The 57,671-nt window shown below is 66.3% G+C and carries 44 protein-coding genes and 1 pseudogene (2 of these 45 cut by a window edge); 19 read left to right on the forward strand and 26 right to left on the reverse strand.

Annotated elements, in window-relative coordinates:
- The 6 genes from LGN17_RS10010 to LGN17_RS10035 all read left to right on the forward strand — a co-directional run.
- A protein-coding gene (locus LGN17_RS10010; protein ID WP_226196337.1) for an OmpA family protein crosses the window boundary here: on the forward strand, positions 1–460 show its 3' portion. Its footprint begins 203 nt before the window's first position; the window shows 460 of its 663 coding nt (coding positions 204–663); its start codon lies beyond the left edge, outside the window; the stop codon is at positions 458–460.
- Between the two features lie 402 nt (positions 461–862).
- A complete protein-coding gene (locus tag LGN17_RS10015; protein ID WP_226196338.1) occupies positions 863–2,008 on the forward strand; it encodes a DUF2827 domain-containing protein in 1,146 nt (381 codons plus the stop codon).
- Positions 2,009–2,022: 14 nt separating this feature from the next.
- Positions 2,023–3,177 carry a DUF2827 domain-containing protein gene (locus tag LGN17_RS10020; RefSeq protein ID WP_226196339.1) on the forward strand — a complete coding sequence of 385 codons (1,155 nt, stop codon included), beginning with the start codon at positions 2,023–2,025 and terminating at the stop codon, positions 3,175–3,177.
- A 25-nt stretch (positions 3,178–3,202) separates the two neighbouring features.
- Entirely contained in the window at positions 3,203–3,670 is a 468-nt protein-coding gene (locus tag LGN17_RS10025; protein ID WP_226196343.1) for a DUF4019 domain-containing protein, read from the forward strand.
- A 28-nt stretch (positions 3,671–3,698) separates the two neighbouring features.
- Positions 3,699–4,835 (forward strand): DUF2827 family protein, encoded by a 1,137-nt coding sequence (locus tag LGN17_RS10030; RefSeq protein ID WP_226196345.1) that lies wholly within the window; start codon positions 3,699–3,701, stop codon positions 4,833–4,835.
- Between the two features lie 26 nt (positions 4,836–4,861).
- The gene (locus tag LGN17_RS10035) at positions 4,862–6,841 is read left to right on the forward strand and encodes an FkbM family methyltransferase (protein WP_226196347.1); all 1,980 of its coding nucleotides are present in this window, start codon (positions 4,862–4,864) and stop codon (positions 6,839–6,841) included.
- 98 nt (positions 6,842–6,939) lie between these two features.
- Here LGN17_RS10035 and LGN17_RS10040 read toward each other — a convergent pair whose 3' ends face one another.
- The 6 genes from LGN17_RS10040 to LGN17_RS10065 form a co-directional block, all read right to left on the reverse strand.
- Positions 6,940–7,356 (reverse strand): hypothetical protein, encoded by a 417-nt coding sequence (locus tag LGN17_RS10040; protein WP_226196350.1) that lies wholly within the window; start codon positions 7,354–7,356, stop codon positions 6,940–6,942.
- Positions 7,357–7,449: 93 nt separating this feature from the next.
- Positions 7,450–8,253: an EAL domain-containing protein gene (locus LGN17_RS10045; RefSeq protein ID WP_226196352.1), complete on the reverse strand. Its 804-nt coding sequence runs from the start codon at positions 8,251–8,253 to the stop codon at positions 7,450–7,452.
- A 788-nt stretch (positions 8,254–9,041) separates the two neighbouring features.
- Positions 9,042–10,184, reverse strand: a complete 1,143-nt coding sequence (locus LGN17_RS10050; protein ID WP_226196353.1) for a DUF2827 domain-containing protein — start codon at positions 10,182–10,184, stop codon at positions 9,042–9,044.
- Positions 10,185–10,395: 211 nt separating this feature from the next.
- On the reverse strand, positions 10,396–10,593 hold the full coding sequence (locus LGN17_RS10055; RefSeq protein ID WP_226196356.1) for a hypothetical protein: 198 nt from the start codon (positions 10,591–10,593) through the stop codon (positions 10,396–10,398).
- Positions 10,594–10,617: 24 nt separating this feature from the next.
- Entirely contained in the window at positions 10,618–12,732 is a 2,115-nt protein-coding gene (locus LGN17_RS10060) for a phosphocholine-specific phospholipase C (protein ID WP_226196369.1), read from the reverse strand.
- A 42-nt stretch (positions 12,733–12,774) separates the two neighbouring features.
- Positions 12,775–12,978, reverse strand: a complete 204-nt coding sequence (locus LGN17_RS10065; RefSeq protein WP_226196371.1) for a hypothetical protein — start codon at positions 12,976–12,978, stop codon at positions 12,775–12,777.
- Positions 12,979–13,170: 192 nt separating this feature from the next.
- Between LGN17_RS10065 and LGN17_RS10070 the strand changes: the two genes are divergently transcribed.
- Entirely contained in the window at positions 13,171–13,497 is a 327-nt protein-coding gene (locus tag LGN17_RS10070) for a hypothetical protein (RefSeq protein WP_226196374.1), read from the forward strand.
- 503 nt (positions 13,498–14,000) lie between these two features.
- Here the strand turns inward: LGN17_RS10070 and LGN17_RS10075 are convergent.
- The 4 genes from LGN17_RS10075 to LGN17_RS10090 are packed head-to-tail and all read right to left on the reverse strand — an operon-like array spanning position 14,001 to position 19,669.
- Positions 14,001–15,998, reverse strand: a complete 1,998-nt coding sequence (locus LGN17_RS10075) for an acetyl/propionyl/methylcrotonyl-CoA carboxylase subunit alpha (protein ID WP_226196376.1) — start codon at positions 15,996–15,998, stop codon at positions 14,001–14,003.
- Between the two features lie 45 nt (positions 15,999–16,043).
- A complete protein-coding gene (locus tag LGN17_RS10080) occupies positions 16,044–16,829 on the reverse strand; it encodes an enoyl-CoA hydratase/isomerase family protein (RefSeq protein ID WP_226196378.1) in 786 nt (261 codons plus the stop codon).
- 19 nt (positions 16,830–16,848) lie between these two features.
- A complete protein-coding gene (locus LGN17_RS10085) occupies positions 16,849–18,456 on the reverse strand; it encodes a carboxyl transferase domain-containing protein (protein ID WP_226196380.1) in 1,608 nt (535 codons plus the stop codon).
- 31 nt (positions 18,457–18,487) lie between these two features.
- A complete protein-coding gene (locus tag LGN17_RS10090) occupies positions 18,488–19,669 on the reverse strand; it encodes an isovaleryl-CoA dehydrogenase (protein ID WP_021163017.1) in 1,182 nt (393 codons plus the stop codon).
- A 170-nt stretch (positions 19,670–19,839) separates the two neighbouring features.
- Here LGN17_RS10090 and LGN17_RS10095 point away from each other — a divergent pair, with 170 nt between their 5' ends.
- Positions 19,840–20,586, forward strand: coding sequence for a TetR/AcrR family transcriptional regulator (locus LGN17_RS10095; protein WP_226196382.1), 747 nt, complete (start codon positions 19,840–19,842; stop codon positions 20,584–20,586).
- A 60-nt stretch (positions 20,587–20,646) separates the two neighbouring features.
- On the opposite strand, the gene LGN17_RS10100 is transcribed toward LGN17_RS10095, so the two are convergent.
- Positions 20,647–21,093: a hypothetical protein gene (locus LGN17_RS10100; RefSeq protein ID WP_226196384.1), complete on the reverse strand. Its 447-nt coding sequence runs from the start codon at positions 21,091–21,093 to the stop codon at positions 20,647–20,649.
- Positions 21,094–21,494: 401 nt separating this feature from the next.
- Here LGN17_RS10100 and LGN17_RS10105 point away from each other — a divergent pair, with 401 nt between their 5' ends.
- Positions 21,495–23,669: a TonB-dependent siderophore receptor gene (locus tag LGN17_RS10105; RefSeq protein ID WP_226196386.1), complete on the forward strand. Its 2,175-nt coding sequence runs from the start codon at positions 21,495–21,497 to the stop codon at positions 23,667–23,669.
- A 488-nt stretch (positions 23,670–24,157) separates the two neighbouring features.
- Positions 24,158–25,360, forward strand: coding sequence for a multidrug effflux MFS transporter (locus tag LGN17_RS10110; RefSeq protein WP_226196388.1), 1,203 nt, complete (start codon positions 24,158–24,160; stop codon positions 25,358–25,360).
- Positions 25,361–25,393: 33 nt separating this feature from the next.
- Here LGN17_RS10110 and LGN17_RS10115 read toward each other — a convergent pair whose 3' ends face one another.
- From LGN17_RS10115 to LGN17_RS10125, 3 genes are all read right to left on the reverse strand, one after another.
- Complete coding sequence (locus tag LGN17_RS10115) at positions 25,394–26,269, reverse strand: LysR family transcriptional regulator (protein WP_226196469.1); 876 nt, start codon at positions 26,267–26,269, stop codon at positions 25,394–25,396.
- 466 nt (positions 26,270–26,735) lie between these two features.
- A complete protein-coding gene (locus LGN17_RS10120) occupies positions 26,736–28,658 on the reverse strand; it encodes an SMP-30/gluconolactonase/LRE family protein (protein ID WP_226196390.1) in 1,923 nt (640 codons plus the stop codon).
- Between the two features lie 611 nt (positions 28,659–29,269).
- Entirely contained in the window at positions 29,270–30,463 is a 1,194-nt protein-coding gene (locus LGN17_RS10125; protein WP_226196392.1) for a porin, read from the reverse strand.
- A 305-nt stretch (positions 30,464–30,768) separates the two neighbouring features.
- On the opposite strand from LGN17_RS10125, the gene LGN17_RS10130 reads away from it, so the two are divergent.
- The 4 genes from LGN17_RS10130 (at position 30,769) to LGN17_RS10145 (ending at position 33,460) form a co-directional block, all read left to right on the forward strand.
- Entirely contained in the window at positions 30,769–31,401 is a 633-nt protein-coding gene (locus tag LGN17_RS10130; protein WP_226196394.1) for a LysE family translocator, read from the forward strand.
- 12 nt (positions 31,402–31,413) lie between these two features.
- Complete coding sequence (locus LGN17_RS10135; RefSeq protein WP_226196397.1) at positions 31,414–31,950, forward strand: GNAT family N-acetyltransferase; 537 nt, start codon at positions 31,414–31,416, stop codon at positions 31,948–31,950.
- Positions 31,951–32,060: 110 nt separating this feature from the next.
- Positions 32,061–32,795, forward strand: a complete 735-nt coding sequence (locus tag LGN17_RS10140; RefSeq protein ID WP_226196400.1) for a metallophosphoesterase family protein — start codon at positions 32,061–32,063, stop codon at positions 32,793–32,795.
- A 53-nt stretch (positions 32,796–32,848) separates the two neighbouring features.
- Positions 32,849–33,460, forward strand: coding sequence for an alpha/beta fold hydrolase (locus LGN17_RS10145; protein ID WP_226196402.1), 612 nt, complete (start codon positions 32,849–32,851; stop codon positions 33,458–33,460).
- 96 nt (positions 33,461–33,556) lie between these two features.
- Here the strand turns inward: LGN17_RS10145 and LGN17_RS10150 are convergent, their stop codons facing one another.
- Positions 33,557–34,879 (reverse strand): ATP-binding protein, encoded by a 1,323-nt coding sequence (locus LGN17_RS10150; RefSeq protein ID WP_175971568.1) that lies wholly within the window; start codon positions 34,877–34,879, stop codon positions 33,557–33,559.
- The gene (locus LGN17_RS10155; protein WP_226196405.1) at positions 34,876–35,616 is read right to left on the reverse strand and encodes a response regulator; all 741 of its coding nucleotides are present in this window, start codon (positions 35,614–35,616) and stop codon (positions 34,876–34,878) included. The genes LGN17_RS10150 and LGN17_RS10155 overlap by 4 nt, the downstream gene beginning before the upstream one ends.
- Before the next feature lie 234 nt (positions 35,617–35,850).
- On the opposite strand from LGN17_RS10155, the gene LGN17_RS10160 reads away from it, so the two are divergent.
- The gene (locus LGN17_RS10160) at positions 35,851–36,432 is read left to right on the forward strand and encodes a thioredoxin family protein (RefSeq protein WP_226196408.1); all 582 of its coding nucleotides are present in this window, start codon (positions 35,851–35,853) and stop codon (positions 36,430–36,432) included.
- A gap of 55 nt (positions 36,433–36,487) precedes the next feature.
- Here LGN17_RS10160 and LGN17_RS10165 read toward each other — a convergent pair whose 3' ends face one another.
- Positions 36,488–37,126: an FMN-binding negative transcriptional regulator gene (locus tag LGN17_RS10165; protein WP_226196410.1), complete on the reverse strand. Its 639-nt coding sequence runs from the start codon at positions 37,124–37,126 to the stop codon at positions 36,488–36,490.
- Positions 37,127–37,249: 123 nt separating this feature from the next.
- On the opposite strand from LGN17_RS10165, the gene LGN17_RS10170 reads away from it, so the two are divergent.
- A complete protein-coding gene (locus tag LGN17_RS10170) occupies positions 37,250–38,782 on the forward strand; it encodes a PLP-dependent aminotransferase family protein (protein WP_226196411.1) in 1,533 nt (510 codons plus the stop codon).
- Between the two features lie 97 nt (positions 38,783–38,879).
- Entirely contained in the window at positions 38,880–41,108 is a 2,229-nt protein-coding gene (locus LGN17_RS10175) for a penicillin-binding protein 1A (protein ID WP_226196412.1), read from the forward strand.
- A gap of 46 nt (positions 41,109–41,154) precedes the next feature.
- Here the strand turns inward: LGN17_RS10175 and LGN17_RS10180 are convergent, their stop codons facing one another.
- Positions 41,155–43,065, reverse strand: coding sequence for a WG repeat-containing protein (locus LGN17_RS10180; RefSeq protein ID WP_226196413.1), 1,911 nt, complete (start codon positions 43,063–43,065; stop codon positions 41,155–41,157).
- Between the two features lie 181 nt (positions 43,066–43,246).
- On the opposite strand from LGN17_RS10180, the gene LGN17_RS10185 reads away from it, so the two are divergent.
- Complete coding sequence (locus tag LGN17_RS10185; RefSeq protein ID WP_226196415.1) at positions 43,247–43,555, forward strand: nuclear transport factor 2 family protein; 309 nt, start codon at positions 43,247–43,249, stop codon at positions 43,553–43,555.
- Here LGN17_RS10185 and LGN17_RS10190 read toward each other — a convergent pair.
- From LGN17_RS10190 to LGN17_RS10205, 4 genes and pseudogenes are all read right to left on the reverse strand, one after another.
- A pseudogene (locus tag LGN17_RS10190) lies at positions 43,516–43,863 on the reverse strand (nucleoside hydrolase); the annotation flags it as partial. The gene LGN17_RS10185 and the pseudogene LGN17_RS10190 sit on opposite strands and share 40 nt — an antisense overlap.
- A gap of 3 nt (positions 43,864–43,866) precedes the next feature.
- Positions 43,867–45,186 (reverse strand): hypothetical protein, encoded by a 1,320-nt coding sequence (locus LGN17_RS10195; protein ID WP_226196416.1) that lies wholly within the window; start codon positions 45,184–45,186, stop codon positions 43,867–43,869.
- A gap of 370 nt (positions 45,187–45,556) precedes the next feature.
- On the reverse strand, positions 45,557–46,984 hold the full coding sequence (locus LGN17_RS10200) for an MFS transporter (protein ID WP_226196417.1): 1,428 nt from the start codon (positions 46,982–46,984) through the stop codon (positions 45,557–45,559).
- Positions 46,985–47,314: 330 nt separating this feature from the next.
- Complete coding sequence (locus tag LGN17_RS10205) at positions 47,315–48,463, reverse strand: RHS repeat-associated core domain-containing protein (RefSeq protein WP_226196419.1); 1,149 nt, start codon at positions 48,461–48,463, stop codon at positions 47,315–47,317.
- A 548-nt stretch (positions 48,464–49,011) separates the two neighbouring features.
- Between LGN17_RS10205 and LGN17_RS10210 the strand changes: the two genes are divergently transcribed.
- Entirely contained in the window at positions 49,012–51,456 is a 2,445-nt protein-coding gene (locus tag LGN17_RS10210; RefSeq protein ID WP_226196421.1) for a DUF3772 domain-containing protein, read from the forward strand.
- A gap of 51 nt (positions 51,457–51,507) precedes the next feature.
- Here LGN17_RS10210 and LGN17_RS10215 read toward each other — a convergent pair whose 3' ends face one another.
- The 4 genes from LGN17_RS10215 to LGN17_RS10230 form a co-directional block, all read right to left on the reverse strand.
- Positions 51,508–52,965 (reverse strand): TolC family protein, encoded by a 1,458-nt coding sequence (locus LGN17_RS10215; protein ID WP_226196423.1) that lies wholly within the window; start codon positions 52,963–52,965, stop codon positions 51,508–51,510.
- On the reverse strand, positions 52,937–54,280 hold the full coding sequence (locus tag LGN17_RS10220) for an HlyD family type I secretion periplasmic adaptor subunit (protein ID WP_226196425.1): 1,344 nt from the start codon (positions 54,278–54,280) through the stop codon (positions 52,937–52,939). The genes LGN17_RS10215 and LGN17_RS10220 overlap by 29 nt, the downstream gene beginning before the upstream one ends.
- The gene (locus tag LGN17_RS10225) at positions 54,277–56,463 is read right to left on the reverse strand and encodes a type I secretion system permease/ATPase (RefSeq protein ID WP_226196427.1); all 2,187 of its coding nucleotides are present in this window, start codon (positions 56,461–56,463) and stop codon (positions 54,277–54,279) included. The genes LGN17_RS10220 and LGN17_RS10225 overlap by 4 nt, the downstream gene beginning before the upstream one ends.
- Before the next feature lie 102 nt (positions 56,464–56,565).
- Positions 56,566–57,671 carry the 3' portion of a calcium-binding protein gene (locus tag LGN17_RS10230; protein ID WP_226196430.1) on the reverse strand. It continues 2,665 nt past the right edge of the window, so the window shows 1,106 of its 3,771 coding nt (coding positions 2,666–3,771); its start codon lies off the right edge, out of view — the gene reads right to left on this strand; it ends in the stop codon at positions 56,566–56,568.

The raw sequence follows: 57,671 nt of genomic DNA on the forward strand, positions 1-57,671 counted from the left end.
CGCCGTCGACTCGGCCCGTGCGCTGCGCGACAAATCCGATCCCGCGACGCTCGTGTTCCAGTGCGGCGCCGCGCCGGCCGAAGCGGCGTCGGCCGCCGCGCCGGCGGCTGCCGTCGTCGAACAGGTGAACCTGTCGGGCGACGCGCTGTTCGCGACCGACCAAGCGACGCTCGCCCCGACCGCGCGCGAATCGCTCGACCGGTTGCTGAGCGAGCGTGCAGACCGCACGTACTCGCAGGTGAGCGTCACCGGCTTTACGGATTCGGTGGGCAGCGACGACTACAACCTCGCGCTGTCGAAGCGCCGTGCCGAAGCCGTCGCGGCGTACCTGAAGGCGCACGGCCTGAAGACCGACTCGCTGACGGTCACGGGTCGCGGCAAGGCCGATCCGGTCGCGTCCAACGCGACGCCGGAAGGCCGCGCCAGCAACCGCCGCGTCGAAATCCGCCTGCAGCACTGAGCGGGCCGCCGACGCGCGCGGCGGCCCGCTCCGGCCGGCCGCCAGCGCCGCGCCGGGCTCGCACCCGACCTGCGCCGGACCGACCGGGCGCCGCTTCGCCGGCGCCCGTTTCCGTTGGCCGGCGGCTATGTCAAAGTTCGTCACGTCCTGCCAAAACCGGTGGTTTCCGTGCCACAATCGCCGCAGACAGTCGCCGGGGCAGCCTGCCCGAATCGCACGCCGTGCCAGGCGTGCCCGACGACACGCCGGAAACCGGCTGCCGCCCTCGCGAACCAGGTCGCCCGATTCGCCCGCCGCGGCGTACCGGCGCACATGCAACCATGACAATCCACGGCGCGCCGCTGCCAGGCCAGACGCTCGACGCGATGCCCGGACGCACGACGCCGCAGAGGAAACCAACCGGTGACGGACATCAATGAAGCCGCCTCGGGCGGCACCCGCAGGCAACGGCCGGCGGTCGGCATCTCGCTGTTTGCGCGCGACGGCCAGGCGATCTGGGAAAACGGCATCCACCAGAACATCGCGTTCCTCGCGATGATGCTCAAGCGCTCGGATCGTGTCGGCCCCGTCTACTTCCTGAACGGCGGCGACGCCAGCGCACTGCCGGCCGGCCTCGAACTCGACGGCCTCGACATCCCGCTCGTGAAGCCCTCCGACGTCACGCACGAACTCGACGTCGTGATCGAAATGGGCGCACAGCTGCCGGTCGAATGGCTCCGGCACATGAAGGCGCTCGGCAAGAAAATCGCCGCATTCTTCTGCGGGCACGTGTACGCCGGCCTGTGCGAAACCCCGATCTTCGGCAAACCGTCGGGGCACATCTTCAACGGCGCGCCGTTCGACGAAGTGTGGCTGCTGCCGCAATACGACAAGACCGCGGCGCCGATGCTGCAGACCATCCTGCGCGCGCCGGTCCACCTGATGCCGCACATCTGGTCGCCCTACTTCCTCGAGCGCCGGATCGCCGCGCTCGCCGCGGAAGGCGCGACGTTCGGCTATCGGCCGGGCCGCCGCCCGTGGCACCTGGCGACGCTCGAACCGAACATCTCGGTCGCCAAGTCGTGCCATTACCCGATGCTCGCGTGCGACGAGCTCTACCGTGCGCGCCCGGACGCGGTTCAGCACATGTTCGTCGTGAACTCGCTGCACATGAAGGAGCATCCGACCTTCGTGCACTTCGCGAACAGCCTCGATCTCGTGCGCCAGCACAAGGCGACCTTCGAGCCGCGCCTCGACCTGCCGGGCTTCATGGCGCGCCATGCGGACGCAGTCGTGTCGCACCACTGGGAAAACGGGCAGAACTACCTGTATTACGACGTGCTGTACGGTGGCTACCCGCTGATCCACAACTCGACGCTGATTGGCGACGCCGGCTACTACTACCCGGACTTCGATTCCGCCGCGGGCGGCCGGGCGCTGCTCGATGCGTGGCTGCACCACGACGAACGGCTCGACGACTACCGCGCGAAAGCCGGCCGGCTGCTGCAGTCGGTCTCGATCGACAACCCCGCGAACCTCGACGCGTTCGTCTCGCGTCTGGTCGCCTGAACCGGAGCATACGCATGTCGGACTCCAATGCCCGTCAAGCGCCCGGCGAGGGCAAGCGTCTCGTCGTCGGCGTGTCGCTGTTCGTGCGCGGCGCCGGCCAGTCGCTGTGGGAAAACGGCATCTTCCAGAACTGCCTGCTGCTGATCCTGCTGCTGCGCCAGTCGCCGCTCGTCGCGGAAGCCGTGATGGTGAACGGCGGCGAACAGGTCGCCGATCCGCAGATGATGCTCGGCGAATGGGACGTGCCGCTGCTGTCGATGGACGAAGCGCTGCAGCGCTGCGACGTGCTGATCGAAATGAGCGCGCAGTTCGGCGCCGACTACCTGCGCGCGTTCCGCGAGCGCGGCGGCAAGGTCGTCACGATGCGGGTCGGCAACGACTACGTGATCGACATCGAACGCGCGATGTTCGACAAGCCGTCGGGTTTCCTGTTCTCGGGCGCGCCGTACGACGCCGTGTGGACGATTCCCGAATTCGAGCGCTCGTGCCTGCACTATTACCAGACGGGCCTGCGCGCGCCCGTCACGATCGTCCCGCACATCTGGCACCCGATGCTGTTCGACAAGGCGCGCGCGACGCTCGGCGCGGGGCTGTCGTACGGCTATCAGCCCGGCAAGCCGCGCTGGCGCGTGACGATGTTCGAGCCGAACATCTGCATGGTGAAGACGAGCGTCATCCCGATGCTGGTGGCCGAGGAAGCGTATCGGGCCAAGCCTGATTTCCTCGAGTTCGTGCGCGTGTGCAACACGCTGCACCTGAAGGAACATGCGACGTTCGTCCATTTCGCGAAGAGCCTCGACATCGTGAACCACGGGATCACGACGTTCGAAAGCCGCTATGCGGTGTACGAGTTCATGGCCGCGTATGGCGACGCGGTGGTGTCGCACACGTGGGAAAACGCGCAGAACTACCTGTACTACGAGCTGCTGTACGGCGACTATCCGCTGATCCACAACTCGCCGTTCCTCGGCAAGGCCGGGTATTTCTATCCGGACTTCGACTGCCAGGCCGGCGGCCGCGCGCTGCTGAAGGCATTCGCCGAGCACGACGCAAACCTGGAAGCGTACCGCGAGCAGTCGAGGCACGTGCTCAGCTCCGTCAGCATTTACAACCCCGAGAACGTCACTGCGTACTCCGACGCGATCGCGGCCCTCTATCGCGACGCATGACGCGCCGCCCATTCCGGACTCCGACATGAACGCACGCCCGACCCTCACCCGCGCAAAATGGCTGATCGGCTGCGCCGTCGCTTCGATCGCGATCGGCGCGCACGCGCAATCGTCAGGCGAATCGGCCGACGCGCTGCTCAGCGACTCGGATGCGGTGTTCAAGCAGCTCGACGCCGGCCAGTACGCCGCGGTTTGGACCGACGCGGCCCCGTTCGTGAAGTCGCGCATCAAGCAGGATCAGTTCGCGGCCGACATGCAGCGCGCCCGCCAGTCGGTCGGCACGGTGCGCCATCGCGGCTGGGCGCAGATCACGCGCATCCGCTACACGAACGCGGGCACGACGCCCGACGGGCTGTATGCGAACGTCGACTATACGACCACGCTGACGAGCGGCGCGACCGTGTTCGAGAAGCTGAGCTTTCGCCTCGAGGACGACGGCCAGTGGCACCTGACCGGCTACGTGCCGCGCCAGTCTCAGAACTACGCGCCGTAAGTCGCGCCCCCTGCACCCCGGAGCCGCCATGAAACTCAATGTCGCGATAACGATGAACGTACAGCGCGACGCGACCCAGTCGATCTGGTACAACGGCGCGAACCAGCATTGCGTGTACCTGTACATGCTGCTGAAGCAGTCGCCGCTGATCGGCGAGGTCTGGCTCGCGCACGACGACGGCATCACCGACTATCCGCAAGCGCTGATGATGGACGCGTTCGGCGACGCGCTGCGGCCGCTGTCGGCCGTCGTTCACCAGACCGACCTGCTGATCGAGATGAACGCGTTCATCGATTCGACCCACACGGACGCCGTGCGCCGGCGCGGCGGCAAGTGCGTGTCGTACCGCTTCGGCAACGACTACGTGATCGCCGTCGAGACGATCAACTTCGAGAAGAACCCGTGGCGGCCGAACCCGAACCGCGTGCAGTTCGACGAGATCTGGACCAACCCGCAGCACATGCATACGTGCGCGGCGTATTTCCAGGCCGTCTATCGCGCGCCGGTGATCGAGCTGCCACACATCTGGTCGCCGTATTTCATCGAACGCAGCCTCGACGCCGATCCTGACCTGAAGGCACGCTTCGGCTATCGCAACCACGGCACCGCGAAGCGCATCGCGTTCTTCGAACCGAACCTGAATGTCGTGAAGAGTTCGATCGTGCCGATGCTCGCCGCGAATGCGTGCTACGTCGAGCATCCGGAGCTCGTCGAGCACGTGTACATGACCAACACGTTCGACAAGAAGGAAAACGTCGCCTTCAAGCATATCGCGCTCGGGCTCGAGATGGTGCGCGACGGCAAGGCCACCGCCGACGTGCGCGCGCCGTTCGTCGCATGGGCCGCGCATCACACCGACATCGTCGTGTCCCATCACTGGGAAAACGGCCTGAACTACCTGCTGTACGACGCGCTTTACGGCAACTACCCGCTCGTGCACAACTCGCCGTTCCTGCGCGACGTCGGCTACTACTACCCGGACTTCGAGATCTTCGATGCGGCGCGCGCGATCGCGACCGCCGCGCAGACGCACGACGGGCGGCTCGACGACTATGCGGCCGCGGCCCGCCGCTGCCTGCACCAGGTCGACGCGCTCGCCGAGCACAACGTCCACGCGTATTCCGCGCAGATCCGGCAGCTGTTCGCCGGCCGCGCGCTCGGCTGATCCCCTCCTTCGCTCGCACCCCGCCCATGAATCAGACCGTCCGCAATTTTGTCGTGATCGATTCGATCCACGGCCCGTTCGTCATCAACCGGCACTGCGCGCTTCAGGCCGAAGCGCTGATCAAGACCGGCCGGCCGCATATCCAGGGCGAGCTCGACATGATCCTGCACGTGATCGACCAGTTGCCGGACGATGCGATCGCGGTGGACGGCGGTGCGAATGCGGGGCTCGTGTGCGTGCCGATCGCGCACCGACTGCATGCGCGCGGCGGCCGCGTGTATGCGTTCGAGCCGCAGCGCACGCTGTTCCATGCGCTCGGCGGCACCGTCGCGCTCAACCAGCTCGACAACCTCCATCTGCTGAACATGGGGCTCGCCAGCGCCAACGGAACGATGAAAGTGCCCGACGTCGACTACGGACAGGACGCCGACTTCGGCACGGTCTCGCTCGTCGACGGGCAGGCCGAGGGCGGCACGCCGACACCCGTCGTGCGGCTCGACTCGCTTGGCCTGCCTCGGCTGGATTTCCTGAAGCTCGACATCGAAGGGATGGAGATCGACGCGCTGCGCGGCGCGCGCCGGCTGATCGAGACGCATTTGCCGTGGTGCTGGATCGAATACTGGAAAGTCGGCGAGGCGCCGATCATCGCCACGTTCGCCGGCCTCGACTACACGTTCTACCGCATCGACGGCCTGAACATGCTGTGTGTGCCGAACCCGCGCTGGGACCGGCAGAAGCTGATCATCTCGGGCGAACCGCTCGCCGTCGCGGCGCAGGCGGAACACGATACGGCGCCCTCGGCCACGGCAGCCGCAGCCGCCGATGCCGATGCGCCCGAAACGAGCTGGAATCTCGCACTCGACCACGAGTCGCGCTGCGAATGGGGCCATGCAATCGAACGCTGGCAGCGTGCGCGCGGCCGCGGGCTCGACGACGATGCGATCGCGCTGCAACTCGCGTCGTGCTACGGCTTCGCCGGCGCACCCGAAGCCGGGCTCGCGGCGCTCGAACGCTTCGGCGATCCTGCCGCACTGCCCGACGCGACGCGCGGGCGCATCGAACTCGCGCGCGCGGCGCTGCTGCTGCGCGCCGGCCGGCGCGACGAGGCCGCCCGTGCCACCATCGCCAGCGAAAACGTGCTGACGGCCGCGCAGTTCGGGCTGCCGACGGACCGGCTCTACCAGGGCCAGCCGCTGCAGGGCAAGCGGCTGCTGGTGCTCAGCTACGGCGGCGTCGGCGACCAGCTCCAGTACGCGCGCTACCTGCATGCGCTCGACACGCTCGGCTGCACGAGCGTGACCGTCGTCGTGCCTGACGCGCTGACGGGCCTGCTGCGTCACACGTTCCCGCACATCGAATTCATCGGCGCACACGGCGCCTGGGTCGACACGTCGCAACTCGCGCACGACTACTGGTGTTCGTTCCTGATGCTCGCCGCGCAGTTCGGCTACGCGCCGGCGCCCGCAGGCGCGGCGGCCGCGTACCTGTCTTGCCCGCCCGAGCACGCGGCCGCGTGGCGCGAGCGCGTGCAGCGCGACGGCCACGCCGCCGGCACGCGCCGCATCGGGCTCAACTGGCGCGGACGCGAAGAAAGCGACACGCGCTTCCATCGCGCGGCCAGCCTGCTCGATCTCGCGCCGCTCACGCGGATGCATGGCCACGCCGCGTACTGCATCAATCGCGACCTGTCCGCGCAGTCCGAGCAATCGGCGCTGCCGGTGACGTTCCCACATCACGCGATCGGCGATTTCAGCGACCTGGCGGCACTGATGCTCACGCTGGATGCCGTGGTGACCACCTGCACCGCACACATCCACCTCGCCGGCGCGCTCGGCGTGCCGGCCGTGCTGCTGCTCAGCCCGAAAGCCGATGCGCGCTGGGAAACGGGCTCGCGCACCGCGCTCTATCCGGGCATCCGGATCGTGCGCGCCGCGCACGTCGGGCAATGGGACGACGCGGTCGATCGCGCGATGGCGTTCGTGCTCGGCGGATTCGGCAAGGATTGATCGATGGGATGCGGATCGGGGCCGCTGCATGCGGATGATGTCGGCGCGGGCCGCGCATCTCGCGCTGCACCATGGCCCGTGACTGGCGCGAACGGGCGCTAGACCAGCACCCGATCGCCGCTCTGCGCGGCGAACCTACGGCCATGCCGCCGCCCTATCCGCGCGAGCACCGCGAAGCAACGCGCCATCGGCCGGCTGGCGCCGCCGGATTGCTTGACGAGGCTGTCGGATACGCCACGCGCGATTGCCGAATCGTCGCCGCACGCGCCCGCGATGACGCCCGCGTAATAGTGGCGCGCCGCCAGTTCGCGGCCGCCGGCGTCGAGCGGCCTCATTCGCTGAATGCGACGCGCAACGGCTTTGAGGCCGTCGAGATACGGCGCGACGTCGATCGGCACATCGGTCGATTCGGCGCCCAGTTGCCACAGCATGTCGGCCAGCTCGCCGATCGCGACGAGGTCGCGCGCACCGTTCGCCTGCGTGCCCGTTCCGGCTCCGGCCTTCGTCCCTGCCATGCTCGCGCCCCTTTGCGATTCGTCCCGGCCACGCGCCGGTCTCGCCCGACATCGGCGTGCATCATGCACGCCACCTCGCCTGTTCCCGCACCGTCACGCGGCGGCCGGCGACCGCCATGAAAACCGAATGCCCTGCGCCCAGGCGACGCCGGCATCCACGATGATCTGCCGGTCGACCTCGCTCTCCACGCCTTCGACGACGACGTGTCGCGCGCCTTCATGCGCGAACGCGATGAGCCGGCGGAACTGGTAGCGCCCGATCGCGTTGCGCTTGATCATCGACAGGATCGACCGGTCGAGCTTCACGATGTCGGGATTGCCGACCACCAGGTTGTTCAATGCGCTGAAGCCGACACCGAAATCGTCGATCGCGATGCGGCACCCGGCTTGCCGGAAGCGGTTCACGAACGATCGCCCCGCGACGGGATTCAGCGGCCCCGTCTCCGTGATCTCGATCACCAGCCGCGCGGCGACCGACGGCTCGCGCTCGAGCCGCCTGAAGATGGCCAGCCACGCGTCGTCGACCACCGCGCTCGCCGCCGCCACATTGCAGCCGTAGACGGCAGCCGGATCCGCGCGCAGCGCGTCGATCGTCCGGCCGACCACGAGCCGGTCGAACCACCGCATCAGCCCGAGCGCCTCGAGGCGTGGCAGGAACGCGAGCGGCGGCAGCGCATCGCGCTCACCCCATCGCAATCGCGCCAGGCATTCCTGGTACAGCACCCCGCCCGACAGATCGGCCCGGCACACGGGCTCTTGCGCGAACCCGAGCCGGCTTTCCACGAAACTGCGTACCGACGCGAGGTCGGGATGATCGTCGGGGGCGCCGAACACGAGATCGATTTCGTCACGATTCGCTTCCCGATTCGCCTCCAGGCGAGCTTCGACCGCATTCATCCGGCGCTCCGGCAAATGGCGAGCCGCGTGTCGCGGCTCGACCTCAAGAAACATGCGGAGCAAGCCGACCATGACGCACTCCGCTGCCTACCCGGCCCATCCTGTTATGTCGATCTTTTCCGGGAGCGTACTTTTCGCTTCGGCGCGCCGTCAAATTCGATATTTTTCAACGATATTCGGTTACTGGGAATACACCATGCATGCACGACACCGACTGTGCGACAGGCCACACTAACGCAAATTTCGGAACCCCGATTCAGATATCGTTTATTCTTTTTCGTCTAAACAACCGCACTCAACTCAATTCTTCCGAAAATTGCAGGCCTCGAATTCGGAAAAATCTCAATTGATCAGATAAATACCGGCCCGATAAGCATTGTCCGCGCCCACTGCCAGGCCCACCGCGGAGGCCTGTCACCCGGTTTGCTTTTCACCGGAAAACGGCCGCCGCGCGTCATTCGATCACCACAGCATTTAATTTTATCGTTTCAAACGAATTACTGGATTTCCAAATGGGAATCAAGCCACCTTGAATCAATAATATCAAGTTAATTCATATGATGATTATCAATTGAAACATGTTTAACAATCTTAAAGACTTGTTAACCTATAAAATAATTTCTGACGGACTTCCCTCGGAGCCGTCAGATTCGTGCCTTCAAAAACCGTCGAACCGATCGGGTTCGGCGGTTTCTTTTTTAACGGCATTATTTCGTCAGACATTAGGGCGGGACAATCCCGATAGCGGGATTCGGCGCGACGGTGTGCGCCGCGCGAAAAATCGGGCCTTATGCGGCCGATGCGCCGATCAGATTCGCGAGCAGTGCGTCGTATTCGGAAACGAGCGCCGGATTCGCCGACGTATAGCGGCCGAGGATCTCGCGCTGGCGCCGCGTGTACGCTTCCCAGTCGTCATCGTGCGTATGCAGCGCGCGCAGCAGCGCATCGGCGCCCTGCTGCACGTCGTTGTCCGGATAGTAGTAGCCGAGATCGGGCGCGAGGCTCGCGTTGTGCACGAGCGGATAGCCCTGCCAGCACACGTCGAAATAGAAATAGTTGAGCGGGTTCGACCATTGGTGCGACACGACGATATCGGTCAGGTCGGCCAGGAACAGCGGCGTATCGAAGCGTCCGACGAAGCTCGCCTTGCCTGCGCGCACAATGTCGAGGTAGTTCATCAGCATCACGAACTCGGGGCTGTCGTGCGCGAGACGGTCGGCGTTCGTCACGTGCGTGAAGCAGATCGCGTCGGGATCGCGGCGATACGCTTCGTCGATGATCAGCATCGGATACACGCAGAACTTCACCACGTCGTGGTTCGGCTCCATCACCGTCAGACGCTTGCCGGGCTCGCTGCGCGGCCGGTACTCGCCGCGCTCGGGCAGCGGCTGCGCGCGCGCACTCAGGAACATCGGATCCCACACGAACGGCACGACGCGCCCCGGGCAGCGGCGCAGCGACTGCAGGAACGGCAGCGACGAGGGCGCGATCTGCGGAATCGCCCACACCTCGTCGTAGCCGCGGTTGATGAACAGCGAATCCCATAGCCGGCGGCCGAACAGCATCGACTCCATCACGTTGATGTACTCGACGCCGCAGCAGTAGCTGACGAGCTTCGCGCCGCGCGCCTTCAGGTAGGCCGTTTGCTCCGCGTTGACCTGGCCGCCGAGCTCGATCAGCACGTCGAGGGAATCCTTCATGTCGTCGAACGTGCGCGTGTCGAATACGCTGCGATCCCACGGCAACGCATCGGTGAGCGGCACATCGGTGGTGTTGACCAGCGTCACGCGGTAGCCGTGCGGCGACGCCATCAGCAGCTTCGCGAGAAACAGCGCGTTCTGCTTGATGCCGTTGATCCACAGGCTTTCGTCGGGCGCACGCAGTCCGATCGTGATACCGATGCGCAGGCCGTTCAGGACAGGAGACGTCATCGTCGGCGGGATGGGAGGTTGGATGGAAGTGGAATGAAGCAGTGTAGCGCGCGAAGCGCCGCCCGCGTCAAGCGGCGGCGCACGTCGGCGGCAATCGGGCATTCTAGCGGACCGCCGGCCCGGACACTGTCATGGATTGTTCGCCCGCACCGGCTGCATCGAAGTGAGAGATCACCTGCCACCCATAGTCGCCACCGCGCGAGAGATACCGCTACATCACGCCGGCCGGTTGCGTGGTGACGAGACGCGAAATCAATCCGGTATCGGGGCGCACAGAGCGGCCAAGCTCGGCGAACGACACATCGGCCTGCGTATCGAAGAACGGATAGCGGCCGCTCGTCGCCGCGTTGAAGGGCGCGGCAACGCTGGCCCGCCATGCGTCGTTCAGGCGCGCCGCGGCCGGATCCAACCAGCCGGCGCGGCGCGCTTGCCGTCAGATCGCCGTCATCGTCGGCGCCACGGCGGCCGGATCGGTGATGCTGGCCTTGCCGGTTTCGACATGCCCCGCGATGCGGCGCATCCAGCCCGCGTTCCCCGCGACCGTGAACTGCAGGTCGTACCAGTGGCTGCTGCACGACAAATCCCAGTGCGCTTCGATACGCTGCCCCGGCGGAATCGTCAGCGTGCGCGCGGCCCCGCCGTACGCGACATCGATCGCCGTGACCGTGAGCGCGCTGGTGCCGGCATTGGCGAGCGTCACGTAGATGTCGCCGTTGGCGACGTCATAGCACGGCGTGATTTCCGGCTTCGCAGCCGCATCCGCGGCGGCGGCCCCCGCGAAGCGCCGGAAATAGCCGTTCGGGCCCCAGACGCTCACCAGGTAGTTGCCGTTCGCGTCGAGCGTCCACGTATCGGTCAGTTGCTTGCCCGCTTCGACCGTGTAGCGGCGCGGCATCGCGGTGGCGTCGCCCGTATAAACCCAGAAGTGCGCGCCTTGCGTGCCGGTATTCGCGAACGTCAGTGCGTAGCCTTGCGCCCCGAGCTGGCCGGTGACGTGCAATTCGTACGGCAGTGCACGAGCCGGCCGCGTGCCGGGTTCCTGCGCCGTCACGACCTGCTGCGCGGTGCTGGCCGGCGCGGTCTGCGACGACGCCCGCGAGCATTGCAGGTCCGCTTGCGCGACATACGCCTGCGTGCTCGGCAAGGTCGGCACCGTGGCATCCGATTTCGAGAAGTCGAGCGCCGACGTCAGGTCGCCGCAGATCGCGCGGCGCCACGGCGAGATGTTCGTTTCCATCACGCCGAAACGCTTCTCGATGAATTGCAGCACCGACGTGTGATCGAAGACCTGCGAGCAGACGAAGCCACCCTTCGACCACGGCGAGACGACGAACATCGGCACGCGCGGGCCGAGACCGTACGGCAGGTTGTCGGCGGTATACGTGCCGGTCTGCGTCTTGGTCACGACGTTGTGCCGCTCGAGCGACACGTCGACGGTGCTCAGGCCGGAGCCCGGCAGCGTCGGCGCCTGCGGCGGCACGACATGGTCGAAGAAGCCGTCGTTCTCGTCGTACATGACGAGCAGGACGGTCTTGCTCCACACGTCCGGATTGGACGTCAGTGCATCGAGGATGTTCGACAGGTAATAAGCGCCGTACAGCGGCGTGAACTTCGGATGTTCCGAATACGCGGCGGGCGGCAGCAGCCACGATACCTGCGGCAGCGCGTTCGCCTGCACGTCGGCTTTCAATTGCGTGATCGAGCGCGTGCTCATCCCGCGTGTCTGCAGCGACGAACCGGCCGGCGCATTCACGAAGTTCTCGAAGCACGCCAGCATGTTCGTGCCGTAGTTGCCGGTGAAGTTGTCGAACCCGGTACCCTGCTGGTAGATCTGCCACGAGATGCCGGCCTGTTCGAGCCGCTCCGGGTAGGTCTTCCAGCTGAAGGGCGGCAACTGGATCTTGTCGAACTGGTTGTCAATGTAGTCGGTGTTGTCGAGCAGCGGGCCGCCGCCCGTGCCGAGCGGATCGACCATGCCCGTCATCAGGTACATGCGGTTCGGATGCGTGTTGCCCGGAATCGAGCAGAAGTAGTTGTCGCACACCGTGAACGCATCCGCGAGCGCGTAATGGAACGGGATGTCGTCGCGGACGTGATAGCCCATCGTCATGTTGGACTTCTGCACCGCCCATTGATCCGCGCGGCCGTTGTCGATCGCGCCGTGCGTCGTCGCCCACGTATGCGGCAGGCCGCCGATGCACTGCGCGTTGACGCCCGGGTTGGTCGTGTCGTAGCGGAACGGCGCGATCACGCTCGTCTTGTCCTCCTGCCGCGGCTGGAACCACACCGGCTTGCCGTTCGGCAGCGTGACAGGGAAGCGGTCGTTATAGCCGCGCACGCCGCTCAGGTGACCGAGGTAGTGGTCGAACGAGCGGTTTTCCTGCATGAACACGACGATGTGCTGAACATCCTGGATCGTGCCCGTCACGGTATTCGGCTCGATCGCCAGCGCCTTGCGGATCGATTCGGGAAGCAGTGCGGTGGCGGCGGTCGCGCCGGCGAGGCCGGCCGAGAACTTCAGAAAATCGCGTCGCGAATGGGTGGCCATGCTGGTTGCTCTTGATTGGATTTCTGGTGGGAACGACCGGAATCAGGAAGCGGGCGAGGAGGCAGGTGCGGTGAAACCGGGCGGGCAGTGCATCTGCGCGGTGGCGACCAGGCCGCCGCCGCATGCGGCCTTCTGCTGCGCGACGGGTGCGGCGGGTGCGGTCAGGTCGTCGTTGCAGGCGCCGAGGAGTGCTGTCAGCGCGATCAGGCCAGCGACCGCGACGGGCCGTAGGGCCGAGTTTCGCATAACGTCTCTCCGTGGATGTGAGGACGCGACACGGCCGTGCAGCCGCGCCGGTCATATCGACGCCGGGATACTAATTATGGTTTGTTACACGACAGTGTCGTGCGTAGGCGGAGCAGAGAGAGGGTGCCGGCGAGGCCAGAGCCGGGTCACGTCGAAACATCCGGACCGTTCCGCCGGGCGGATGGCTTTATCGTGCGCGGCAACAAGGTAACGTCCCCATCTGTGTGGGTACCGCCGCACGACGGAAACGACAAAAAACAAAAGGCGCCAAGCGGCGCCTTTTCAATCAAACATCACGACGGACCAGACGAAGAAGGTACACTGCAATCGATCGTGACCGTTGCCGACGCTTCAGCCGCCGGCATGGAACCGATAGATGAAGTCAAAGAGCTAATCGCCGTCAATCTGCCGATCTGCCCCGTCAGACACTGGACGCTCACGGTTTTGGCATCGATTGGCGTCATGGTGATATTTTCGCCTCGCCAGATAAAGTTATACGTTCTTACCGAATTATTCTGAGGCACTGCATTCCCGGTAGCCGTACACGTTCCACCTGACGGAGACGTACACTGAAGCACGATCGTCGACCCAGTAGATTGGGCATTGACACTGACACTGGCACCGACCAAAGAAAATCCGGCAAGCGCAAAAGCGAGGAATTTCATATCATCCCTTTCTAAAGAGTCAATCGAGAGAAAAGTGTCCCGATACCCCTCCGGGAAAATAAAGCATACTTCAGGCACCCATCACCATCAACGTCTGCTCCGACGCAATATTATCAACGCCTGCTTTTCAATCCCCGAAACGGTTTTCCCATGCACTCCCGGAATACCACCGCACAATGCCGGTGAGCCGCCGCCGCTTTCATTCAGTCATGTTGGTTAGTCAAGGGGCTAGATAATTTCGCACCTTGCCCAAAAACTGCGCACACCGAATGAAATATCGACGCCGAACAGCGCAGTACCATACCGTCGCGCGCCGGCGCCGCCGGTTCGACAGATCGGAGGCAACTGGTGCGACCTTCAGCCTTCAGCCATCCTCAGCAACTGCGCACCGTCCGTAACCTGATCGCCGACGCCGTACAGCACTTCCGCGACGACGCCCGCGCCCGGCGCGCCGATCGTGTGCTCCATCTTCATTGCTTCCATCACGATCAGCGGCGTGCCGGCTTCGACCTTCTGGCCGGGCTCGACCAGCACCGCGATCACCTTGCCGGGCATCGGCGCGGTGAGGCGGCCACCGCCCTGCTCCGCGTCGCCCGCGTGCGCGAGCAGGTTGCGCCATTCGAACGTCTCCGCCGTGCCCTGCGTGAACACGTGGAAGGTGTCACCGTCCGCATACACGCGGCCGCTGCTGCGCACGCCGCCGAGCGTCACGTCGAAATCGAGCGGCGTGACGCCACGCGTCCACGCGAACGGTTGCGCGGCTGCGCCGCCGGTCGCGAGGCGCGCAACCGCACCGTCGTCCTCGTAGGTGACCGTCACGTCCGCTTCGCGCTCGGCCGCATGCCATTCGAGCGTGCGGCGATAGCCGCCATTCAGTCGCCAGTTGGGCAGCGCGTCCCACGGCGACGAACCCTGCGCGGCCGCGCCGCGCTCGCGTGCGAGCAGCGCCGCGCAGGCGAGCGCGAGCGTCGCGCGCGGCGGCTCTTGCGGCGCGAACAGCGCGTCGTGGTTGCGCTCGATCAGGCCCGTATCGAGATCGGCCGCCGCGAACGGTTCGCACGCAACGATCCGCTGCAGGAACGCGGCGTTCGTGTGCAGGCCGACCACTTCACATGCGCGCAGCGCGCGCAGCATCAGGCTCAGCGCTTCCGCACGGTCCGCGCCATGGACGATCAGCTTCGCGATCATCGGATCGTAGAACGGCGTGATCGCATCGCCTTCGCGCACGCCGCTGTCGACGCGCACCGATGCACCGATTGCGAACTCGACGCCTGCCGGCAACCGCAGGTGCTTCAGCGTGCCCGTCGACGGCAGGAAGCCGCGCGCCGGGTTCTCCGCATAGAGACGCGCCTCGAGCGCGTGGCCCTGCACGTGTAGTTCGTCCTGCTTCAGCGGCAGCGGCTCGCCGGATGCGACGCGCAGTTGCCATTCGACGAGATCGAGCCCCGTGACCATCTCGGTGACCGGATGCTCGACCTGCAGCCGCGTGTTCATTTCCATGAAGTAGAACGCGTCGCCCGTCATGATGAATTCGACGGTGCCCGCGCCGACATAGCCGACCGCACGCGCGGCCGCGACGGCCGCTTCGCCCATCGCGCGGCGCACGTCGTCGTGCAGGCCCGGCGCCGGCGCTTCCTCGAGCACCTTCTGGTGACGGCGCTGCACCGAGCAGTCGCGGTCGAACAGGTACACCGTATTGCCGTGCGTGTCGCCGAACACCTGCACCTCGACGTGGCGCGGACGTGTCAGGTATTTCTCGATCAGCACGCGATCGTTGCCGAAACTGCTCGCGGCTTCGCGCTGGCACGACGCGAGCGCCGCCGGGAAATCGTCGGAGCGCTCGACCACGCGCATGCCCTTGCCGCCGCCACCCGCGCTGGCCTTCAGCAGCACCGGGTAGCCGATCGCGTCGGCTTCGCGATGCAGGTTGGCGGCGTCTTGGTCGTCGCCGTGATAGCCGGGCACGAGCGGCACGGCGGCCGCGTGCATCAGCGCCTTCGCGGCGGCCTTCGAACCCATCGCCGCGATCGCGTCGACCGGCGGCCCGATGAAGACGATGCCGGCCGCTTCGCACGCATGCGCGAAATCTTCGTTCTCCGACAGGAAGCCGTAGCCGGGATGGATCGCCTGCGCGCCGGTGGCGCGCGCCGCTTCGATGATGCGCTCGATGCGCAGGTAGCTGTCGGCCGCGGCCGAGCCGCCGATGTGCACGGCTTCGTCGCACGCGGCCACGTGTTTCGCGTTCGCGTCCGCGTCGGAATAGACGGCGACGCTCGCAATCCCGAGACGTTTGCACGTCGCGGCGACGCGGCACGCGATTTCGCCTCGGTTGGCGATCAGAATCTTGTCGAACATGGCTTCGGTGTCGTCCGGATAGAGTGGGTCACGCGCGCTACGCAATCATTCACGCCACGACGGCGTGCGCTTTTCGAGGAAGGACGCAATCCCTTCGCGCGCTTCCGCGCCGGCGCGGGTGCGCGCGATCCAGTCGGCGGTCTGCTCGATCAGCGTCGCGTCGAGCGGGCGGCCCGCCACGTCGGCGACGAGCCGCTTGCACGCCTTCACCGCGTCGGGGCCGTTCGCGACGAGCGTCGCGGCCAGCTTCGCGACCGTCTCGTCGAGCGCATCGGCCGGCACCGCGTCGTGAATGAAACCGAGCGACGCCGCACGCGCGCTGTCGAACACCTCGGCCGTCGTGAAGTAGCGGCGCGCCGCGCGCTCGCCCATCGCACGCATGACGTACGGCGCGATCGTCGCGGGAATCAGCCCGAGTCGCGCTTCCGACAGGCAGAACTTCACGCCGTCGGCGGCAATCGCGATGTCGGCCGCCGCCACCAGGCCCACGCCGCCCGCGTATGCATCGCCATGCACGCGTGCGATCACCGGCTTGCCGCAGCGATGGATCGCCTCGAGCATCCGCGCGAGCTTGCGCGCATCGGCACGGTTCTCGTCGTCCGAGTAACCGGCCATCTTCTTCATCCAGTTCAGGTCCGCACCCGCGCAGAACGCCGCCCCTTCCGCGGCGAGCACGATCGCGCGCACGCCTTCGTGCGCGTCGAGCCATTCGAACGCGGTGGTGAGCTCGGCGATCGTCGTCTCGTTGAACGCGTTGCGCACGTCGGGACGCGCGAGCGTGACGGTCGCCACGCGACCGGCTTCACTGACCTTGATCGTTTCGTATCGCATCGTTCAGCCCTCCCGGCCGTTACATGCGGAACACGCCGAAGCGCGTCTCGTCGATCGGCGCGTTCATCGACGCGGCGAGGCCGAGCCCGAGCACGTCACGCGTCTGCGCGGGGTCGATCACGCCGTCGTCCCACAGCCGCGCGCTCGCGTAATACGGATGGCCCTGGCGCTCGTACTGGTCGCGGATCGGCTGCTTGAACGCATCCTCTTCCTCGGCGGACCACGAACCGCCCTTCGCCTCGATGCCGTCGCGGCGCACCGTCGCGAGCACCGAAGCGGCCTGCTCGCCGCCCATTACCGAGATCCGCGCGTTCGGCCACATCCACAGGAAGCGCGGGCCGAATGCGCGGCCGCACATCCCGTAGTTGCCGGCGCCGAACGAGCCGCCGATGATCACCGTGAACTTCGGCACCTTCGCATTCGACACGGCCGTCACCATCTTCGCGCCGTGCCGCGCGATGCCTTCGTTCTCGTACTTGCGCCCGACCATGAAGCCCGTGATGTTCTGCAGGAACACGAGCGGAATCTTGCGCTGGCAGCACAGCTCGATGAAATGCGCGCCCTTCACGGCCGACTCGGAGAACAGGATGCCGTTGTTCGCGACGATCCCGACCGGGTGGCCCCAGATGTGCGCGAAGCCCGTGACGAGCGTCGTGCCGAAGCGCGCCTTGAATTCGTCGAACTCGGAATCGTCGACGATGCGTGCGATCACCTCGCGCACGTCGAACGGCTTGCGCGTATCGACCGGGATCACGCCGTACAGGCTCTTTGCGTCGTAGCGCGGCGGCTTCGGCTCGCGCAGCGCCACCGGCGGCGCGATCTTCGGTGCGAGGTGATCGACGATGGTGCGTGCGATCGACAGCGCATGCGCGTCGTTCTGCGCGAGATGGTCGGCCACGCCCGACAGCCGCGTATGCACGTCGCCGCCGCCGAGATCCTCGGCGCTCACTTCCTCGCCGGTCGCGGCCTTCACGAGCGGCGGGCCGCCGAGGAAAATCGTGCCCTGCTCCTTCACGATGATCGACTCGTCGCTCATCGCCGGCACGTACGCGCCGCCCGCCGTGCACGAACCCATCACGACGGCGATCTGCGCGATTCCCGCGGCGGACATCGTCGCCTGGTTGAAGAAGATGCGACCGAAGTGGTCGCGATCGGGAAACACGTCGTCCTGGTTCGGCAGGTTCGCGCCGCCCGAATCGACGAGGTACACGCACGGCAGCCGGTTCTCCGCGGCGATCTCCTGCGCGCGCACGTGCTTCTTCACGGTAACCGGATAGTAGGTGCCGCCCTTGACCGTCGCGTCGTTGCACACGATCACGCATTCGCGGCCGGCGATCCGGCCGATCCCGGTGATGATGCCCGCGCCCGGTGCGTCGTCGTTGTACATGCCGTTCGCCGCGAGCTGCGAGAACTCGAGGAACGGCGCGCCCGGATCGAGCAGTTGGGCGATGCGCTCGCGCGGCAGCAGCTTGCCGCGCGACAGGTGCTTGTCGCGCGCGGCTTGCCCGCCGCCCTGCGCGAGCTGTTCGATCTTCGCGCGCAGGTCGGCGACGACCGCCTCGAGCGCGGCGGTATTCGCGCGGAAGTCTTCCGAGCGCGGGTTCAGTTTCGATTCGATGATCGGCATCGACGGGGCTCCGTTCGCGTGACGTGGGGCATTACATCGTTTCCGCGAACAGCTCGCGGCCGATCAGCATCCGGCGGATCTCGCTCGTGCCGGCGCCGATCTCGTACAGCTTTGCATCGCGCCACAGGCGCCCGACCGGGTATTCGTTGATGTAGCCGTTGCCGCCGAGGATCTGGATCGCCTCGCCGGCCATCCAGGTCGCCTTCTCGGCCGTGTAGAGAATCACGCCCGCGCAGTCCTTGCGCACCTGGCGGATGTGGTCGCTGCCCGCCGAATCGAGGTGGCGGCCGACCGCATACAGGTACGCGCGGCACGCCTGGAACGTGGTGTACATGTCGGCGACCTTGCCCTGGATCAGCTGGAATTCGCCGATCGCCTGGCCGAACTGCTTGCGGTCGTGGATATACGGCACCACCGCGTCGAGGCACGCGGCCATGATGCCCGTCGGGCCGCCCGACAGCACGGCGCGCTCGTAGTCGAGGCCGCTCATCAGCACCTTCACGCCGCCGTTGAGCTGGCCGAGGATGTTCTCCTCCGGCACCTCGACGTCCTGGAACACCAGCTCGCCCGTGTGCGAGCCGCGCATGCCGAGCTTGTCGAGCTTCTGCGCGACCGAGAAGCCCTTCATCCCCTTCTCGACGATGAACGCGGTGATGCCGCGCGGGCCGGCTTCGAGGTCGGTCTTCGCGTAGACCACCAGCGTGTCGCAATCGGGGCCGTTGGTGATCCACATCTTCGTGCCGTTCAGCACGTAGCGATCGCCGCGCTTGTCGGCGCGCAGCTTCATGCTGACGACGTCGGAGCCGGCGTTCGGCTCGCTCATCGCGAGCGCGCCGATGTGTTCGCCCGACACGAGCTTCGGCAGGTATTTCTGTTTCTGCGCCTCGGTGCCGTTGCGGTGGATCTGGTTCACGCACAGGTTCGAGTGCGCGCCGTACGACAGGCCGATCGACGCCGATGCGCGCGAGATCTCTTCCATCGCGACCATATGCGCGGTGTAGCCCATGTTCGCGCCGCCGTATTCCTCGGCCACCGTCATGCCGAGCACGCCGAGATCGCCGAACTTCTTCCACAGATCCATCGGAAACTGGTCGGTGCGGTCGACCTCCGCCGCGCGCGGCGTGATTTCCTTCGCCGCGAACGTCGCGACGGCGTCGCGCAGCATCTCGATGTCTTCACCGAGCATGAATTGCACACCGGGCAGGTTGATCATGTCTCCTCCGTCTCCAGAAAGTGTGTGGCACCCACCGATTTCTGAGTTTCGCTCAAATCGAATGAATGCTCAGATTCATTGACCAATACAGCGTAAATTTTGCACAGTTTCGCGCCTCGCCGGGTTGGGCGTCAATAGTTTTTTGAGTGACACTCAGATATCATGCCGAGATGACAGCCGCTACCGCCGACACCATGACCGCCACCGTCAAAGCCGACCGCGCCGACACGTCGCGCGCGCCCGCCGGGCGCAAATCCCAGCAACGCGTGCAGGACATTCTGCGCGCCGGCCGGGAAGTGTTCGCCGAAAAAGGTTACGAGCATGCGACGGCCGCCGAGATCGCGCAGCGCGTGGGCGTCTCGGAGGCGACGGTGTTCAGCTATTTCCGCGGCAAGCGCGAGCTGTGCGCGCGCGTCATCGCGGATTGGTACGACGAAAACATTGCCGCGTTCGAGCACGGGATGCCGCAGGACGCGTCGGTGCAGCAGCAGTTCGCGTTCATCGTGCGCACCCACCTGCGGCTGATGCTGGTGAACGGCACGGGCCTGTGCGCGCTGGTGCTGTCGGAAGGCCGCGCGAAGCAGCATGCGCTGAGCGACGAGCTCACCGCGCTGCAGCGCCGCTACACCGCGCCGCTGATGGACGTGCTCGCGCGCGGCCAGGCAGCCGGGCAGGTGCGCACCGACCTGCCGCTGAGCCTGCTGCGTTCGATGGTGTTCGGGCCGATCGAGCACGTGCTGTGGGATGCGATCCTCGGGCACCGCAAGCTCGATACGGAAACGACGGCCACGCAGCTCGTCGACATGCTGTGGGCCGCCGTGCAGCCGCCGGCGCCGGAACAGGCGGCGCTGGTGCGCTTCAGGAACGACGTGGCGGAAGCCGTGCGGCGGCTGGAAGGCGACAGCACGCGCGGGTGACGCGCGGCGGCCGGATGGCGGCACCGCGGCACGATGGCCGCGGCGCGCCGGTCAGTTCGATCAGTTGGCGAGGCGGCAGTGCGCCAGCTTCAGTCCCGGCAGGACGGGCGCGTCGATATAGCCTTCGTTCACGCAGCTGAAGCGGAACGCGGCCGACGTGACGAACGGCTTGATCTCGCCGCCGGGGAATTTCGGCTTCAGCGCATCCTGGTCGGCCACGTCGAAATGCGTGTCGAACTGCTCGCCGTCGGCCGTCAGCGCGCCGAAATAGGTGCCGCCCGGGTCGCTGCCCATCCGGATCACGGCGCCGACGAACACCAGGCGCTTGCCGTCGTACTTCGTCTTCGCGGCGGCCATGTCCTGCGTATAGGCCTCGATGACGGCGCCGTAACGCGCGTCGATCGCGGGGTCGGTGTCCGACGCGGCGCTGGCGGTCTGGTGAACGCCCGCCAGCAGCGTGCACGCCGCCAGCGCAGCCGCCGCGAACGGCGCGGAAATCTTCTTCATGGGTGGTCTCTCCCGTCTAGCGTGGTGGTTGAATGGATTGAAGCCCGGCGCTTGCGCCGGACGAATGCGCTTCCGTTGCTTTAGTCGTTCGAATGGCGGAACACGGCTGCGATCACTTCACCACCCGCATGGTCATGTGCGGTGCGCAGCGTCGCGCTGAACGCGACGTGACTGGAAGATGACATGGTGCGGCCCCCGGCTCTCTCATTGAATTTCACTGCGTCTGATTTTGGTCGCTACGGTAGCAGACGGCCAACGGCCCGGCAACCAGGGCCCGCGTGCCGCCGATCATTTCATTACAATTGCAAATGATTCTCATTACATATACTATTCACCCCCTGGTCGCGGTGGAACGCCGCGGCCCGCGCCACGATCCTTAGCACTCCATCCTGCATCGATTCATGCCACCCCGACGAACGCCCCACCGCGCCCGGACCCTGCGTCCGTGGCGCACGAGCCTGCCTGCCCTGATCACCCTGTGCGTCGCGAGCGGCACGCATGCGTCCGCCGCCGAACCCGCCGCCTCGGCCTCCGCTTCCACGCCCTCGACGCCGGCCGCGCGCGCACTCCCGGCCATCAGCGTCAGCGCATCGGCAACCGCCGATCCAACGGTCGGCTATCAGCCGCGCACCACGAGCATCGCGGGCGGCGACAACCGTTCGATCAAGGAGATTCCGCAATCGGTCGCGGTGGTCAGCAGCAGCGTGATGCAGGACCAGCAGGCGCGCTCGCTCGACGACGTGCTCGGCAACATCAGCGGCATCACCCAGACCAACACGCTCGGCGGCACGCGCGACGCGTTCATCAAGCGCGGCTTCGGGTCGAACAACGACGGCTCCGTGCTCGTCGACGGCGTGCGCACGCCGGTGCTGCACAGCTATCTTGCGACGATCGACCGCGTCGAAGTGCTGAAGGGCCCGGCATCGCTGCTCTACGGGATGCAGGATCCGGGCGGCGTGATCAACCTCGTCACGCGCAAGCCGGAAGACACGTTCGGCGGCTCGGTCTCGGCCTCGCGCACGAGCCATGGCGGCAGCAGCGCGACGTTCGACCTCACGGGCCCGCTCGGCAAGCCGGGGCAGGTCGCGGGCGGCACGCTCGCGTTCCGGCTGACCGGCCAATACGACACGAGCCGCTACTGGCGCAGCTTCGGCCGCCAGCGCGATGCACTGATCGCGCCCGCGCTGTCGTGGCACGACGCGAACACGTCGGTCGACGTCAGCTACCAGTATGTCGACTACACGACGCCGTTCGATCGCGGCACCGTGCTCGTGAACGGCCAGCTCGACGACGCGCTGCGCTATCGCCGCTACGAGGAAGCGTGGTCGCAAAGCACCGGCATCCAGGAAACGCTGCGCGCGCGCATCGAGCACCGCTTCTCCGACGCGTGGCGCGTGCGCGCGACCTACGGCTGGGGCCGCGACCGCTACGCTCAATACATTACCCGCGCCACCGCGTTCAACGGCACGACCGGCGCACTTGCGCGCTCGTCCGATGCGAATCTCGGGCGCAACGATTCCGACCAGATCGCGACGCTCGGCCTGCTCGGCAACGTGACGCTCGCCGGGATGAACCACGCGATCTACTTCGGCGGCGAATACGAGCGCCAGCGCAGCTTCCGCGGCGACACGATCCGCGGCAAGGCGACCAAGGGCTTCAACCTTTACGATCCCGTGTACGACCTGCTCACGCCGGGCGGCACGCCCAACCCGAAGCAAAGCGATTCGCGCTCGGTGGTGCACGCGTATTCGCTGGTCGTGCAGGACTCGGTGAAGCTCACCGACCGGCTCACCGCGGTGGGCGGACTACGCTGGGAAAACTGGCAGCAGGAATCGGGGATGGGCCGACCGTTCGTGTTCGCCGACCGCTCGCGCGGCAACGTATGGCTCCCGCAGTTCGGGCTCGCGTATGCGCTCACGCCGGCGCTGACCGCCTACGCGAACGTGAGCCGCTCGTTCAAGCCGAACGTCGCCACGAACGTCGCGGCACCGCTCGCGCCGGAATACGGCCGCGTGCTCGAGGCCGGGCTGAAGTTCAGCCTGAAGCCGGCGATCACCGGCACGCTCGCGGTCTACCAGATCGACAAGCGCAACGTCGCGGTCACGGTCAACGATCTGACGTCGACGATCGGCACCGCGCGCTCGCGCGGGATCGAGCTCGACGTCGCGGGGCAGATCACGCGCCATCTGAGCGTGATCGGCAGCTACGCTTATACGAATGCGAACGATCGCGACAGCAACACACCGCTCGTCAACGTCGCGCGCCACACGGGCAGCCTCTTCGCGGTGTACGACACGGCGATCGCGAACCTGCCCGGCCGCTGGCGCTTCGGCGGCGGCGCACGTCTCGTCGGTGCACGCCCGGGCGACACCGCGAACAGCTTCACGCTGCCCGGCTACGTGACCGTCGACGCATTCGCCGCCTACGAAACGACGATCGGCAAGTTCCCGACGCGCTTCCAGCTCAACGTGAAGAACCTGCTCGACAAGACCTACTACCCGTCGAGCAACAACAACCTGATCGTCGCGGTCGGCGAGCCACGGCTCGTCACGCTGACGACGACGGTGTCGTTCTGACGCCCTGATGTTCTGATGCGCTGATGCGTGCGTGGGCTTGCCGGCAAGCGGCAGCCCATGCGCAAACCCGCATCAGTGGCCGCGCTCCACGCTCCACCGCTCCCCTCTCCTAAGCGCAGCGTCCCGGCCACTTCACGATCGCTCGATCGCGGCAAACGCACACGCGTTGCGTCGAACAACAACGCGACGACGAAACACCGCCCGACCATCCGGCGAACCCGGCGCCGCAGCGAAACGCGTCGTTGCTCGCCGCCAACACCCGCGCCGGAATCTGCTTGACCGGCGTCCTGCACGGCACCCGACGCCGTCCTCCACACCTCCCCGGCACCCGCTTCGGCGCCCGCAAAAATGCATCCGAGCGATGCAATTCCGCCCGCACCCGAACCGCATCGCACGCCGTATGATCGGCCCGGCCTTTTCCCAAGGCTGTCCAAAGCGCGTCGCCCTCTCCATCCGTTCACGCGCTCCGCCACAATCACCCAGCGAACATGTCCAACTTCTCACTCATCCTCGTCGTCTCCATGTTGAGCGCCTTTGGCCTGATCGCGTCCGACGTCTACCTGCCCGCGATGCCGTCGATGGCCCATGCGTTTTCGATCGCTGCATGGCAGATGCCGCAGACGGTATCGGCCTACCTGATCGCGCTCGCCTGTGCGCAACTGTGCTACGGCCCCCTCTCCGATCGATGGGGACGCAAGCCGGTGCTGACGGTCGGCATCCTCGTGTACATCCTGGGCTCGCTCGGCTGCGCAAGCGCAGGCGACTTCGCGAGCTTTCTCGGATGGCGCGTCGTCGAAGCGCTCGGCGCGGCGTCCGGCCTCGTCATCGGTCGCGCGATCATCGCCGACACGTGCGACAAGCACGCATCCGCGAAGGTCTACAGCATCGTGTATCCGCTCGTGTCGCTGTCTCCGGCGATCGCCCCCGCGATCGGCGGATATCTGGCCGCGTGGTTCGGGTGGCGCAGCAATTTCATTTTCGTCGCCGCGTTTGGCGGGGTCGCGCTCGTGCTCGTCCGGCGTCTTCTGAAGGAAACGCGGCCGGCCGTCACGCCGGGGCAACATCGCGCCGCGCCGCTGGCCGGCTTCGCCGACGTGCTCGGGGACCGCGCATTCATCCGTTACACGCTCGTCGTCTGCGCGATCTATTGCGCGTGGTTCGTCTACCTGACGCAGTCGCCGTTCATCTTCGCCGGCCTCGGCCTGTCGGAACAGCAAAGCGGCTGGCTCTATCTACCGCTGACCGCCGGCATCGTTTCCGCCAACCTGCTCTCGCGCCGCATGCTCGACCGGATGTCTTACGACGCGATCGTCGCGGCCGGCATCGGCTGCTTCGTGGCCGGCGGCCTCGCGTTCGCCCTGTGCGAGTCGTCGCACGTCAAGAGCCTCATCGCAGTCGTCTTGCCGATGTTCCTCGTCAGTCTGTCGAACGGATCGTCGCTGTCGCTCGCCGTGTCGCGCGCCATCGCGAGCGAGCACGGGCGCGCGGCCACCGCGTCCGGGCTCGTCGGCTTCTTCCAGATCGGCAGCGCGTCGCTCGCGGCCACCGTGTCCAGCAGCCTGCTCGGTACCGGCAGCCACGTGCTGGCGACGGCCATCCCGTTCTTCGCGATCGTCGCGGCGGTTGCGATCGCGCCTCGCTGGTATGCCGCGCGACGCCCGCGCTCGATGCGCGAGACCCAGCCCCGTTGAGTACCCGGCCCCGCACCGGCAGGATCCCGGCCGCTATCGATAACGGTCGAACGCAGCAGCGATCTCGGCGGTGACGGCCCGAACGCGCGCCGTCCGGTTCAGGTCCGTATGCGACACGAGCCAGACCTGATACGGCACGGCTCGCGACCTGTCGGGCCAGATTCGCACGAGCGAATCATCCTCTTGCGCCATATACACCGGCAGTTCGCCGATGCCGATGCCCGACCGGATCGCCGTCGCCAGCATCAGGCTCGAACTCACTTGCGCAACGATGCGCCCGCGTTCCATCGATTCGCCGCAGAGCGTGTCGCCCTGGTTCGACGTGATGGCGGGTTGGTAGACGACCAGGTCGTACCCTTCGAAAGCGGACCCGATCGCGGGCGCGCCATGTGCATCCAGATACTCGCGGCTCGCGAACAGCCCGACCTCCCACTCGGCCAGTTTCCGGCGGACGAGATCGGGGTTTTCCGGCATCACGGTTCGAATTGCGAGGTCCGCATCGCGCCGGGTCAGGTTGAGCACCTGCACCGACGTCGTCAGGACCACGTGTATCGCGGGGCATTTCCGTCGCAACGACCGTATCGCGGGCACGACGAAATCCATCGCAAGGGAATCGGTCGTCGTCACCCGGACCTCGCCTTCGAGCCGGTCGTCCGAGCCGTGGACACGGCGCTCGAAGTCACTCGCCGCTTGCTCCATCGCTTCCGCGGCCTGCAGCGAATGCTCGCCCGCCTGCGTCACGACATAGCCGGACGACGTCTTGAGGAACAGCTTCGCGCCCAGCGCCTTCTCGAGGGCCGTCAGGCGTCGCCCCACGGTGGCCTGATCGACATCGAGCACGGCCGCGGCTTCGCGCAGCGTCCCGGTGCGATGAACTGCCAGAAAAACGCGGGCATCGTCCCAGTTCATGGATAACGTTCTCTCTCGGTAAAGCATGTGTGCATTCGTCGAGGGCAATTATACAAGCCGCCCCTCGACGCCCTGCGCCACATGATCAGTTATCCATATCAATACCCTGGTCAATTCGCCCGCCGAAACCGGAGCTGCCCGCTGGATGCCCCGACGACCCGGCGCTCCGAAGAAGGTCGGATGCAACATTCGCCCCGATGATCGTTGCATCGATCGCGCCGCCCGCACCCTGCCGTCCAGTCAACAGCGCCTCGAATACCTCCCCTCCGACATCGCGGTTTTCCGTATCGAGCGCGCGCCGCCAGACTGACGACGCATTCGCGACGCCGCATCACCGCACGGCAACGCGACACACCCCCGCCAAAACGATTCCGGGAGATACGCCACGTCCGACCGGCACGCGCGCCGAGGCGCGCTCAAGACACTCGGTCTCGCGGCGAGCACCGCGCTGCTCGCCGCCGCGCGTTCACGGATGCCAGCGGTACACGATCATGCTCGTGCCGTTGTAGTTGTCCTTCGTGATCACGTATTCGCCGGTCGAGCGCAGGTACGCGCGGATCCCGTACATCGAGTCGACGTCGTTGCCGACGTCCATCGCCGACGTGTTCGAGTTGGTCAGCGTCGTGACGAGCGCGCCGGTGTTGAGATCGAACACGTCGACGTTCGGCACGGTGTGCACGTAGCCGACGAACAGGTAGTGGCCGGCCGCCGCGATCGATTTCGGGTTCGCGCTGGTGAGGTTGATCACCGGGTTCGGCGCGGTCGTGTTGCCGCTCTTCCAGCCGTGATAGACCTCGATGTGTCCGTTCATCGCGGTCCAGTCCCAATTGTTTGCGAGGCCCTGCGCGAGGATCATCGTGTCGCTGTCCGACTGGTAGACGATGCGCGTGGTCGGCGCCACGGTGCTTGGCACGGCCGCGGTGGTGGCCTTGCCCCATGACGGCTTGCCGGTCGCGTCGAAGCCCGTCATCGGGTAATGCGCAATCGCGTTGGAGCCGTTCAGCCCGGCCCACACGTCGCCGTTGCCGTCGATGTCGAAACCGGCCGTGACCTGCAGCGTCGTGTTGAACGGCTTGCCCGGCAGCGAGCCGGCCGGATTGGCGATATAGCCGGTCGCCGGCGTGAAGTAATAGAAGTTGAAGTTGCCGGGGTTCTGGCCCGACGCGACGAGAATCCGGTTGCCGCCGACCGTCACGAGCTGGCCGAAGTGCTGGCCGCGCTGGTAGTCGTTCATGTCGAGGCGCGGGTCCTTCGGATAGGTGAACGGATCGACCGTGTTCGCGACGAACGTGCCGCCCGCCGAGCCCGTATAGACGTTGTTGCCGCTGTAGAAGTACGCGCCGTCGGTGGCCGGGTCGGGCGCGGCAATCGCCTCGAAGTTCAGCGCCTGCAGCTTCCATTGCAGCGCGCCCGTCGGGCTGTATGAATGAAGGTCGGTGCTGCCGTTGCGCCCGAGATCCCAGCCGCCGCCCCACGCATTGTTGAGCACGTACAGGTTGCCGCCCGAATCCTTGCCGATGCCGACCACGCGCGTGAAGCGCTTGTCGCCGACCTGCCCCTTGATGCCCGAGGTCGTGTCGAGATAGCCGCCCTGCACGCCGAACGTGCCGATCTGCTGCGGCAACCCGGCAAGGCTGTAGATCTTGATGTTCATGTCCGGGCCCTGGTCGCCCACCAGCAACTGCCCCGTCGACGCATCGAAATACAACGCCGACGGCCGCGCGCCGGCCGCCATCTGGATCGTGTTCATCAGCGTGCCGGTCGCGCTGTACTGCACGACCGCGCCCGCGCTCATGCGCGCGACCCACAGGTTGCCCGCCGCATCGAGCGCCAGCGCGCCGGGCCCGGTCACGCCGATGTCGCGCTGCCACACACCGTCGGTCGTATAGACGCGCACGCGGTTGCCGTAGAAATCGCTCGCGTACAGCAGGTTGCCGGCCGTCGCGAGGCCGGTGATCACGTCCGGGTTCGGGAGGCCCGTCCATGTGCTGACCGGGATGCGCAGGTCGCGCTTGTTCGTGCCGCGATCGTAGCGGCCAACCGAACCACTGCCGAAGGTGCGGTTGTAGCCGAGCGCGACGAAGATCGACGTCGCGTTGCCGGTGATCGCGCCGCCCTGGAATTCGTCGTGGATACCGATCGTGCCCATCGGCTGGCCGTTCTGGTAGAGCGCGACGCCGCCCGCATTCTCGTCCCAGCGCGACGCCGTGTAGATCACGCCCTCGGGCGCGACCCACATCGAGCGCGCCGCATTGCCGACGTGCTGGGCCAGCGTACCGTACGTGTTCGCGAGCCAGTCGGTCGAGTATTGCACCTGCGCGTGACTCGCCGGCGCCAGCATTGCCATGCACATTCCCAGCAACGCCGCCCGAATTTGTTTCATTGACATGAATAATGCTCCCGAACGTTTAATTATCGATACTGTAAATTGCAGCGCATGAAATATTGATGATTCCAGCTAAAGCGCATTCGCCTTCATCCCGAATTATTTCACTCCGTTCTTTTTGCCGTCCGGGGTTTTTCCGGCAACGATGGCCAAACCCGGACACCGCGCCGCAACGGCCTTCCGGCCGCGCGGCATCGGCGCCTTTCCCCGGCATTTTCTTCCGGATCGCTCAATGCGAATACGTCATTTTTTCTGAAACGCCCGCATTGCCTTTTTCATTCTCCGGAAATCAGTCAAATGATTACAAATCGAAATTTAAATGAAAGAGAAAAAATAATATCCGGCGCAATCGCGTTGTCGCGATTCAGCGCAGCGGGATGCGGCGGAAGGAAGGAAGGAAGGGAAAAGAAAGCGGGATACGGCGGATAAAAACCGAACCGCGCGCCGCCTGCCCGCCGCGCAGCGTCACGGTGACGGCTCCGCACCGGCAACTCGCGGAATGCGTTCGGACCGTGTCGTCTCCTCCAGGAAAGGAGGCGACAGGATAGGAGCATGCGTGCAACGTCGCCGGCATCGGCTGCTGGCAACGTTGCGCCTGCAACGATGGTGATGCGTCAGAACTTCTGGCGCAGGCCGAGGCTGACAATGGCCTGCGAGCGCGAATCGGACGAGTGGCCGTTCGCCTTGTCGGACACCGACGCCGTCGCGGCCACCGGCCGGCCCAGCGCGTCGAGCGTCATGCCCGACGCATGCTGGTACGCGCCGAGCAGGTACACGCTGGTGCGCTTCGACAGGTCGTAGACGGCGCCGAGCGTGACGTTGTGATACTGCGCGCGATCGTCCACACCGTCGACATCGCTGCCGCGCGTGTAGCTGTAGCCCGCGAACAGCTGCGTCTGCGGCCGCACGTTCCAGCGCGTGAACACGCCCGCGACGTTGAACGTCGCGTGGCCCGTGAACAGCGACTGGCCGCCGCTGCGGTACTGCACGTTGCTGTAGTTCACGCCGACGACGGCCGGGCCGAAATCGTAGGTCGCGCCGGTCGCGATGATCTGCTGCGATTGCGCGCTCGCATAGCCTTCGTTGATCGACGAGTTGAACAGCCCGTCATCGGTGCTCTGCCACTTGCCGGCCGTCGGGTCGGTCGCCCCCGTCTTGCTGTTGTCCGACCGCTCGTAACCGACGCCGACGCGCAGCGGGCCCGCCGCGTATGCCGCGCCGACGCTCCATGTGTTGCGCTGCTTCATGCTGCCCGGCTGGCTCCCAAAGCCGTACAGCGCGCCGAACGTGAAGCCCGAGTAGTTGGCGCTCGTGTACTTGATCGAGCTGTCGACACGCGCGGTCTGGTCGAGGTCGTCGATGTCGCCCGGGTGCGCGCCGAAGCCGCCGATGTACGACGACGGGCCGACCGGGCTCACGAAATCGTCGAGCGACGTGTACTGGCGGCCGAGCGTGACCGTACCGTAGCGGTCGCTGCCGAGACCGACGAACGCCTGGCGGCCGAACTGGCGGCCACCCTGCCCCGACGTGCCGTTCGTGATGTCGAAGCCGTTCTCGAGGACGAACAGCGCGCGCATCCCGCCGCCGAGATCCTCGGAACCCTTGATGCCCCAGCGGCTGCCGGACAGGTTGCCGGTCGTGAGCCCGACGTTCGAATGGCCGGTGTACACACCCGCGGAGCCGACCCGTTCGTTGCTGCGATAGGTCACGCCCGCATCGACGATGCCGTACAGCGTGACGGAGCTTTGCGCGGCGGCGATGCCCGCGAGCGAGAGCAGCAGCGGGGCTGCGATCAGTTGCTTGTTCATGATTGTCGTGTCTCCGGGCGTTGAACCCGTTGTTCTGGCTGTCAGTTGCGAGTAGCGCGCGGGCGGCAAGATCCGCCGGCGGTGCGAGGCCGGCGGCGTCCGCGCGCGACGACGCGGCGGGCATGCCCACTGCGGCCGCCATGGTAGATGGAACCGGTTTCGATCGAAAGCGCAATGATGAAAACAGTTTCTTGCCAAAATCGAGATAGTCGAGGGGGCAGCCTTGTGCGCGGCGCGGCGCACCTGTACAGCCCCGGCGGGCGCAGCCGATAATCGAACGCCCGCCATCGATCGGGAGTGCCTTCATGCATGAAACGACCCTGCTGATCTTCGCCGCCGTCGCGTTCGTCGGTATCGCGACACCCGGCCCGACCGTGCTGCTCGCGCTGACCAACGGCTCGCGCCACGGCGTGCGCCGCGCGGCCTGCGGCTTCGCGGGCGCGATGCTGTCCGACTTCGTGCTGATCGTCGCGGTCGCGCTCGGCCTCGGCGCGCTGCCGATGGCGTCGGCGTTCTGGTTCCCGGTGGTGAAGTGGCTCGGCGCCGCGTACCTCGCGTATGTGGGCATCCGGCTGCTGATGTCGAAGGGTTCGCTCGACGTCGCCGCCGCGCACGGTGGCGCGGCATCCGGGCGCAACGCGTCGATCTTCGCGAAGCGTTTCCTCACGGCGGTGACGCACTCGAAGGGCTATCTGTTCTTCTCCGCCTTCCTGCCGCAGTTCCTGGATCCGTCCGCGCCGCTCGCGCCGCAATACGTCGCGCTCGCGGTCACGTTCGCGCTGCTCGACGGTGTCGTGATGTTCGGCACCGCGCTGCTCGGCGCGCGTGCGGTGCGGCTGCTGAAGCGCGCGGGGGCGCTGTGGCTCGAACGCACCTGCGGCGCGACGCTGCTTGCGCTCGCAGGGTCGCTGGCGCTGACCCGGCGTCATGCGTCGTAGGGGCGGATTCCGATGAAAATCGCTACGCCGCCCCGCTCCGGCTTTCCGGGCCTGTCGCTCCGCCAGCTCGAACGCGCCGACCTCGACGCGTGGTACGCGTACCTGTCGAACCCCGACGTCTTCCGCCACACGAGCTGGAACCTGTGCTCGCCCGACGACCTGCTGCCGCTGTTCGACGCCATCGAATCGACGGACCCCGACTCGATCCGCCGTCTCGCCGTGATCGACGACGCATCGGGTGTGCTCGCCGGGACGATCGGCCTGCATACCGTATCGACCGCGAACCGCTCGGCGGAAATCGCTTACGATCTCGCGCCGTCGCACTGGGGGCGCGGGATCGCGAGCGCGCTGTGTACGGCCGTCACAGAGTGGGCATTCGCCGAGGGCGGCTTCATGCGCATGCAGGCCGTGGTGCTGACCCGCAACGAAGGCTCCGCTCGCGTGCTGCAGAAGTGCGGCTACCGCTACGAAGGGCTGTTGCGCGCATACAGGATGGTGCGGGGCACGCCGGGCGATTTCGCGATGTACGCGCGCCTCGCGACCGACTGACGCGCAACCCGCGGTTTCACGCCAAACACCCATCGCTTCGCATGCGCACGCCATTGGACGGCCTGCGCCGAATTGGCGACAATCGCCGTTCCCATCTCCGACGATCCGCCATGAAAATCGCCGCGCTGTCCGACATCCACGGCAACCTCGCCGCACTCGACGCGGTGCTCGACGACGTCCGCCGCCGCGGCGCCGACGTGATCGTCAACCTCGGCGACATCCTGTCCGGCGCGCTCCATCCGGCCGAAACGGCCGACCGCCTGATCGCGCTCGACCTGCCGACCATCAAGGGCAATCACGAACGGCAACTGCTCACCGGCGATCGCGAGTCGATGCGGCTGTCGGATCGCTGGGCGCACGACACGCTGCGCGCCGATCATCTCGACTGGGTCGCCGCGCTGCCCGAACGCATGACGCTCGGCGACGACGTGCTGATGGTGCACGGCACGCCCGACAGCGACCTCGTCTATTTCCTCGAAACGGTCACCCCCGATGGCTGCCGTGCAGCCACGCCCGATGAAATCGCGCAGCGCGCGGGCGACGAACCGGCGTCGCTGATCCTGTGCGGCCACACGCACATTCCGAGGACGGCGAAGCTCGACGACGGCCGGCTGATCGTCAACCCGGGCAGCGTCGGGCTGCAGGCATACACCGACGACCTGCCGCATCCGCACCGCATCGAGACCGGCTCGCCGCATGCGCGCTACGCGATGGTGTCGCGCACGGCCGCCGGCTGGAACGTCGAGTTCCATGCGGTCGAATACGACTGGCACACGGCCGCGGTCACCGCGGCATCGCGCGGGCGCGACGACTGGACCGTCGCGTTGCGCACCGGCCGGTGCTGATGCGCCCGGCTCACCCTCCCGCTTCACTTCATTCACCGGAAAACCGCACCGCCATGCCCGTTCCGTCGCAACTGCTCTTCCTGCCCGGCGCATCGGGCAGCACCGCCTTCTGGCAGCCGCTCGCCGGCCTGCTGACGCATCCGGCCGAGCGCCGGATCGTCGGCTATCCGGGTTTCGGCGACACACCGCGCGATCCGGCCGTCGACGATTTCGACAGCCTCGTGCGTCATGTTCTGGAAACGATCGACCGGCCGACCGCCGTGATTGCCCAATCGATGGGTGGCGTGATCGCGATGCGCGCGGCGCTCGACAAGCCCGAACTGATCACGCACCTCGTGCTGACGGTCACGTCCGGCGGACTCGACATGGCCGGGCTCGGCGCGCAGGACTGGCGCACCGGTTTCGCGCAAGCCAACCCGCAGCATCCCGACTGGTTCCTGACGCTCCATGCCGACCTGTCGCGGGACATCGGCCGCATCGCGCAGCCGACGCTGCTGCTGTGGGGCGACGACGATCCGATCAGCCCCGTCGCGGCCGGCCGGCGCCTGCTCGAACGGTTGCCCGATGCGCAGCTGCATGTCGTGCCCGGCGGCCGGCACGATCTCGCGGCCGTGCATGCGGCTACGCTCGCACCGCTCGTCGATGCGCATCTGCAGCGCGTGTGACGCCGCGCGCTGCTGCTTCAACGCCAGCTTCGGTTTCGGATCAGGCTTCGAGTTCGGCACAAACCTGAAACCAAGCCGCTCACGCGCCGCCTCCCGTCACCCCGCATTCCTCAGCGTGAGCCGCGCCTCGAGCCCGCCGCCGTCCGTCCGGTTGTTCAGCGTGAGCGTGCCGCCCATCGCGAGCGCGAGTTGCCGCGCGATCGCGAGGCCGAGCCCCGTGCCGCCCGTCTCGCGGTTGCGCGACGTCTCCACGCGCCGGAACGGCTCGAACACCGCGTCGAGCTGATCGTCCGGAATGCCGGGCCCGCGGTCGAGCACGGCGATCACCGCGCCGCCGTCCGGCCCGGCCTGCACGTCGATCTCGGCCGCGCCCGCGAATTTCAGCGCGTTGTCGACGAGGTTGCCGACGATACGGCGCAGCGCCTTCGGCCGCGTGACGAGCGCGAGCGGCGCGCGGCTGTGCAGCGCGACGTCCTGCCCCGCATCCGTGTAGTCGCACACGATGCTGTCGAGCAGCGCGTCGAGATCGATGCGGCGCGCGGCCTCCTCGGTGCCGTGCAGCGTCCGCGCGTACGCCACGCCCTCCTTCACCAGGTGCTCCATCTCGAGCAGGTCCTGGCGCAGTTTCGCGCCCTGCGTGTCGTCGTCCATCATGTCGACACGCAAGCGCATCCGCGTGATCGGCGTCTGCAGGTCGTGCGAGATCGACGCGAGGATCTGCATGCGCTCGGCCATGTACTGCGCGATGCGATCCTGCATCGCGTTGAACGCCCGGGCGGCGCGCGCGACTTCCGACGGCCCGCCCTCGTTCAGCCGCTCGCCCTTCAGGTCGGGGCCCAGTGCGTCGGCGGCCTGCGCGAGTTGCTTGAGCGGCCGCGTCGCGAGCCGCACCGCGAGCCAGCAGCACGCGGCCAGCACCGCGAGCTGCAATACGAGCACGACCGGCAGCCAGCCCGACAGCGGCACCGTCGACATCGGACGAATGTCGATCGTCAGCGGCGACCCGTCGGTCAGCCGCAGATGCACCTGCAGATGTTCGCGGTCGCCGGGGATCGCGTTCGCGGTCAGCGGGTAGTCGCCGCCGATGCCGTCGGAAATCGACCGCTCGACGCGCGCCGACAGCCGCGCCTCCGGCGGCGTGCCCGTATCGCCGGGCCCGAGGATGAACGCATAGCTGCGCCGCGCGAGGCGCGGCAGCCACGCGGCGCGCTCGGCCGGCGGCAGGTGGTCGAGCAGCGCGACCGAGCTCGCGACCTCGCGCTCGATGTAGCCCATCATCAGGTTGGTGGTCGCCTGGTCGCGCTCGGTCACGGTGAGCCAGAACGACAGCGTCTGCGCGAGCGCGAGGCCCACGCACAGGATCAGCGCGAGCCGCGCGAACAGCGAGCGCGGCCAGTGCCACGGCATGCGCGCGCTCATGGCGTACCGTCGACGGCAGTCACGGCCGACGAGAACACATAGCCCTCGTTGCGCAGCGTCTTGATGTAGCGCGGTTCGCGCGCACCGTCGCGCAGGCGCTGGCGCAGCCGGCTCACGAGCAGGTCGATCGACCGGTCGAACGGGTCGGACTGCCGCCCCTGCGTGAGATTGAGCAACTGGTCGCGCGTCAGCACGCGCTGCGGGTTGTCGAGGAACACGCGCAACAGCCGGTATTCGGCGCCGCTCAGCGCGACCAACGTGCCTTCCGCATCGAGCAGGTGGCGCCCGGTCGTATCGAGCCGCCATTCGCCGAACGCGAGCATCTCCGCTGTTTCCGTCACCTGCATGCCGGGCGGCAGCATGCGCGCGCGCCGCAGCACCGAGCGGATCCGCGCAAGCAGCTCGCGCACCGCGAACGGCTTGGCCAGGTAGTCGTCGGCGCCCATCTCGAGGCCGATGATGCGGTCGGTTTCCTCGCCGCGTGCGGTCAGCATCAGCACCGGCACCGTGCGGAACTTGCCCGCGCGCAGGTCGCGGCACAGGGTGAGGCCGTCCTCGCCGGGCAGCATCAGGTCGAGCACGATCAGGTCGGGGGCACCGTCGTCCAGAACGCTGCGCATCTCACGGCCGTTCGCGGCCAGCGACACGCGCATGCCGTTCTTCTCCAGATAATCCGCGAGCAGTTCGCGGATCGCGCGATCGTCGTCGACGATCAGCACGTGGTCGATCTTGTCCATGAGTCGTTGTCGATGTCGGTGTCGAGGGATTGGGGCTGGCGATGTCCCCTTTTATACCGCACGGCGGGCATGCGTTTGTATCCCAATGTATCGCGCCGCCGTGACGACACACAACATTGCACACGCGTGGCCCGCCGGACACATCGCAGATACGTCGGCGCCGCCTAATGGGGCCTGTCGAAACCCGTCCCGGCCACCGCCCCCGAGCGGCGGCTTCCCGCTCAGGAGAACGCCATGCTGCCCCGACTCAAGATCGCCACCCTCGTCATCGCCCTTGCCGCCTCGGCCGGGCTCGCCGCCTTCGCGGGCACCCGCGACAACGCCGACATGCCGGCCGCGCAGGCCGGTACGGCGGCCCCCGATTTCACCGGCATCGACCGCTGGCACAACAGCACGCCGCTGACGCTCGGCCAGCTGCGCGGCAAGGTCGTGCTCGTCGATTTCTGGACGTACTCGTGCATCAACTGCATTCATACGATTCCGTACGTGAAGGAGTGGGACCGGAAGTATCGCGACCAGGGGCTCGTCGTGGTCGGCGTGCATACGCCCGAGTTTCCGTTCGAGCGCGACGCGGGCAACGTCGCCGATGCGATCAAGCGCTTCGGGATCCGGTATCCGGTCGCGCAGGACAACCGCTACGACACGTGGCGCGCGTACGGCAACCAGTACTGGCCCGCGCTGTACCTGATCGACGCGAACGGGAAGGTGATCTATACGCGCTATGGCGAAGGCGGCTACGACAAGACCGAGGCTGCGATCCGCGGTGCGCTCGCGCAGGCCGGTGAAGGCGCGAAGGGCACGACGCGCACGCAATGACGGGCCGGCGCGCGGGCGTGGCACTTGCCCGCTCGCGCCTGCCTGTCGCGAGCGTTCACCCGCGCTTCGCGTCGGCCGCCTCGATCATCGCTTCGCCGATCGCGAGGTTGCCGTTCGCGACCAGCGCGTCGCCCGCGCCGCGAATATCGGCCTCCTCCTTGTTCTGCCCGAGCTTGCGCTTGCCGACGAGCCGCGTGATCTCGATCTGCAGTCCGACGATCGACTGCAGCATCGCGTCGAGATAATCCTTCGGCGCGTCGCCCATCTTCCACGGCGCCGGCTGCGACGCCTCGTGCGTGCGCGTCAGCCGGGCGACCACGCCGCGCACGAACGTCTCGTCGTCGCGCACCGTGATGCGGCCGTGCGCATGCACGACCACGTAGTTCCACGTCGGCACCTGCCGGTGCGCCACATGCTTGCTCGGATACCAGGTCGGCGAGATGTATGCGTCGCCCGCGCGGAAGATCACGAGCACCTCGTCGCCGTTCGCGACGTCCTGCCAGACCGGATTCGCGCGCGCGACGTGCGCATGCAGCTCGTCCGGCCCGCCGTCGCCCGGCAGCAGCTCGAACGGGATGTGGATCGCGTCGAGCCCGCTCTTGCCGTGCGTGATCAGGCTGCCGAACGGATGCTGCACGATCAGCTCTCGCAGCGCGACGGGGTTGGGTTCGTTGAATTCGGCGGGGACGTACATGTCGGCTCCACGGTCATGCGGGGGTTGGAATGGATCAGGCGCTGGCCCGTCATGCGCCGATTGTGGCTCCAAACTGGTTTATGCTGTAGAGCCGGTTTGAAACAATTTCAGCAGACCAGAATCATGGCAAGAACGGCCCGGAACGTCGACATCCCGTCACTCGGCACGCTCGATCGTGCGGCCGGCGACCTGAGCCGCCAGCTCGCGCAGGCGCTGCGCGAAGCCGTGCGGCGCGGCGACGTCCGGCCCGGCGACACGCTGCCGTCCACACGGCTGCTCGCCGCGTCGCTGCAGGTGGCGCGCGGCACCGTCGTCGATGCGTATGCGCAGCTCATCGCCGAAGGCTTTCTCGAATCGCGCGGCGGCGCGGGCACGCGGGTCGCGCACGCGCTAGCGGAGCCGCCCGTCAACACCCCCGAACTGCCCGCCCGGCGCCGCCCCCCGGCGCGCGCCGGCCTGCCCGAGCCTGCCGCCACGTTCGCGCGGATCGCCGGCGAATTCCGTCCGCTGCCGGCCATGCCGTTCGCGATCTCGGTGCCGATCGGGCTCACCGCACCCGACGACATCTGGCGCCGGCTCGGCAACCGGCTGCGCGCGCGCGGCCCCGGCGCACCATCCGGCTATGCCGATCCGCAAGGCGCGCTGCCGCTGCGCGAAGCGATCGCCGACTACGTGCGCCGCTCGCGCTCGGTGCGCTGCGATGCGAACCAGGTCGTGATCACGAACGGCACGCAGCAGGGGCTGCATCTCGCAAGCCAGGTGCTGCTCGGCGCGGGCGATCAGGCATGGGTCGAGAATCCGGCCTATCGCGGCATCACCGCGCTGCTCGACAGCACCGGGCGGCGCGACGCGATGGTGCGGGTGCCGGTCGACGCCGACGGTATCGACGTCGAGGCCGGTATCCGTCTCGCGCCACACGCGCGGGTCGCATTCGTCACGCCGTCGCATCAGTATCCGCTCGGCATGCCGCTCAGCATGGCGCGGCGCAATGCACTGCTCGCGTGGGCGCGCGCACGGCACGCATGGGTGGTCGAGGACGATTACGACAGCGAGCTGCGCTACGAAGGCCATCCATTCCCGTCGCTGCAGGGGCTCGCCCCCGATCGCGTGATCTACCTCGGCACGTTCAGCAAGATCCTGTTTCCGTCGCTTCGGCTCGGCTACGTGATCGCGCCCGACGATCTCGTGCCCGCATTCTGCGGCGCCCGCGTACTGATGGATCGTCATGTGCCGACCGCCGACCAGCACGTGCTGGCCGCGTTCATCGCGGAAGGCCATCTCGACCGCCACATCCGCCGCGTGCGCGGCGTGTATGCGGAACAGCGCGCGCTGCTGATCGACACGCTCGGGGCGCGGCTGCCGCGCGAACGCGCGTGGGTGCAGCCGGGCGACCAGGGGATGCACGTCGTGCTGTGGCTCGCGGAAGGGATCGACGATCTCGACGTGGTCGAGCGCGCCGCGCAAGCCGGCGTCGCGGTGCGCGCGGTATCGCCGATGTTCGCGCCGGGCACGGCCCGCCCGGGGCTCGTGCTGGGCTTCGGCGGGTTCGGCCGCGCGCAGATGGAGGCGGCCGCGCAGCGGCTCGCGGATGTGGTTTCGTCAGCGGAATCGCGGCCGCGCGTGCCGCAAAAGGTTGTCGGCAGGCAACAAACGTAATCGTCTGTAAATCCTGCAAGCAAACGGCCGTTTTGGCCGGCGTCGCACGGGTGCCGTTTGCTAGGATCGCGCCTCTTCCCTCCGCGCTCCTGCCGACTTGAATCGCTTCGTGCCGCTTCTTCGAGACGCGTGGCGCCGTTGCCGCGCCCGCGTCGCACCGTTCGCCGCTGCCTGCCGCGCGCGCATCCGCGCGCTGGGCGCCGATGTGCTGCATGGCCTGCGTCATCCGACGCGCCGCGGCGTCGCGCTGACGCTCGCCGCGATCCCGGTGCTGGGCCTGCTGGTGCTGCTCGCATTCGTCCCGTTCACGCCGAGCATCGGCGACATCCGCAAGGCGCGCATCGACCGCCCCGCGCGCGTGCTGTCCGCCGACGGCCAGCTGATCGCCGAATTCCGGCCCGTCAACCGCGAATGGGTACCGCTCAAGCAGATCTCGCCGCATATGGTCGACGCGCTGATCGCGACCGAGGACCACCGCTTCTACGCACATCACGGCATCGACGTGCGGCGCACGATCGCGGCCGGGCTGCATACGTTCTCCGGCGACCGCCAGGGCGGCTCGACGATCACGCAGCAGCTCGCGCGCAACCTGTATCCGGATGAAGTCGGCCGCGCGCCGACGCTCACGCGCAAGGTGAAGGAGCTGATCACCGCGTTCAAGATCGAGTCGGTGTACAGCAAGGACGAGATTCTCGAGACCTACCTGAACACCGTGCCGTTCCTGTACAACGCGTACGGCGTCGAAATGGCGGCGCGCACCTATTTCGGCAAGTCGGCCGACCAGCTCGATATCGTCGAAAGCGCGACGCTCGTCGGGATGCTGAAAGGCAACAGCTACTACAACCCGGTGCTGAATCCGGAACGCGCGGTACAGCGGCGCAACATCGTGCTCGACCGGATGGCGCAGATGCGCATGCTGACGCCGCAGCAGCTCGCAAAACTGCAGCGCCAGCCGCTGCGCGTCGACTTCGAGCCGCAGTCGGGGCAGCCCGGCCTCGCCCCGCACTTCGCGGTGCAGTTGCGCAAATGGCTGATCGCGTGGGCCGATCGCAACAACTATGATCTGTACTCCGACGGACTCGTCGTGCGCACGACGCTCGACGCACGACTGCAGGACATGGCGACGCAGGCGCTGACACGGCAGACCGAACGGCTGCAGGCGATCGCCGACAGCGCGTGGCGCGGCCCGTCAGGCTGCGGGCTGCGCAACGACCTGTTCCGCGGATTCCTCCGCGAGACACCCGACTACCGGCAGGCACGCGACACGGGGCTGACCGACGTCGCGGCGCTGAAGCAGCTCGGCGCCAATCGGGAATTCATGCGCACGCTGTGCGAGCGCAAGACGCAGGTGCAGGCCGGCTTCGTCGCGATCGATCCGCGCAACGGCGCGATCCGCGCGTGGGTCGGCAGTCCCGATTTCGGCAGCGAGCCGTTCGATCACGTCTCGCAGGCGCGGCGCCAGCCCGGCTCGACGTTCAAGCCGTTCGTCTATGGCGCCGCATTCGCGGACGGCATGCGGCCGGGCGATACGTTCGTCGACCGCCCCGTCGCGATTCCGATCGACGGTAGTGCGGTCTGGCGCCCGACCGATGCCGAGCCGCCCACCGACGAGCCGATGACGCTGCGCGATGCGCTCGCGCTGTCGCGCAACCGTATCACCGCGCAGGTGATGCAGCACGAAGGCGCCGCGAAGGTGGCGCAGCTCGCGCGCGCAATGGGCGTGCGCGAGAGCCCGCTCGACGCGGTACCGTCGCTCGCACTCGGTACGAGCCCCGTCACGCTGAAGGAGATGGTGTCCGCGTACGGCACGATCGCGAACCGCGGCGTGTACGTCGCACCGCAGATGATCACGCGCATCGAGGATCGCGACGGCAAGGTGCTCGCCGCCTTCGACAGCGCGCCGCCCGAACGTGCATTGCCCGAGCCTGCGGCACGGACGCTGGTCGACGTGATGCGCGACGTCGTCGATCACGGCACCGGCGCCGACATCCGTTCGCGCTACGGAATCCGTGTCGACGTCGCCGGCAAGACGGGCACGACGCAGGACAACGCGGACGGCTGGTTCATCCTGATGCATCCGCAGCTCGTGGCCGGCGCATGGGTCGGCTTCGACGACAGCAGCGTGACGCTGCGCAGCGACTACTGGGGCGCAGGCGCACACAGCGCACTGCCGATCGTCGGCACGTTCTACGATGCGGCGCTGCGCGCGAGGGCGATCGATCCGCACGCGCAGTTTTCGCCTGACTTCCGGCCGCGCAGCGCGCCGGCGCCACGGCGACGCACGCCGCACCCGGGCCTGTTCGACTGGCTGAGGTTGTTCCGCTGATCAGGATGCCGGCGGCCCACGCCGGCACGCACGACAGCAGTCCGGCCTATCGACGCGTCGTCGTCGCGTGCCCGTCCGCGTATAGCCATACGGGCACGCCGTCGTCGCGCAATGCGGCGACCGGTTCGCCCAGGCTCCAGTTCTGCGCGACCGCGACACGGCGGACGAACCACGGCATCAGCATCGCGTGTCCGGCGCCGGCGTTGCGATCGTCGTCGAACAGCGCATCGTCACCGATCCGCGTATAACGCGCCGGATGCAGCACGGTACCGCCCGCGCGAAGCACCGTCGCCCGCACGTCGTGGCCGCTCTCGTCCTGCACCCAGGCCAGCCAGCCGTGATCGGCGCCCCAGAACAGGCCGGCCACGTCGTCGTAGCGCCCCTGCGCGACCGTTGCGCCCGTCTCGAGATCGCAGACCGCGAGTTGCACCGGCTCGCCCGGCAGGACGCCGATCGCGTAACGCGTGAACAGCTCGCCCGGCACGGCTTCGTCATCGGGCAACCACGGCAGCGCCCCCATGTTGACGAAGTCGAACGGCGTCAGCACGCGGCCCTGCCCGTCGACAATCGCACACCGCCCGTCGTCGCGCCGAACGATGTGGCGGATCGCGCCGAGCTCGGTCAGCATGTCCGTCCGTTCGTCGTCGGTCAGCCTGGCGACTTCCGCGTAATGCGGCGCGACGACGACCCGGCCCTTCGCATCGACGAGGCCGACGTGACCATCGCGCTGCGCGACGAAGGCGCCGCATTCGGACGACCATTCGAGCGCGTCCCACTCGGGCGGCGCGCGCCATTGTCCGTCGCGCCCGATCAGCCCCCACCGCTCGCCTTCGAATACCGCCGCGACGGTGCCGCTCTCGAATTCATGCGCATCGTCGAAACGCGGCGGAATCACCCACGCACCGTGCGTGTCGACGAAGCCCCAGCGGCCGTCCAGGCTCGCGGATGCGATCCCGCCGGTGAAATCGCCGAAATCGTCGAGCGACGGTTCGAGCGCCCACGTGCCGTCCGTGCGCACGAGTCCGAACCGCTCGCCGATGCGCACGCATGCGACGTCGCCGCTGAAATCCCACACGGCGTCGAATGACGGTTCGCACACGATCCGCATCTCGTCGCCATCGGCATCGGCATCGGCGAACAGCAGGCCGACCTTCCCGTCGCGCGCGGCCCACAGCAACCGGCCGTCGCGCGCGCCGCTCGTCCACAGGCTCGTCCACTCGGGCGGCACGATCACGCGCCACGCGTCGCCGGTTTCACGCCGCACGCCCCACAGGCCGTTGCGTGCGCGAAAGCTGAACGTGCCGCGGCCGAGCCAGTTGCCGTGCACCTCGCCGGCATCGAACATCTCGGCAAACATCACGCCGCGCGGCGGCTCCTGACGGACGAAATAGTGATGCAACATGCAGCCGAACCCGAAGCCCCACGCCCAGTCGCGCCAGTCGGGTGGCGTATCGATCTCGAGCGCATCGCGCACGCCGTGCACGTCGCGAAAGTCCATGCAGTTCGCGACCTGCCACCACAGGCGCGTGCAGGTATCGCGTTCCTGGTCGATGTAGTCGTTCGGATCGCCGCCGTCGAACCACGACAACTCGTCGAGATTCGCGGAAAACCGTGGTGCGCCGTGCGCATCGCCGAGCGCGTCGATCGATTCGCCGAGATGACGCACGAGCGCATCGAACTGACGCGCGAGCGCCGGATCGTCACCGGGCAGCGGATACGCGACGACGAACGACGCGAGCCGGCTGAGTCGCGCATGCGCCGCACGCGCGTCGCTGGCGAGATTCGGCGTGCCGGCATCGCCGAACACGCGCTGCTCGGTAATCGCGTCGCCCGCGCCGCCATCGGCGAGCAGCACGCGCCACAGCAGCGGAAAGTGATTATTGGATTCCGCGAGCGCGATCGTTCGCGCGTCGTCGCCGTCACCGGCCTGGAGATACAGCCATGATCGATTGCCCATCGGAAGGGTCGCCCTCGTCTTTGTTGTTGCTGTTTTCGTGTCGGCGCTCATTATAGGAGCGCGCGATGACGAAGGCAGTTGCCGGTACCGCGCCCCGCGCCGGATGAGTCCACCCGGACGAAGCAGAGCCGCCGCGCGCTGCGCACTATCGTCGTCATCGTTCAACGACGGTGGCGCCCGCGTGACCCACAGCGCAGTCGAGATCGCGAACCCGCTCTACCGCTACGGGGAACTGCTGGACACCGGTGACTTGCCGGGCGTCGCCGAGCTGTTACGGCACGCGCGCATCAAGACGCTGGAACGTGCGCCAATGATCAGCGCGGATGAACTGCACGCACTGCTCAGCGCAAGCGTCCAGCGTGATGCGCGCGGCACACCGCGCACGAAGCATGGGGCGAGCAATCCGATCATCGAGATCGACGAAGCCGCGCATCGCGTGACTACCCGCGTTCAGGGCAGCGTTGCGATGCGCTCGACGAGCGTCGCGTAGAAGCGGTCCGCGTCGACCTCGTTGATCCACGTCGCATTCGCCGCCCGGCCGCTGCGCCCGTTCCAGTCGACGACCATCTCGCCAAGCGTCCACCGCCCGGTCGTCTCGACCATCATGTTCACCCTGCGTCCACCGAACAGCGTCGGATCGACGAGATAGCCAAGCGCGATCGGGTCGTACATCGGCGCGTCTTCGACGCCGCGCCGCTTCTTGTTGTAGGCCAGTTCCGCATCCGTGATGCCGGCGACGATCGCGCCGCAGCGGTTACCGAGCGCACGGAACGGCGCGACGCGCGCCGGCGTGATCGGCGGTCAGTCCGCCGTGTCGCCGCCCTTCGGCACCTTCGACCACGCCTTGCGCCCCGGCAACGGCGACCACGCAGGCCGCGTCTTGCGTGCGCTGTCGATCACGACCAGGTAGCGGCCCGCGATCGGCGTGATGTCCCGGTCGCGACGCAACACCCACAGCGACTTGCCGGCCTCGACGCGCGCCTGGTAATCGTCGTCGAGCAGGCCGTGCCGGTCGAAGAACGTGTTCAGCGACGCGGGAATCCGCACGCACCCTTTCGAGTGCCGTATGCCCAGCAGCGGTTCAAGGCGATCGGGATCGGTCGCATGCATCTGGAAGCGCATCGGCGACACGCCGCCCTTGCCCCAGCCGCGCTCGCCGTCCACCCAGCCGAAGTCGTAGATGCGCATGTCGCGGCGGCCGTAGCCGCGAATGCCGTTCTCGTTCGTCGTGCCTTCCGCGCGGAAATCCATGTTGTCCGGCGAGTGATGGAACACGCCGAGCGGTGTCAGGAAATGGTCGTACTGGCCCGGCAGCCCGGTGCCGACCGGCGATGCGCCGATCATCATCCACGCGTTGGCCGGCGTCGCGCGGAAGTAGATGAACAGCGCCTGCACGTTCGGTGAGCGGTCGACCATCGCGATGTATTCGCCCGCCAGGTTGCCGAGGTTCGCTTCGGCGAGCGCCTTCTGGAGCCGCTCGCCGTACGCGCGCTGCTCGCTTGCAGGCACGTTCAGGCGCCGCGTGACTTCCTGTGTGAAGCGCTTGCGCATGTCGACCGCGCGTGCCGTCGCATTTTTTGCCTCTTCTGCCGACAAGGGGGGATGCTGGCGCGGCGGTGTCGGCGCGGGTGCCTCGGCCTCGCTGGCGGGCGTGGCGGACGCGGCCGATGCAGGTGTGGCGGCTGATGCGGCGGAAGCAGCAGAAGCTGCGGAGGGCGCCGATGCGCCCGATGCCGGACTGGCAGGCTCCGCAGGATGTGCGTGTGATGCCGCAGGCGCGGGCTGGGCCGCCGACGCACCCGACGATGCACGCGCTGACGAAGCAGCATGCGCGCGAGAAGCCGCCGATGCGGGCGACTCGACTGATGAGGATGGCATAGCAGCGGGCGACGGTGCGTCGGACGCCGCAAAGGCAGGCCGCGCGACAAGCACGGAGATCGGCAGTGCCGCAACGAGCCAGAAACACGCAGCGGCGACACGAGCAAGACAACACGGCTTCGCAAATCGCCGCGCTTGGCTGAAAAGCATCATACGTTCGAAGCCATCGGCCGATCCGGCCGCCGCATGCTGCTGTTGCGAGCGGCGCAGCTTCCGCGCGAGCCATCGACACATCCGGCGCATCGTATGCGCCCGGCGCCGACGCCTCTTCGCGGTGGAGCCGTTCGCTGTTGCAACGCAACCGGCCCGATGGCGGCTAATGAGTCGTCAGGCCCTTCATTTTACGCGTCCGCGCAAGAATCGGCAGGGAGGAACGGCGCGGTTTTGCGCTTCGTCACGCTTTGTTTCAACTCGTTGCCGCTCGCCGTTTGATTGCGTGGCAGGCTTGTGCATTGGGCGTTCGAGATCGATACAGGGAGCCGTGTGTTTCGCCAAGGCACGACTGCATCTTCAAATCGATTCGTATGCCAGATCATTTCCGATACGCGATGCAATCACCATCGCATCGCACGCATGCCGCACGAACCATGCGACATGCGTGCGCGACCACCGATCACTTCGAGATGGTTTCGAGCGCAATGCCCTTCGTGCGCGGCCCCATGAGCCCGATCGCCGCCATCACGATCACCATCGCGCCGGCAATGAACGCGAACACGCCGAAGGTGCCGAAACCCTTCAGCACGGCCGCGATCACGAACGACGAGAAGATCGCCGAAAAGCGGCTCCACGAATAGACGAAGCCGACGGCCCGTGCGCGAATCGACGTCGGGAACAGTTCGGCCTGATACGCGTGGAAGCTGTACGACATGATGTTGCTGGCGAGCGTGAGGCCGATGCCGAGCACGATCAGGAACGCGCCTACCGTCGTCTGGCTGAACAGCAGCCCGCAGACGACGATCGCCGCCGCCATCGCGACGATCACCGACTTGCGCTCGAAGCGGTCGGCGATCATCAGGCCGATCAGCGGGCCGATCGGCGCGGCGAGTGCGATCACGCTCGAATACATCAGGCTCGACGTGATCGTGATGCCCTGCTTGATCAGCAGCGTCGGTACCCAGTTCGCGAAGCCGTAGAAGCCGACCGTCTGGAACACGTTGAAGATCGTCATCATGATCGTGCGGCTGCGATACGGCTGCACCCACATGTCGCGGAAGCTGCCGCGCGGCGGCACGGGCTCGGCGGGCGCGGGCGGCGGCAGCGGCCGGCCGTATTCGGCTTCGACCTTCGCCTCGAGCGTGCGCATGATGCGATCGGCTTCGTCGACCCGGCCCTGCTGCGCGAGCCAGCGCGGGCTTTCCGGCAGTTCGCGGCGGATCCACCACACGAACAGCGCGCCGTGCGCGCCGATCAGCACGACCCAGCGCCAGCCGTCGAGGCCGAACGGGGCATGCGGCACGAGCAGGTATGCGAGGAACGCGACCACCGGCACCGCGACGAACCCGACCGCCTGCTCGCACGCGAATGCACGGCCGCGGATCTGCTTCGGCACGAGCTCGGAGATGTACGTGCCGATCGTCACCATCTCGACGCCGAGGCCGAGACCGACGACGAAGCGCCAGAAGTTCAGCCCGGCGGCGGTGTCCTGGAACGCCATCACGACGTTGGCCGCCGTGTACCACAGCAGCGACCACGTGAAGATCGCGCGGCGGCCGAAGCGGTCGGCGAGGAAGCCGCACGCGATCGTGCCGATGAAGAGCCCGGAGAACAGCGCGGCGATGAAGCTCGCGACGCCCGTGGTGCCGAACAGGCCATGCGTCGTCGCGGAGAGGATTCCGCTTTTCACGAGGCCGGGGGCGACGTAGCCGCTATAGAGCAGGTCGTAGAGTTCGAAGAAGAAGCCGAGGCTCAGCAGGACGACGAGTTTCCAGACGGTGCGGGTAGGCGGCAGGCGGTCGAGGCGGGCCGAGATGGAGCCGGGGTCGATCGCCGCAGGGCGGGCGGCGCCCGCTGCGACGAGCGGGTCGGGCTGGGTGGATGCCATGGTGGCAAGTCTCCGGATTCTTGATTGTCTTGGCGCTACCAGTAGGTGTTGGCGAGCGGCTTCGCGCATTTTAGCGAGGCGTGGGCCTGAGCACATCAACCGGCTGATGCGCGGTCGGGCGACAGGCGCACCGGAACGGCTGTGGTCCGGCCAGTTCCACTATCGCTGGCGAACGGGGCACTGCGTCAAACAGGCTTGACCGCCGGCCAATCTACGCTCTCCACACCCGGAAATTCGACTCCCTTGATGCCCCGCCTGACGGCCTCGTCGCGAAAATCCTCGGAGCAGGTCAGCGAGTTGCTGCTCCAGGCATGGTCGGTCAGTTTGGCATCAACCGGCAGGTGGGATACCCGTAGTGAATCTGACTCCTTTCTTCGTCGCACGCAGTACAGCATCAGCCAGTTGATCCCCGACGATAATGTATGTTGGAGAGTCGTATTGCCGACCAATGCCATTGGCGGGAAACTCGGGGCGCAAGACCATCTTTTTGAAGCCGACCTTGGCGTCAGGAAATCCCGACACTTTCACCACTATCGGCTCGGAGACGTCGTGATCAACCACGTCAACCATCCTCGTCGGGCTGAGAAGGAAGTACGAGCCATCAATAGCCTCTCCGCTCGATCTAATATCTGCTGGGATGAACTGAACATCGTCGTCATTCACCAGTTCTTCAATCGCAACACGCACCGCTTCGCTTACGAGCGGAATCAAGATGTCTGACCAGATGACGCCATAGTCTCGAATCTTTGACAGATCGATCCACTCGACGGGGTTTGACGCGTATTGATAAACGTTGATGCCGCCGTCGAGTCCAATCGGATCCTTCGAAACAAATCGCCCTACGCGAGGATCATAGTATCGATTCCGGTTATACCTCAGCCCCGTCTCAGCATCTTCCTGCTGCCCCTGAAACCGAATCGGGTTCCGCGGCGCGATACCCGCCCGCTGCGACACCCGCGCGATCACCTCCCGCGCTTCGCCCCAGAACAGTTTGCCCGCCACCACCGCGTCGATGCCGTCGGCCAGACCCGTGAAGATTTCCTGCGCTTTCGCCGCGCAGTGATCGATCAGGTCGTTGACCACGGCCTGCAGCTTCGTCAGGAAGTCCTCGACCTCGGTCGAAAACGACGCCTGCACGTGCGTGACGACGATCGACACGATCGCGGCCCCGATGTCGCGTTTGTGAATCAGAAGCTGATTGCGGATCAGCGCCAGCAGCGGCCGAGCCGTGAGGCGCATCGGCGCCAGTACCGGCGGAAACGGAATCACGCCGATCAGGTTGATCGCCAGTCCGAGATAGTCGAGCAGTTCACCGCCACGCTTGCGGATGATCGAGACGATGCCGGTGAGCGCATCGGCCAGCGCCATGAGGTTGTTGAGGACCGGAATCATGCTGGCCACCGTCGCCAGCCGGTCGACGTTCACGTAGCCGTTCGTCACGCTGATCAGCCACGCGTTGAAGCCTTCGCCGGACGCCACGACGTCGTCCGGATGCACATCGGTCAGCCACGGGGTGGCCTGCTCTTATTCCGCGCCCGGCGGGAGTTTTTGATCTGCCATGCTCTCAGGATTCTTTTCGTTGTTCGTTTTTCGGCTCGCGGAAGCCGTCCCCGGTTCATATATTGGACGTCATGCCAGCGAACCGCGGCATTACACCGACGAATGGGCGACTGGAAAATGAAAGGTCACGGCGCTCGACCCCGCACCTAAAACGGGCTATCGCGCCCTATTTTTTGGCGCGACTTGCCCCGAATGGTATGTAAATTCGGTAACCATCTATCTGGCTGATCAGCGTCACCGAGCACCACGAACCGCGACCTTTCCTGCCGGGCACGATCCACGCAAGCCCGGTCAACCGGGCATAAGCCGCCAGATCGTGGCCCGTCGCCCTCATGCGGCGCCCCGATTCCGCCCCCGCGGATTCGAACATCGCTCGTCGCCACACCCCGGTAACATGCTACCGGGCCAACCACCGGCTTCCGGGCGCCTTTCGGCGACTGGCATCGTCGGCAAATCGTAAGCATTCCATGTTCATACAACGACTATCCAACTACGCTCGCCGGATCGCACTGATCGCGCTGCTGCAGTTCGCCGCGATCGCGACCGCGTCGGCGTTTCCGGCGGCCGCATCGGCCCCGAGCGCGAGCGGCGTCGGCGCGCCCGTCCCGGCCATCTCGCTGAACGACGCCGTCGCGCAGCTCAAGCAGATGCAGGCGGAACTGGACCGCATCAAGCAGCAGACCTCGACCGCGTCCAACAGCAAGGAACTGGACGCGCTCAGCGACTCGACGCAGGAACTGAGCACCGACGTCGACAAACTGCAGAGCGATCTCGTCCCGCAGCGCGCGCAAATCCAGGCGCAACTCGACGTCCTGGGCCCGGCGCCTGCCGAGGGCGCCGCGCCGGAAGCGCCGGCCGTCGCGAAGCAGCGGGCCACGCTGAATACGCGCAAGACCCAGATCGATGCGGCGCTGAAACAGGTTGCCGACCAGAAGACCAGCCTCACGAACCTGAACGAGCAGTTCGCGAAGCTGCATCGCGGCCTGCTGAAGAACCAGCTCGCGTTCCGTTCGGGCGGCATTTTCAGCGCGCAGTTCTGGCTGCCGCTGTTCCATCTCTCACCGGACGACGCGCAGCGGCTCGGGGATTTCGACGAAGAAATGCTCGACATGCTGCGCTCGTCGTGGGTGCCGGGACAAAAGGCGATCACCGTGCTGCTGCTGGTTGCCGCGTTCGCGGCATGGATGGGCGGCCGCCGGCTCATCGAGCGCGGGCTCGCGTGGTTCTGCGTGAACCGCCTGCCGGCCACCCGCTTGCGCCGCAGCGCGCTGGCGTTGTCGACCGCGTTGTCGACGCTGCTGGCAACTGCCATCGCCGTCCAGATCTTTTACCTCGCCGTCGCACGCCATTACGACCTCACGCCGGCGCTGAGCGATCTGTGGGACCAGTTCGCGAAGCTCGCCGCAACCTGCGCACTGATCGCCGGGCTCGGCCGTGCGCTGCTCTGCACGAAGCATCCGTCGTGGCGCCTGCCCGCGCTCGCCGATCCCGTCGCGCGCGCGATGAAGCCGTTCCCCGGCATCCTGGCCGCGCTGCTGCTGATGTCCGGCACGCTCGAATCGATCAACCGGATCGTCGACACGAGCCTGTCGGTCACGCTGTTCGGCCGCGGGATCGTGTCGCTCGTCGTCGCGGTGACGGTCGGCGCGTCGCTGCTGCGCTCGAACCGCGCGCGTAGCCGGCTCGCGGCGGCCGGCGAGGCGCCCGAGCAGCGCTCGACGCTCGCCGGGCTGATCCACGCCGGCGTCACGCTGGCGATCGTCGCAACGCTGATCGCACTCCTGATCGGCTACATCACGGTCGCGCGCTTCATCACGTACGAACTCGTGTGGTTCGAGATCGTGCTGTGCGCCACCTACATCCTGATCCAGCTGACACGCGACGCGAGCGAAAGCCTGTTCTCGCCGAGCCTGTCGACGGGCCAGCAGATCAAGCATCTGTTCGCACTCGAAGACCGGCACCTCGACCAGGCCCGCACGGTCCTGTCCGGTTTCGGCACGAGCCTGCTGATGCTGATCGCGGCCATCGCGCTGATGACGGGCGGCTTCGGCACGACGCCGGGCGATCTGCTCGACAGTGCAGTCGCGATGATCGGCAGCCAGCGGCTGCAGAGCCTGAACATCATGCCCGACCGGATCATGAACGCCGTGATCGGCTTCGCGATCGGCTTCTACCTGCTGCGCTCGCTGCGCCGCTGGCTCGACAGCGAGTTCATGCCCGCGCTCGGCATGGATACGGGGATGCGCGTGTCGCTGATCACGCTGTTCACCAACGTCGGCTACGTGCTGCTCGTGCTGATGACGCTCGGGCTGCTCGGCGTCCGGTGGAACAACCTCGCGTGGATCGTCAGTGCGTTGTCGGTGGGTATCGGTTTCGGCCTGCAGGAGATCGTGAAGAATTTCGTGTCGGGGTTGATCCTGCTGACCGAACGCCCGGTGAAGGTCGGCGACATGATCAGCATCGCGGGCGTCGAGGGCGACATCCGCCGCATCAACGTGCGCGCGACCGAGATCCAGCTCAGCGACCGCTCGACCGTGATCGTGCCGAACTCGCAACTGATCTCGCAGAACCTGCGCAACGTGACGATGGGCAACAGCACGCAGGGCGTCGCGACGCTGGTGCTGACGTTCCCGCTGAACACCGACCCCGAGCAGGTGCGCGACCTGCTGCTCGACGCGTATCGCTCGCACGAGGCGATTCTCGAGAAGCCGGCGCCGTCGGTCACGTTCAGCCAGCTCACGCCGGATGGCATCACGCTGAGCGTGACGGGTTACGTGTCGAGCCCGCGGATCGCCGGTTCGACGAAGAGCGATCTGTTGTTCGAGATCCTGAAGCAGTTGCGCGCGGCGGGGATCACGCTGTCGAGCCCGCAGATGCTGGTGGTGCAGAACATGCCGACGGTGGAGAAGTGAACAAAGACGGCCGGTCGCGCACTGTGGCTATCGCGACGACCATCTCCGGTACTACCGAAATGCCCATCGTCCGATGACGCCAGCGCTGGCAAACAGCCGCAACCGTGCCGCCTCCCACTCAGCCAGCGTTCGCACCCGTTCCTGGCGGGCATCGGCAAGCGCCGCTTGTGCCGACAGCAGTTCCAGAATATCTCCTGCGCCGAACGCGTAACGATTGCGCGCCGATGTCAGCGCCGCTTCCGCGGCAGCCAGCAAGCGTGCAGACGCATCCAGGTTGCCCGCTGTCGTCTCCGCGTCGGCATGGGCCTTCAGCACGTCACGCAGAATCTGCTGCTGCGTATCGAGAAGCTGTGCCTGTGCCAGTTCGGCCTGAGCCTGCGCGCCGCGAATCCGATACGTGCGAGAAAAGCCGTCAAAGAACGGAATCGTCAAAGTCAGGCCGATGCTGGTTTGCGTCGCCCGCACTGACTGCAATCCCTGATTCGGATATCCGTTCCGCGACAGCGTGCCGCTTAGATCCAGGGTCGGCATTCCGTCGGACCGCACGGTCGTGACCTTCGCTTGCGCAGCCTTCCATTTGGCCCGCGCCGCCCGGATCTCGGGGTGAGAACCTTCGGCCGCGCGAAGCCAGTCGCTTAGCTGGCGCTCCGCGTCCAGCGCAACCGGTACGACTGCCTCCTCGACCTCGACCCGCGTGCCGGCGGGCAGACCGGTCGCAAAGACCAGTTCGGCGCGGGCCCGAGCCACCTCCCCGCCCGCTCGCCGTGCAGCGAGCAATGCCTTGGCCAACGCTGTTTCCGCCTGCAATACGTCTGCTCGGGATGCAACGCCCATGGCCAGCCGCTTACGCGACGCACGCAGCGTCGATTCCGCCAAAGTCGCGGACTCGGTACGCGCCGCAAACGCCGCTTGAGCATTCTGAACATCGAAATAGCTACCGATGACATCCACGACCGCCTTTTGCATCGCTGCGTCGTGGCCCGCCAGTGCTGCGGTCAGCAGTTGCTGTGCCGCCGCGCGGTTTGCGGCTCGCCCACCAAAGTCGAGTAACCGCCAGTTCAACGTCGCGTTCGACGTTCGACCGACGCCGCGCGTATTCATCGATGGTGCATCGGAATACCGGTTATAAGTCGTCAATTGGCTGATCGACCCGTTAACGGTGGGGAGCCATGCCGATCTGGCTTCACCCACCGCAGCGGCCTGGATCTTGATCGATGCCCACGCCGCTCGAATACGGGGGTTGTGGCATAGCGCAAGATCAACCGCATCACCAAGCGTCAGCGGCTTCGCCGGGCCAGTCGACGAAGCGCATGCAACTGGCATGTCATCGCCCGGTAATCGCTGCCCCGCATCCAGCACCGGTGGACGAGTCAGCAACGGATCGGCCAGGCCATCCGGAATCCCGCGTGTTTCGGCACTGCATGTGATTGAAACCAACACCAGGCCGAAGATCCACGGACACACGCCGTCTTTCAAGCTCCTAGCGCTCACGCAAACTCTCCCGCGCATGCTGCAGCAACGGCGACAGCACATATTCGATCACCCGCCGCGTACCGGTTCTGATCTCGGCACTACCCGACATACCCGGCGACAGTGCGATCTCGCGACCGTCCACCACCAGCGTCGAACGATCAAGCAGGATCCTGACCGAGTAGACGAGTCCCTTCTTGTCGTCGTCTATCGCATCGCGCGAGACATGACTCACTTTCGCCGACAACGTGCCGTATTTCGTGTACTCGAACGCATCGATTTTCACGCTGGCGGCCTGCCCTTCCTCAACGAAGCCGATATCCCGGTTGTCGACGAATGCTTCCATTTCTACCGCCCCCTCTCGCGGCACGATCTGCATCAGCGGCTGTGCGGCCGGCACCGCTGTCCCAATGGTATGGACGGCAAGCTGCTGGACGGTTCCGTCGATCGGGGCGGTCAGGCGCAGCAGTTCCCCGTGTGCCTCCGCGCGCCGCATGTCGCCCGACGACGCGTCCACGATACGCTGCGCATCGTTCAACGCATCCTGGGTATTCCTTCGCGTCTCTGCCACGAGAGCCGCGCGTTGGTGACGAGCATCCGCAAGCTGTCCCGCCGTATCGATGCGCTGCTGCTCGGCCTCGATCCACGCGTGCTCCGCAACGTCACGGGTCTCCATCAACTTGGCGTAATCGTCCGCACGACGCGCCGCAAGCGGAGCAGCCTGACTGTACCGGTGTATTTCGCTGTCGAGACGGTCCCGTCGCGCGACGAAATCGCGCCATTGATCCAGCAGGTGCCGCTCGACCTCGCGCCGGCGCTCGGGCGACACGCCCTCCACGCCCGCCAGTCGAGGCTGTCGCCCCGTGTCGATCGCGTCGATCAACGCCCGGGCACGCTCGACTTGCAGTACCGCATTCAGCCGGTCGCCGTCCGCCCGTTGACGTTCGGCGTCGATTACGCGCGTATCGAGATCGATCAGTGCGTCGCCAGTCTTCACGACCTGTCCGTCGCGCACGTGCAGCGCTCGCACGCTGGCGACCTCGACCGCCGCCAGCGTCTTGGTCCGGGAGGATGGAATGATCTTGCCGCCGCCGTCGACAACAATGTCGATTTTCCCGAAATACGACCAGACGATCGCCGTCATTACGAGCAAGATGAGAATGCGCGCGACCCACCGGCCTGCCGGTGAGACAGGTGCCGCCTGGACAGACAGCGCCGCCGGCAGAAACTCGGCCTCGTTCGCATTGAATGTCGGCAACGTCATCCGATGGCGCTGCTTCCAGCAGTGACGCCAGACATCGCGATAACGCCCGACCAGTTCACGCCAGGCCCCTGCCTGCTGTCGCATGCTCATATCCGTGCCTTTGCTACATCGCGCCCGCCCTGTTGCAACGAATACAGGTGCGAGTAGATTCCATTCGGCGTGCGCAGCAGTGTGTCGTGCGTGCCGCTTTCCACGATTTGCCCACGATCCATCACGAGAATCCGGTCGGCATCGCGCACCGCCGAAAGCCGATGTGCAATGATCAACACCGTACGCCGCGCGCAGATGTCCCGCATGTTGGCCTGTATGACGGCTTCTGATTCGTAGTCGAGCGCGCTGGTCGCCTCGTCGAATATCAGGATGCGTGGATCGGTCATCAATGCGCGAGCAATGGCGATGCGCTGCCGCTGGCCGCCCGAGAGCCCCGTGCCATGCTCGCCGACGAGCGTGTCGTAACCCTCCGGAAGCTCGCAGATGAACTCGTGTGCACCGGCCAGCCTCGCTGCATCGATCACCGCGTCGATCGACGCGGTGGGTCGAGCCAGCGCGATGTTGTCCCGCACAGAACGATTGAACAGCGTGTTTTCCTGCAGGACAACGCCAATCTGCTGGCGCAGACTCGCCGTATCGATCACTGCAATATCGTGCCCGTCGACCAGCACTCGCCCGCGATCCGGCACGTAGAGCCGCTGCGCGAGCTTGGTCATCGTGCTTTTGCCCGACCCGGAGCGGCCCACGATTCCGATGACCTCGCCCGCCGCGATCCTGACGGAGATCTGCCGGATGACATCGCTCGCATCCGGCCGGTAGCGAAACGATACCTGGTCGAATTCGATCGCGCCCTCGAGACGGGGTACTCGCGTCTTTTTGGCTGCGGTTTCGGGCGCCGTATTGAGGATATCCCCGAGACGCCCCATCGAAATCCCTACCTGTTGAAAGTCGTTCCACAACTGAGCGAGACGCAGTATCGGGCTGGACACCTGCCCGGCCAGCATGTTGAACGCGATGAGCTCGCCGACGGTCAACTTGCCGTCGATCACCAGCGTGGCGCCCAGCCACATGATTGCCGCGGTCACCAGCTTGCTGATCAACGTCACGCCGCCGCTTGCAATCGTGGCAACGTTGGTCGCCGACAGGCCCGAACTCACATAAGCGGCCAGTTGACGGTCCCATCGATCCGTCCAGCGCGGTTCGAGCGCCATCGCCTTGACCGTATCGATCCCGCTGATGGTTTCGACGAGGAACGACTGATTCTCGGCGCCCTTATTGAATTTTTCGTTCAGACGCCGCCTAATGATCGGCGTAAACACGACCGACAAAAGAACGTAAAGAGGAATTGAAACGACGACGATCAACGTAAGCCACGTGCTGTACCACAGCATCACGCCAAGAAAAACGACCGAGAAAGCGAGGTCCATCACTACGGTCACGGCATTGCCGGTCAGGAATGTGCGAATGTTCTCCAGTTCCCGAATCCGCGCGACCGAATCGCCAACGCGGCGCGCCTGGAACCAGGCGAGCGGCAATGCCAGCAGGTGACGAAAGAGTCGCGCGCCCAGTTCGACGTCTATCTTGCTGCTGGTATGCGCAAATACCCACGTCCGAATTCCCGACAGCGCCGCTTCGAACAGCGTTGCGCAGATGAGCCCCACCGCGATTACGTTCAGCGTCTTCATCGCGTGGTTGACGAGTACCTTGTCCATCACCACCTGGAAGAAGAGCGGTGTGGCGAGCGCAATCAACTGCAACACCAGAGATATCGCGAGAACTTCGCCCAGCAGCTTCCGGTACGTGACGATTGCCGGAATGAACCAGCTGAAATCAAAGCGCGCCAGGGTACCCGCGATGCTGCTCTTGCTCGTGAAATAGATGAGCTCGCCGGTCCAGATCTCCAGAAGACGCTCGCGGGTCAGGACGGTAGGTGCCTCACCCGGAAACTGGACAAGCATTCGAGGCGCACGTGTTCCATCCGCGGCCTGGTACTGCGCGACCACGAAATAGCCACCTTCGCCTTTCGCCCGTGCGACCGCGGGCAAAGGCGCCCGATCCAGTCGTTCGATGTTCTGTTGAACGGCCCGAGCCGTCATGCCGAGGGAACGCGTGGCCCGCAGGATTGTTTGAGTATCGAAGCGGCCGAAGCCGAATTCATGTCGCAACGCGGCTTCGTCGGCTGCGATACCGTGCAGGCTGGCCATCGTCAGAACGACGGCGAGACCGGAGTCGACATCCTGCGTCGGAGACGACGCTGGAGGCCGGAGAATGGAACTGTCCATGAAGGGAACACGAGGCGAGGAAGGAAATGCGATACGGCCGGCAGCGGGCCGTCCGGTCGCACGTAATGTGCAACCGGACGGATCGATCTTCGGGAACCGGAATTAACGCCAACTCGTCGCCAGCGTCGGCGCAAGCGCGGCCTGATGCTCTGGGGACAGCGTGACCGCCCCCGCGGCCGGCGGCGACCATACCGCCATGGCCTGTACCAGCTTCTCGACATCGGCGTTGACGAGCGTCCGACCGTCGTCTACCCGGATCTGCTCGATCTGATACCGTGAGCCCAGGTACCAGTCCCGAACCGTAGCGGTATCGCTGGTGCCGAGAATACTGATCTCCAGATCGTTGCCGACGTGACGGAACCACAATTGATCCGCCGATACGCCTGCGCCGATGCTGATCACATCGCAGTTACCGAGCGTTTCGTCGTCGTCCCGGATCGTGTCGCGGCCGGACCCGCGACCGAATCGATAGGTATCGTTGCCGAGGCCACCGACCAGAATGTCGTTGCCGGCACCGCCATCCAGCACGTTGTTGCCCCGGTTGCCGATGATCGTGTTGTCGAGCGCATTGCCGACACCATCGATGTCTTCGTTCCACAGTTTCAGCGCTTCGGCCGTGTAAATCGCATATGAGTTCGGCACGTTGGCGGCCGACCTGAACTCCTGAAGGCTCACGTAACGGGTCATGTCGCTGACACGTTGACGTCCCGAATCGGCAATGTAGAAGCCTTTGAGCGCACCGTCTGCCTCGCCATATACCGCACCGGTCACCGTGACGACGTGATTGACGCCGCCGCTGTCGAGATACGCACCATCTCCCCAGAGCCGACCGGCGTTCAGCGCGAGAATCACACCTCGACCGCTTCGAACCAGATTCGCGACCGCATGCTCGTCGTATCCCGCGAGCAGATTGTTCGTAATGCCGTAGCTTTTCAGGAGCGCCTGTTGTTGGACGTAGTTCGATCCGCCTCGCTGATAGTCGGTCGCGGCCGGGCTGGTGATCGCCCATTGGTTGTCGATCGCCCGCCTGACCACCTCTCCCTCCGTGGTCGGCGTCCCGATCTGCGTAAGCAGATTGGCGATCGACGTCAGCGCACACGTTCCCTGGAACGTCGGAACCGCGTCGCCCTGCATGTAATCCAGTTCGTTCGCCTTCGGGTAACCGTATACCAGTACGGAAGCGCCATCGACGAGACCCTTTTCCGGTT

It is taken from the genome of Burkholderia sp. AU30280, assembly GCF_020420125.1.
GTDB lineage: Bacteria > Pseudomonadota > Gammaproteobacteria > Burkholderiales > Burkholderiaceae > Burkholderia.

Coding starts and splice junctions, on each gene's coding strand:
- LGN17_RS10165 (WP_226196410.1), bottom strand. CDS start 37,126: ATGTACGTCCCCGCCGAATTCAACGAACCCAACCCCGTCGCGCTGCGA.
- LGN17_RS10065 (WP_226196371.1), bottom strand. CDS start 12,978: ATGCGAAACTCGGCCCTACGGCCCGTCGCGGTCGCTGGCCTGATCGCG.
- LGN17_RS10200 (WP_226196417.1), bottom strand. CDS start 46,984: ATGGCATCCACCCAGCCCGACCCGCTCGTCGCAGCGGGCGCCGCCCGC.
- LGN17_RS10160 (WP_226196408.1), top strand. CDS start 35,851: ATGCTGCCCCGACTCAAGATCGCCACCCTCGTCATCGCCCTTGCCGCC.
- LGN17_RS10120 (WP_226196390.1), bottom strand. CDS start 28,658: ATGTCAATGAAACAAATTCGGGCGGCGTTGCTGGGAATGTGCATGGCA.
- LGN17_RS10045 (WP_226196352.1), bottom strand. CDS start 8,253: ATGAATGCGGTCGAAGCTCGCCTGGAGGCGAATCGGGAAGCGAATCGT.
- LGN17_RS10180 (WP_226196413.1), bottom strand. CDS start 43,065: ATGGGCAATCGATCATGGCTGTATCTCCAGGCCGGTGACGGCGACGAC.
- LGN17_RS10225 (WP_226196427.1), bottom strand. CDS start 56,463: ATGGACAGTTCCATTCTCCGGCCTCCAGCGTCGTCTCCGACGCAGGAT.
- LGN17_RS10105 (WP_226196386.1), top strand. CDS start 21,495: ATGCCACCCCGACGAACGCCCCACCGCGCCCGGACCCTGCGTCCGTGG.
- LGN17_RS10195 (WP_226196416.1), bottom strand. CDS start 45,186: ATGCGCCGGATGTGTCGATGGCTCGCGCGGAAGCTGCGCCGCTCGCAA.
- LGN17_RS10170 (WP_226196411.1), top strand. CDS start 37,250: ATGGCAAGAACGGCCCGGAACGTCGACATCCCGTCACTCGGCACGCTC.
- LGN17_RS10095 (WP_226196382.1), top strand. CDS start 19,840: ATGACAGCCGCTACCGCCGACACCATGACCGCCACCGTCAAAGCCGAC.
- LGN17_RS10090 (WP_021163017.1), bottom strand. CDS start 19,669: ATGATCAACCTGCCCGGTGTGCAATTCATGCTCGGTGAAGACATCGAG.
- LGN17_RS10155 (WP_226196405.1), bottom strand. CDS start 35,616: ATGGACAAGATCGACCACGTGCTGATCGTCGACGACGATCGCGCGATC.
- LGN17_RS10140 (WP_226196400.1), top strand. CDS start 32,061: ATGAAAATCGCCGCGCTGTCCGACATCCACGGCAACCTCGCCGCACTC.
- LGN17_RS10050 (WP_226196353.1), bottom strand. CDS start 10,184: ATGACGTCTCCTGTCCTGAACGGCCTGCGCATCGGTATCACGATCGGA.
- LGN17_RS10035 (WP_226196347.1), top strand. CDS start 4,862: ATGAATCAGACCGTCCGCAATTTTGTCGTGATCGATTCGATCCACGGC.
- LGN17_RS10145 (WP_226196402.1), top strand. CDS start 32,849: ATGCCCGTTCCGTCGCAACTGCTCTTCCTGCCCGGCGCATCGGGCAGC.
- LGN17_RS10025 (WP_226196343.1), top strand. CDS start 3,203: ATGAACGCACGCCCGACCCTCACCCGCGCAAAATGGCTGATCGGCTGC.
- LGN17_RS10115 (WP_226196469.1), bottom strand. CDS start 26,269: ATGAACTGGGACGATGCCCGCGTTTTTCTGGCAGTTCATCGCACCGGG.
- LGN17_RS10135 (WP_226196397.1), top strand. CDS start 31,414: ATGAAAATCGCTACGCCGCCCCGCTCCGGCTTTCCGGGCCTGTCGCTC.
- LGN17_RS10110 (WP_226196388.1), top strand. CDS start 24,158: ATGTCCAACTTCTCACTCATCCTCGTCGTCTCCATGTTGAGCGCCTTT.
- LGN17_RS10080 (WP_226196378.1), bottom strand. CDS start 16,829: ATGCGATACGAAACGATCAAGGTCAGTGAAGCCGGTCGCGTGGCGACC.
- LGN17_RS10220 (WP_226196425.1), bottom strand. CDS start 54,280: ATGAGCATGCGACAGCAGGCAGGGGCCTGGCGTGAACTGGTCGGGCGT.
- LGN17_RS10215 (WP_226196423.1), bottom strand. CDS start 52,965: ATGCGCGGGAGAGTTTGCGTGAGCGCTAGGAGCTTGAAAGACGGCGTG.
- LGN17_RS10210 (WP_226196421.1), top strand. CDS start 49,012: ATGTTCATACAACGACTATCCAACTACGCTCGCCGGATCGCACTGATC.
- LGN17_RS10030 (WP_226196345.1), top strand. CDS start 3,699: ATGAAACTCAATGTCGCGATAACGATGAACGTACAGCGCGACGCGACC.
- LGN17_RS10125 (WP_226196392.1), bottom strand. CDS start 30,463: ATGAACAAGCAACTGATCGCAGCCCCGCTGCTGCTCTCGCTCGCGGGC.
- LGN17_RS10150 (WP_175971568.1), bottom strand. CDS start 34,879: ATGAGCGCGCGCATGCCGTGGCACTGGCCGCGCTCGCTGTTCGCGCGG.
- LGN17_RS10060 (WP_226196369.1), bottom strand. CDS start 12,732: ATGGCCACCCATTCGCGACGCGATTTTCTGAAGTTCTCGGCCGGCCTC.
- LGN17_RS10075 (WP_226196376.1), bottom strand. CDS start 15,998: ATGTTCGACAAGATTCTGATCGCCAACCGAGGCGAAATCGCGTGCCGC.
- LGN17_RS10085 (WP_226196380.1), bottom strand. CDS start 18,456: ATGCCGATCATCGAATCGAAACTGAACCCGCGCTCGGAAGACTTCCGC.
- LGN17_RS10130 (WP_226196394.1), top strand. CDS start 30,769: ATGCATGAAACGACCCTGCTGATCTTCGCCGCCGTCGCGTTCGTCGGT.
- LGN17_RS10040 (WP_226196350.1), bottom strand. CDS start 7,356: ATGGCAGGGACGAAGGCCGGAGCCGGAACGGGCACGCAGGCGAACGGT.
- LGN17_RS10100 (WP_226196384.1), bottom strand. CDS start 21,093: ATGAAGAAGATTTCCGCGCCGTTCGCGGCGGCTGCGCTGGCGGCGTGC.
- LGN17_RS10020 (WP_226196339.1), top strand. CDS start 2,023: ATGTCGGACTCCAATGCCCGTCAAGCGCCCGGCGAGGGCAAGCGTCTC.